Below are 57,671 nucleotides of genomic sequence, written 5' to 3'. Positions count from 1 at the left end.
CATGATGAAAAAACAATGCTCGCGCCAGTTCAAGCTGGGGAAGATAATACAGTGTTCCGCCAAATTCAAAATTAAAACACCATTGCCGTGCATCCCCCTGCCGACTCACCACGGGAATCGGACAGGCATCGATAGGTTCCGCAAGCCAAAGGCGCGTATTTTCTATCACTACACGTTTCAGGAATCCGGCAGGCAGTGGTTGTTCGGTTGCATTCACCACCCTACGTCTAGCTAAAATCGGAATTTGAGAAACACCAACATGTTGTTTCTTCTGCCCAGGCTCCAGTTTAACATTGATATGCCAACCAGAATCTTCATGGCGACGGAATAAAGAGCCAATCTCCCGAATAACGCTATTATTTTCTACCCCTTTTAACTTCATATTCTGTACTCCGACACACTAAAATTTCCAAATATTGTCTGGCAGATCCTGTCATTCGTTCTTCACTTAATCCCGCGTTTCTCAGCAATCGCCACCTCGGTGGTGACTCAAACAGATTTCGCAACTCCGCATAGGCATTTTGCAAACGTCGGATCTGGTACTGGGAGATGCTTTCCGAATTAACTGCCAGAAACGCCGAAGTACGTGGCATTTGATGAAGGTTCTTTTCAAGAGTCGAAAGATTGCCGAGAAGCCGAAGATAGCAGGTTTTTGAGCGTCTGGGCCCTTGTTCGTTTGCCTTCAAAAAGGTAGCCAGTTGTCGAAGTGCTTGCAGATATTCCCGGTCCCGTTTGTCCCAATCGATGCGTGGTACGTTAGTATTTGTCTTACCTTCTGCATGACGATAATTTATGTCCAATAGCCAGTCACGATGATTTCGATAAAGCCGGGCATACAGGGCTGATGCAGTTTTTCTGGCTTTCTGGGGTGGATGGGAGGACAACAATTCGCGCCAGACCTCCTGATCTGGCGTTTGGCTGCTGGACTTTTGTATAGCCACCTGAACTTGCGAGGACTTTTCGCAGATTGGCGTCCTGCTTACCTCATTGAGCACGTCATCTATCCGCCAGTGACGACCCAACAGCGCCTGATGAACCACAATATGCTGAAGATAATTGAAACTTTTCCGATGCTTGCGGAAGATTGCTTTCAGCCAGTCTGATTCATCGGCAAACGAAGAACGTGGCATCAGACGATTTCTGGTTAACCAAGTAGCGGGCCAAGCCATTAGTACCCTATCTCTTATCGACGCGTGGTCAATTTGCGCTTTTCCTCGGGAGAGGCACAGACGGCAAGCAAGGTTACGGTAGTACGCTGCCCATTGCTCTAAACTTGGGGACACTTGGGTAGGTCTGGCCAACAACTGACGCACCTGAGTTGCTACCCAGTCAGAATTCCTCATTCCCTTTTGCTGTTTAATAAAATGACAATATTCAGGTGCGGCAGCGATAAAACGATGCCTTTCAATCAGTGGGCGAGCTATCTGCGTATCCTTCAACATGCCATGTTCGGGGCACGATTCCACACCGGCGACCTGCCATTCTCTCAGCCAAAAATACTCACCATATTGTTCACGCTGAGCGGTTATGCAACCTGGACAGTATCGGATAAAACGTGGTGACTTAATACGAGAGGCAACAACCCCCAATACCAGATGTACGGCTCCCTGAGTTCCTTGATGCAACCCCCTCATGCACTGACGCCGTCGATCCTCTGAAATAAAAGGGGCATAAAGCGGAAATAAGGTATGGCTATAGATGAGTTTCTCAGGCGTATATTCACCAGGAAGCCAGCGTGAGACCGTTGCGAGATGGCTCGGTAAGTCTATCGTTGCAATAACACTACGAGATTCGAAGACTTCATCCAACAGTTGCTTGGGGCTAGTATGACCTAGCCGAACACCCGCTCTTGCGACGGTGCTATACAGCAGTTCCTCTGCATAAGGTATAGGAAAATTCAACACGACCATCACCCAAAGGAATTGATCCAGTTCTCGGCATCGAAAAGCAAACCTTCGCGACTCAGTGATTCTAGGAAGGCTTCCTCATTGGCGGACTGCGAAAATAAAAAACGCAAATCGTTTGAGTCCAGGGTATGCCAATCAGCTTTTTTCATCGCCTTCATTTTCGGCTTTGATGATGCTGTCTTTTCTATCTCTGCGCTCTGATACCAAGAGAGAATCAGCGGCATAAGATCCTTCATCACAAGTCCCGGGTGATTTTCAAAAGCCCTATTGATCAGAGGTTCAAGCAACTCAGAGACATACCCCATATCGACCAGCATATTGTGTAAACGAATGGCTTGTTCATTTCCCCCATACTTGACGGCAGTATCAATGCGTTCCTGATTGGAACGCAGCAGATGGCCCAGTTCGAGTATTTTTCTATCCACGTCGGGAATGGTCAGGTCGGAGTAACGGGCTATTTTTGTGACATCACCGGACCGCAATGCATCAATCATAGGGTGGATGGGCTTTAGCTCATCCTGATAAACTTTTCTCATCAAGCTCTGGGTAATGCGTTCAACGCCTGTGACAACAGCCCGGATTTGTGACAGAACAAATAGCTTGATGACGACATCCATAATGCCTTGAGAAAGATCATACCAGGTATCACGAATTTCATCGGTCACATCGGGTGATGCTTTGGTCAGCCACTGATACTTCCACAAACGGTTGGTGAAGGCTCCCCATTCGGTCCGTGATATTACCTGCTCGCCTGAAGGCTTGCTCAATGGCTCCCACAGAATTGCACCAAAACCTGCACCGCGACGCGCGGATCGCAGGTCCAGCTCAAAGACAGATCTGGCTTTTGGTGTCCCCACCATGACAACCGGGACTGAAATTTCATTCACCAGAGTGACGAAAAAATTGAGCATACGCTCTGCACCACCGGAATGCTTAACACTCAAATGCTGGATTTCATCAATCACCAGCAGGCCAATCGCGTGCGTATTAGCAATATGCGCCATTACCGCAATCAGGGTTTCCACACTATGCCGTTTTTCCACATAGCGCCGTACGTAATTGGTGGCGAGCACCGCGTCGATTTCACGGAAAAAGTTATGACAAAGGCTTTTCAGGGATCCGTCATGCGGGCAGTCAATTTTGAGGAAAACAATCTGGGTGAAGTTGTACGTTTCGTGATAAATCAATTGCGGGTAGGTGGCCAAAATACGATTCAACGAACTTGTCTTTCCTGACCCGGAACAGCCGATGAAAGCCAGACTCTTGGCCGTAGACTCCACATGCTCGAACCGGAAAACGGCCAAATCACCCTGCATGACACGCTCATAACCATTCTGGATGTGAGCATTCAGCTCGCCAGTCGCCAGATTTCTGCCAACATACCCTTGCCGAAGCATGACCGATAATTTCGACTCCAGCTCAATGTGACGGGATAGCGGCTGGAAAAAATTATCGAGTAATTGCGAGATAACGTGAATGCGGGTCGGACCGTCAAGATAAATATCCGTTGGTCGAAACGCAATTTGGCCTGATAACCCCTCCTTTAACTGACGCCTGTCCAAGATCGGCGGCAGCGCTTCAATGAGTGGATTTCCTTGGTATTGACTGATCCCGGTATCCTTGTAAATCGCCTGAACCATACCTTTGGGTAGTGTCATATATCATCTCCAAACAGATCATCCAGAAAATCTGGGAAAGCAACATTTTCGGGTTGTTCAGTCAAATACCTGACCTCTGCTTTGGGTTTCGGCTTTGTTGATTGGCTATCCACACGTCGTTGCTGGCGTTCCTGCTCACGGGCATCCCGGCGGTTTTGGTTGATGCCAGCCAAAGTTTCTGTCTTCGATTCACCAAAGTAAGAAGGACGTAATTTTTCCGCTCGTTGGATCGTTTCCTGAATCACGTTTTCCAGCACTCTTTTACTTTCTGCCTCCTCTAATTTAGCTGTCGCTGTTGATTTTCGTTTTTGCTGCTGACTATCCCAGAGCTCCCACATCGTTCGGCCCCTGAATTCCCTTGAGCGATCGGTGAGCGAGCATTCCCAATAATCCGATTTGGATACATCAGGGAAGAAATAAATGATATCAGCCACTAAAGGATCGTAAGCAGCCACAAATGGGCCGGGCCGCTGTTGCCCGCTTCTATGTAACCAACCGGATGTCAGCAACTCATTACAGGTGTAATAGGCACCAAAACACCGAATACCTAAATCGGAAACAGTCGCCTTTTGACGCGGCAGCATCGCCAGCCTCAGTGCCGCCTCAGACGTGTTACGCAGTCGTCCACTGCGATTTTGAATACCCCAGTGCCAGATATGGAGCGGCACCGGAGCGAGTTTGTCAGGCATATCCGGATCGCGATCATATTTCACCAATACCGAACTCTGGTTGCGATGCAGAATGGAGCCGATAATGATTTTAGTGAAATCTGCCAAGGTGAGTGTTGCGTCCAATCGATAATCTTTCCCGCCCCGCTTCTTAATGATGGTGCCCGCAACTACTCCTGGTGCAAATGGTTTGAAGTCCGCTTGAATGGTCTGGAAGTGCCGTTCAACAATACCCTTCGCATCCCCACGATACGGCGGCGTATTCTCAATTCGGACTCCAAAGGACTGCTCCAGGTATTCAATCTGATGACCAAGCAGTTCTCCACGATCTGCCAAAATGGCGTCTGGTAGCCCCATGGATGGCCAATCTTCTGGTTCTATGTCATAGCCGAAAGAGTGGCATAGCTGAGTCTTATCAGTCATGGCCGTCACCAGTGCCAACATGGCGGTGACATAAGAGGGATTTTCAAGCCCCACATAAAAACCGGCGATCAATCTGCTGTAAACATCGACAACTACATACAAGGTTGGTCGGCCAATGATCTTTTGTCGGTCAGCGGAGAGCAGATAAATATCCGCAATAGTAGCGTCGATTTCGTATCGCGCACCAGGACCATGAACTTCGGCTGTAGCTGTTCCTTGTAACGGCCTGATGTCCTTCTGATACTCGATCTTATTGACTCTCAACCGGATACGTTCAGGCCGGACATATTCCCGTTCATAGAAATAGCGCAGTTGGGCGACAGTTGGGAAATCCTCTTTCGATATATCGGTGTGAGCTGCTTTGAACATATCCTCGAAGCGCCGATGAGCATAGGGCAGAGAATGGCCCTTTTCAGTCAGAAAATGCCGATCAAGCACAATGCGAAACATGCGTTCAATGCTGTCATCTATTATTGCCCCCGTACCGTGCGCTATACGTCTCGGACGCCCTAACTTTTTCTTCGTGGCTGTTCTCTTTTTTCCGCGCCCACCTGATTTATAATAGTCTGGCAAAAGTGCGTTTGGTGTGCAACCTCGCTGCCAATATTGGCGAAGATAGGCATATATTGTTTTTTTAGCCGTCCCGGAGTCCTTTGCGATCTGCAGAACTAGTGCGCCTCGGCCACTTCTGAAACAGATGTCCGGCTGGTGTATTAAAGGCTCTATAATTGCTAAACGTTTGTCGCGGGTTTGCTGTGCCACCGAGCCATATTCCGGGAGATTGACTGCAAGATGCGAAAAGGGATCGTCAATTTTTTTTAGTGCCTCAGCATGGATAAGCTCATCTACTTCCGCCAGTGAAATCCGTTCCGGTAAAGACTTATCTGAGTCGATATTAATCCAAGTATATCGAATTTTCGATACATCAAGGATGCGATACCGGGTTTCTTCTAATGTCACGACATCATTGATTCTCAACATAATAGTTCCTCAGTGAATCAAGGTCTGAAGATGCTTGTAGTTCTCCAACAGCCAGCTTTGACCAAGGTTTTCTGAGGTCGAACAAGAAAATTCTCAGAGCTAAAAGCGAGCGGATCCTTTGCAAGGACTCTCCTGGAGAGAGCGCATAGGCTTGATCAAGCATCATTGCAGTCTGAGAAATCTGTAACATCGGATGCTTTGCAAAGAAGCCTAGATAAATTGGTGCCATATTCAGAGTGTTTTCGATCTCATCCAGAACCAGTTGGGCGGGATACAGCCAGGCAATGTTCCTGGTCACGGTCTTGGGTATTTGTTTTTCAGTCAGCAAGTACCATGGCACTCCCTTTAATGCCCAATATCGTCGTTCAAGTTCCAGTTTTTCTACGATTCTAGGGTTGGAAAGATCTGAAGAGGTTTTTACCTGAATAGCCATTCTTGGAAGTTCTGGTTTATTGGTATCCACTAGAAAATCCGATGACATGATCTGAACTTGTCCTCGTACTTCCGGATGGCGAATATGTGCTTGCGTGGCAAGCTCACTGGTATCCTCTAAGCGGAGTGGATATTGCTCGCGGATATCAGCGACAGATGGATTCCAGTCAAATAGAAAAAAAGCCGCCAGTTCGAGATCCGACAGCAGGTGGTGGGTTCGTTGAGTCTGGACTCCCCAGATTCTATGAGATCGTCCTGCAGAAGGCAGGTCTCTGACGGTCAACCAGGGTTGGTAATCTTTTCCTGAGCCCCTTCCCCGACCTTGTTTAATCCATTTCAGTGAACGAGGGTCAAGGGGTAAGCAGGTCAAGATCCGTACCTCCAACTCTGGACATAAGTATACGGAGCAAAGTTACCATCTTTATTTGAAAGTTACCAACTTTATTTCGTTGTTACCAACTTTATTTGCATCCTACAACATCCATAACAGCACCTACCCGATCACTCCACGGTAACTGCCTTGGCCAGATTGCGGGGACGGTCCACATCGGTGCCTTTTACCAGTGCGGCATGATAGGCCAGGAGCTGTACCGGAATGACGTGTACCACGGGTGAAAGCAGACCGGTGTGGCGGGGCAGGCGCATGACGTGAATACCCGCGCTGGCGCTGAAGTGACTATCTGCATCAGCGAAAACATACAATTCTCCACCTCGGGCATGAACTTCCTGCATATTTGCGGCTACTTTTTCCAGCAACCGGTCATTGGGGGCAATGACCACGACGGGCATATTGCTGTCCACCAAAGCCAGGGGGCCATGTTTGAGCTCCCCTGCGGGATAGGCTTCGGCGTGAATGTAGGAGATTTCCTTGAGCTTGAGGGCGCCTTCCAGGGCGATGGGATAATGCAGGCCACGGCCCAGAAAAAGCGCATGCTCCTTACCCGCAAAACGCGCTGCCCAGCCCTGGATTTGTGGTTCCAGATTCAGGGCATGCTGGACACTGCCGGGAAGCTGGCGGAGAGCCTCCAGATGGGTGGCCTGGGCATCCGCATCCAGTTTGCCCTGCGCCTTGGCCAGAGAAATCGCCAGCAAATACAAGGCGACCAGTTGGGTCGTAAAAGCCTTGGTGGAAGCCACCCCGATTTCCGGGCCGGCACGGGTCAGAAAACGCAGTGCCGAGGCTCTGGGGATGGCACTTTCAGCCACATTGCAAATGGACAGGGTATAGGCATGACCCAGCTCCTTGGCCCGTTTCAGGGCCTCAAACGTATCCAGCGTTTCGCCCGACTGGGATAGGGTCACAATGAGCTGGCGCGGGTTGGGAATGGAATCGCGGTAGCGGTATTCATGACCGAGCTCTGCCTGAGCGGGAATGCCCGCAATGCTCTCCAGCCATTGTCGTCCCACCAGGGTCGCGTAATGACTGGTGCCAGACGCCAGAAACAGGACACTGTTCACATCCTTGAAAATTGCTTCTGCCTGCGTTCCCCACAAATCGCCCAGATTCAACTGGCTGTTCAACGCCCCTTCCAGGGTATCAGCCAAGGCCCGGGGCTGCTCGTGGATTTCCTTTTGCATAAAATGCCGGTACGGCCCCAAATCGACTGCGGCGGCACTCAGTTCGCTCCAATGTTCTTCACGTTTCTGGGGCTGACCGGCCTGATCGGTAATCAACAGCTTGTCACGCTCCAATAAGGCCACGTCGCCGTCCTCCAGATACAGCACGCGGCGCGTTACGGGCAACAGGGCCGCCACATCCGAGGCGAAATAATGGCCTTCATCCGCAATCCCCAGCAACAAAGGGCAACCCATCCGTGCCACACAAAGCCGGTCCGGGTCAGCAAGCGACAAAACAGCAATGGCATAAGCGCCGCGCAATTCCGCCACGGTTTGCCGTACCGCTGTAAACAAATCAGGCGCCGTCTGTCGATAGAAATGGACCAGATGGGCAATGACTTCCGTATCTGTTTCGGAAGTGAACACATAACCTGCCTGCTCCAGACGGGCACGCAGGGCATGAAAATTTTCGATAATTCCGTTGTGCACCACCGCGATTTGTTCATGGGACAACATGGGATGGGCATTACATTCTGCCACCCCCCCATGCGTCGCCCAACGGGTGTGACCAATGCCCAGCCTGCCTTGCAGAGCCCGCTCGCTGGTTGCCGCCGTCAATTCCGCCACCCGGCCCACGCTCCGCACGCGCTCCAGGCTTGGCTGCTGTCCTGGAACCTGCTGGAGCATCGCCAAACCCGCCGAATCGTAGCCGCGATATTCCAGGCGCCGCAAACCCTCCAGAATCATGGGCACCAAATCCGTCTTACTGACACCACCGACAATACCGCACATAACCTGTGTCTCCCGAAGACGAGGGGCTTCCTGCCCGCACTGAATTTATCCTGACATCCAGTCACCGGCTGAATGATTTTTCTCTTGTAGCCGTTGTGTTGCCTTAAACTACGCGGCAGTCCGCCCCTTTCGCCAGGAACGGGCACCTGCTGCCGTCAGGTTTCCTTGATCTTCCGCTGCGGCCGCTGCCAATCCGCTATGGAACGCTGGGGACTGCGGCTGAGGGTCAGGCCACCGGCGGGCACATCCTTGGTGATAGTGCTCCCGGCACCAATAGTCGCGCCGTCACCCACACTGACCGGCGCAATCAACTGCGTCGCAGAACCAACAAACACATCATTGCCGATCACGGTCTTGTGCTTGTTTACGCCATCATAATTGCAGGTGATGCTCCCTGCGCCCACATTCACTCCGGAACCGATTTCCGAGTCACCAATATAGGTCAGATGATTAGCCTTGGAACCATTGCCAATGGTCGAGGCTTTCACTTCCACATAATTACCGATATGTGCCGCCACGCCAATATCACTGCCCGGACGAACTCTGGCGAAGGGTCCGATACGCGCACTCGCGCCTATACGTGCGCCTTCGAGTACACTGTAGGGCAGAACTTCTGCATCATCCCCAATTTCCACATCCTGAAGAACCACGCCCATTCCGATGCGCACCCGATGCCCCAGACGCACCTTGCCGATACACAGAACATTGGGGTCCATCCAGCAATCCTGACCGCATTCCAGAGTGCCGCGAATATCCACACGCTCCGGATCCGCCAGGCGTAGCCCCTGAACCTGCAAATGACGCACCTGCCGTCGCTGGTAAATTCTCTCCAGCGTCGCAAGCTGAACCGGGTCATTAACGCCCAGGGCTTCGCTGGCATCGCTAAAAGTAAAAGGCCAGACTTCGTGATGACTACTCCGGGCTGCCGCAACCACATCCGTCAAATACAGCTCGCCTTGGGCATTATTGGCAGACAAATCGGATAACCAATGCGGCAGCGAAGCCACCGGTAATATCATCACGCCCAGATTCACCTCCTGGATAGCATGCTCTGTAGTGCTGCAGTCTTTCTGTTCGCGAATGGCCTGCACCTGGCCTTGGGCGTCGCGGACAATGCGACCGTAACCCTGCGCTTGTTCAATAATAGCGGTACTCAGTCCCAGCGCGTTTTGCGGAGTTTTTGCCAAAAATGCGCGCAAGGTATCGGCAGTCAGCAAGGGAACATCCCCGTACAACACCAGCACCCGGTCAGCACCCTGCAGACCGGGTACAGCCGCTTTCAGGGCATCGCCGGTGCCACGCTGCTCGTGCTGATGCCACCACTGCAGCGGCCAGTTGCTGAAATGCTTTTGCACCAACTCAGATCCATTGCCAATCACCACATGCAATTGTCGCGGCTGCAAGCTCTGCGCCGTATCCAGAACATGCTCCAGTAAAGGCTTGCCCCCCAAAGCCTGCAACACCTTGGGCTGAGCAGAACGCATGCGGGTACCCTGACCGGCCGCCAACACGACAATATCGGTAATCACCTGATCCATGATCTCTTCCTCAAAACGCACAAACCCCAGTCACCATGAGCGACCGGGGTTTATGAAACCTGCCCAAAGACAGGAGCATCGCTGCTTTCGAAACTAGCGCAGCAGGCCTTGCTCGCGCAAGCGCTGAACCGCTTTCAAACGGGCAATTTGAGCCAATAGTTCACCCTGGGCTGCAGCATAATCCATCTGATCCAGATTACTGGCCAGACGCGCCTCCGCAGCCTGTTTGGCGGCAAGCGCCTTGGCTTCGTCAATATCCGTAGCCCGTTCTGCCGAATCCGCCAGAACCGTTACCACGTCTGGCTGGATTTCGAGCATGCCGCCGTTTACGAACAAATATTCGGTGTTTTCACCGTTAATAATCCGTAACTCGCCGGGACGTAATCCAGTCAGCAAGGGGGCGTGGCGAGGCAAAATACCCAACTCGCCCATTTCACCGGGGGCCACCACCATCGTGGCAACGCCTTCGTAAATACTCCCTTCAGCACTGACGACCCGCACATCAATGGTCATGGCCATACTTTATCCCTGTTGCAGCTTTTGCGCCTTGGCAATCGCTTCATCAATAGTACCTACCATGTAAAAAGCCTGTTCCGGCAGATGATCATATTCACCGGCAACAATGGCCTTGAACCCGCGAATGGTATCTTTCAGTGAAGCATAAGTACCGGGGCTACCGGTAAATACTTCGGCCACGAAGAAGGGCTGGGACAGGAAGCGCTGAATTTTACGGGCGCGCGAGACCAGCAACTTGTCATCTTCGGAAAGTTCATCCATACCCAGAATGGCAATGATGTCCTGCAATTCCTTGTAGCGCTGCAGGGTCTTCTGACAGGCACGTGCCACATCATAGTGTTCCTGACCGACAATAGCCGGATCCAGCTGACGACTGAAGGAATCCAGAGGATCCAGGGCGGGGTAAATACCCAGTTCGGCAATCTGACGGGACAACACCACCGTTGCGTCCAAGTGGGCAAAGGTCGTGGCCGGTGACGGATCGGTGAGATCGTCGGCAGGCACATAAACCGCCTGTACCGAGGTAATGGAACCCACCTTGGTAGAGGTGATGCGTTCTTGCAACTTGCCCATTTCTTCAGCCAGCGTCGGCTGATAACCCACTGCCGAAGGCATACGTCCGAGCAGGGCGGATACTTCAGTACCCGCCAGGGTGTAACGGAAGATGTTATCAATGAACATCAGAATATCGCGGCCTTCATCACGGAAATGTTCCGCCATGGTCAAACCAGTCAGACCGACGCGCAAACGGTTGCCGGGTGGCTCATTCATCTGGCCGTAGCACAGCGCCACCTTGTCGAGCACACCGGAATCCGTCATTTCGTGATAGAAGTCATTACCTTCACGGGTTCTTTCACCCACACCGGCAAACACGGAATAACCGGTATGCTCAATGGCGATATTGCGGATCAATTCCATCATGAGCACGGTTTTACCGACACCTGCACCACCGAAGAGACCGACCTTACCGCCCTTGGCGAAAGGACAGACCAGATCAATAACCTTGATGCCGGTTTCCAGCACTTCCGTGCTGGCCGCCAGTTCATCAAAGTTGGGGGCGGGGCGGTGAATGGCTTTGCGCTCTTCCGTCTGTACCGGACCCTTACCATCGACGGGATCGCCCAAGACGTCCATGATCCGTCCCAAAGTACCGTGACCAACGGGTACCATGATGGGGGCACCCGTACGGGCAACCGCCAGACCACGCTTCAGACCTTCGCTGGGGCCCATGGCAATACCGCGCGCCACGCCGTCACCCAACTGTGCCTGAATTTCAATGGTGAGATTTTTTTCCGTGATGACCACGGCTTCCATGATCTCCGGGACCTGCCCGCGAGGAAAGGCGACATCGATCACCGGTCCGATCACCTGGACAATGTGGCCGACGGCATTATCTTTAGCTACCGCTTCGCTCATGATTTAACCCTCAAAAAATCCAAAAATGCTGTGCTTAATCGTCAAACCGCCGCCGCACCGGCGCTGATTTCGGCGATTTCCTGTGTAATGGCTGCCTGACGGGCCTTGTTGTAAGCCAACTGCAGATCGCCCACCATCCGTTTGGCGTTGTCCGAGGCATTTTTCATGGCCACCATCCGCGCGCTTTGCTCGCAGGCCAGATGCTCAATGACCGCCTGATAAACGACAGACTCCACATAGCGATGCATCAGCTTGTCGAGAACCGGGCGAGCCTCAGGCTCATAAATGTAATCCCACATCTCCGCCGGTTTTTCGACAGGCACTTCCGGCTTGGCCACGGGCAACAACTGCTCCAGAGTGGCGCGTTGCAGCATGGTGTTGACGAAGCGGGAAGAGACCATATAAACCACATCGACCTCACCCTTGGCGTAAGCATCGGCCATGGCCTTGATCGGTCCGATCATGTCCGCAAGATTGGGCTTGTCGCCCAGTCCATTCAGTTCAGCAACCAGATGCGCGCCATGCCGGCGCAAAAAACCCAGCCCCTTGTTCCCCATGACTGCGAGATCAGAACTGACGCCCTGTTCGTGCAGGTCGTGCATTTTATGCACAACCTGCCGAAGCACATTGACATTCAACGCGCCGCAGAGCCCACGATCCGTGGTAATAACCAGAAATCCCACCCTCTTGATGGGCCGAACCTGCATCAAAGGATGTTCATACTCCGGGTGTGCCAGCGCCAGATGGCCCAGTACCTCACGAATTTTCTCCGCATAGGGCCGGGCAGCGCGCATCCGTTCCTGCGCGCGTCGCATCTTGCTTGCAGCCACCATTTCCATGGCGCGGGTGATCTTGCGCGTATTTTTTACGCTCTTGATCTGACCGCGAATTTCCTTGGCATTGGCCATGCTGCTCTCCTAGTACGTCGAACTGGACTTGAACTGCTTGACTGCTGCGTCGAGCTGTTTTTTAAAGTCATCGGTGAGCTCTTTTTTCTCTTCGAGCCCAACCATCAGGTCCTTGTTATTGCTGTGCAGATAAGCCAGCAAGGCCTTCTCAAAAGGCCGCACCTTGGCCACTTCCACGTCATCCAGTGCACCGCTGCTGGCGGCGAACAGGGCAACGGCCTGTTCTGCGACCGACATGGGTGAGAACTGATCCTGTTTCAGCAGTTCAGTAACCCGCTTGCCCCGTTCAATTTGTTTGCGGGTAATTTCATCCAGATCAGAAGCAAACTGGGCGAAAGCCGCCAGTTCACGATACTGCGCCAGATCCAGACGAATACCACCACCCAACTTCTTGATGATCTTGGTCTGGGCAGCACCACCGACGCGCGATACGGACAAGCCGGCGTTAATGGCGGGGCGAATACCGGAGTTGAACAAATCGGTTTCGAGATAAATCTGGCCGTCGGTGATGGAAATCACGTTGGTCGGCACGAAGGCAGAAACGTCACCGGCCTGAGTTTCAATGATGGGCAACGCGGTCAATGAACCGGTCTTGCCCTTCACTTCGCCATGGGTGAATTTTTCCACAAAATCCGCGTTGACGCGTGCGGCGCGTTCCAGCAAACGGGAATGCAGGTAGAACACATCGCCCGGATACGCTTCGCGACCCGGAGGACGCCGCAGCAACAGGGAAATCTGCCGGTAGGCCCAGGCCTGCTTGGTCAGATCGTCATACACAATCAATGCGTCCATGCCGCGATCGCGGAAGAACTCACCCATCGTGCAGCCGGAATAAGGCGCCAGATACTGCATGGCCGCAGATTCGGAAGCGTTGGCGGCGATGACCGTGGTGTATTCCATAGCGCCATATTCTTCCAGCTTACGCACCACTCCGGCTACGGTTGAAGCCTTCTGGCCCACCGCAACGTAAATGCAGTAAACACCCTTGCCTTTCTGATTGATGATGGCATCCACTGCCACCGCCGTCTTACCGGTCTGGCGGTCACCAATGATCAGTTCGCGCTGTCCGCGTCCCACCGGTACCATGGCATCAATGGATTTGACGCCGGTCTGCATGGGCTCATCCACACTTTGACGATCCACCACGCCGGGCGCGATTTTTTCGAGAACGTCAAATTCCTTGGCATCTACCGGGCCTTTGCCATCAATGGGCTGTCCCAGGGCATTGACCACACGACCCAGCAATTCCTTGCCGATAGGAACCTGCATGACCTTGCCGGTGCATTTAACAATGCCACCTTCTTCAAGACCAGAGAATTCTCCCAGCACCACGGCGCCGACATTGTCCTGCTCCAGATTCATGGCCAGCGCGAAGCGCCCGCTGGGGAGTTCGAGCATTTCGCCGTACATGACGTCTTCCAGACCGTGAATGCGCAGGATACCGTCGCTCAGGCTGATGATAGTGCCCTGGGAGCGCGTCTCGACACGGCCTTCAAAGCCAGCGATGCGTGCGCGGATCAGGTCACTGATTTCCGATGGATTCAGTTGTTGCATACTTTGTTCCTCAAGACTTTAGCTGCGAAGGGTTCGGGCAAGTTGCTGCACTTGTCCACGCACGGAAGCATCTATGGTGAGATCACCCGTATGAATTACGAGACCGCCAATCAGCGAGGCATCTACCGACTCACGAAAAGCGACTTTGCGACCGCTGAAACGCTGTTCCAGCGCCGCCTGAACCGAGCTTTTCTGCTGCGCGTCCATAGCCACCGCACTGGTCACCAGAACGTCGACAATGCCTTCGTCATGGCGCAGAGCCTCAGCAAAGAGGACGGCAATTTCTGCTGCCGCTGCCCAGCGATCGTTATGCACCAGAAGAGTCAGAAAGGCCTGCCAGCCCGACTGTTCCAGCGTGACGGGAGCGGCGGCAAGCAAGGCCACCTTGTCCGTTTCCGGGCGTTCAGGGTCACTCAAAAATGCTTGTGCCTGGTCGTCTGCAACCATGGCGGTGAGCACCTGTAAAGCGTCTGCCCAAGCCTGTTGCTGACCAGACTCTTTGGCCAGCCCGTAAAGCGCCTCGGCGTAGGGTCGCGCCACCGTGATCAGATCTGCCATTTCAGATCCTCACAGTTGGCCGACCATACGGTCGATGATGTCGCGATGGGCGTTCTGATCAATTTCACGATGCAGAATACGCTGGGTGCCGTCGACCACCAGCTCCACCACCTGACCACGCAGAACTTCACGAGCCCGGTTGGTTTCCACATCAATTTCCGCACGGGCTCCGGCAATAATCCGGTCTGCTTCCTCGCGGGCCTTGACCTGAGCTTCTTCACGCAGCTCCACACCACGACGCTCGGCGTTGGCAATAATCTCTGCCGCTTTGTCCTTGGCCTCCCGCAGCATTTCTGCAGCGCGTTTCTGGGCCAGGGCCATTTCTTCCTTACCACGTTCAGCAGCGGCGAGACCGTCAGCGATTTTCGCGCGGCGGGCGTCCATTACTTTACGCAGGGGACCATACATATACTTGTACAACAACGCCACCAAAATGACGAAGGTGATCAGCTGTATGATCAGTGTTCCATTGATACCTACTGGATTCATGACTACCTCACTTGCAAGAGGGCCGGATCAACCGGGCCCGCATCAGCCCAGGAACGGGTTGGCGAAGAGGAACCAGAAACCGAAGGCCAGAATGATGAAGGGGAAAGATTCCATCAAACCGGCAAAAATGAAGGTATTCACCAACAACTGGGGACGCATTTCGGGTTGACGGGTAATGCCTTCAATGGTCTTGGAGGTAATCAGACCCCAACCAATGGCGGAACCCAGACCAGCGGCGCCAAAAATAATACCCACAGCAATGGCTGTAGCAGCTACGATAATGGTGTGTGCGTCCATGATAACTCCTTACAAGTGTCGCAAAAGTGAAATATAAAAAACTTTATTAATGATCCTGCATATTCGCCATGCCGAGGTAAACCACGGTCAACACGGTGAAAATAAACGCCTGCAGGATAATGATCAAACTTTCAAACAGGGACCAGACCGTACCCATCACCAGCTCGCCCCACCAGGGCAGCATGGCCAGCAGCAGGAATACCAGTTCGCCCGCAAACATGTTGCCGAACAGTCGCAGGCCCAGGCTTAACGGCTTGGTGATTTCTTCGATCAGGGACATGATGATGTTCATCGGTGCCAGCCAAATACCGAAGGGATGGGTCAGGTAGGTCTTGAAGTATCCGAAACCCTTCACCCGCAAATTGGTGGCAATCATCACCAGAAACACCGTGATGGAAACGCCCAGGGTAGTGTTCAGGTTCACGGTAGGGGTTACCCGAAATTCCGAAATTCCGAACCAGTGCGCAATAATGCTGGGCAAATAGGCGGGGATAACATCCAGGCTGTTCATCAGCAGGATCCACAAAAATACTGTGATAGCCATGGGTGCAATCAAGGGGTCCTTGACCGGGAAACTGCCCTGGACCAGATCATCAATAAAATCGACGACGCCTTCCAGCCAGTTCTGCATGCCGCTGGGGGTGCTGGTCTGCAATTTTGCTCCGACTACCATGCCGGTAATGACCAGAATGGCAGCCATGATCCAGCCCATGACAATGGTGTCCAGATCAAACGTCCAGAAACCGGAACCGATGGTCCAGTTGACGAGATGATGGGCGATATCGCCTGAAGCCACACTTAACTCCTTTGCCTGATACGTTCCCGCATCAGAAATGCCAAAAATACGAAATGGGCCAGCAAAAATCCGGCAACCAACCCGATAACAGGCAGATGCAACCAGAAAATTGCCAAGATGAGACCCAGAATGGTTATGATCCAGCGCTGCAACACCGCCCCACCCAGCCGCCGTGCGGCAAGATGCGTAGAAGCGGGGAGCGCGATCAGGCGACCACCCAGGATGAGCATGTTGATTACGCTCAAAAATGCCGCAAAAAGCAGTGCGTAGGCTTCTTGTCGTCCCCAGAGCCATGCCAGCAAGGCAGCCAGAAACAGGGCCAACGTCAATACCGTCGCAGTGACTCGCCCCACGTAGGACGAGAAGTTCACCATGCCCATTTGTTTTTCTTGCTCTTTCAATGGGCAAAACTCAAATACAGGCGGAGTCTAAACACGCAGATGCCCAGCGTCAAGAGTGATCCATCAGCTTTCGTCGTCATTGAGCGATACGCCCAGACGTTTCAGGAGCATGGCCTCTTGCTCCGGGTTTTCCCAGCGAATGCGCAGTTCCCCCCCCTGGCCACGGGAGCGCAAATCCACACCAAGTCCCAGACTGGATTGAATCAGTGCTATGAGAGCGGCGGTGTTGGGATCCGGTTCCGGCAGGGGTCCTGGCGGATTCAGGTCTTTTTGAGCCAGCTTTTCAGTGGCGCGGACACTCAGGTTTTCCTGGACCACCTTTTCTGCCAGAACCTGTTGCCGCTCGTCACTGAGGGTCAACAACGCGCGGGCATGCCCTGCACTTAAGGCACCACTTTCCACGTGCGGATGCAACGCGGGACAAAGGCGCAAGAGCCGGAGCTGGTTACTGATTGCCGCCCGCGAACGGCCCAGCGTTCCGGCCAGCGCTTCGTGGCTGAGGCCAAACTCATCCAGCAAGCGCTGCAGCGCCTGGGCTTCTTCCAGCGGATTCAGATCCTGACGCTGTATATTTTCGATGATGCCAATGGCCAGGGCCTGCTCATCGCCACAATCGCGGACTACTGCAGGTATTTGGATTAAACCCGCCAGTTGTGCGGCACGCCAGCGGCGCTCGCCAGCAATAATTTCATAGCGACCCCCCCCCACGGCGCGCACCACGATGGGTTGCACCACCCCCTGATGGCGTATGGACTCCGCCAATTCCTGCAGGGATGATTCCGCAATGATTCCGCGCGGTTGATAACGACCGCGCTGGAGCAGATCGACCGGGATCTCCCGCATGGAACCGGTACCCGAATCTTCATTGGCAAACAGTGCATCGAGACCTCGACCCAAACCCACTCGCTTCATTTTATCCCCTCCCGTTGCAGGAATTCTTTGGCCAAACCCTGATAGGCCAGGGAACCCGCGCAGGAAGGATCGTATTCCAGGGCAGCGCGGCCAAAGCTGGGGGCTTCGGCAAGGCGAATATTCCGGGGGATAATCGTTTGATAAAGCTTATCCGGAAAATGCCGCTCCAACTCCTGACCCACCTCCGAGGAAAGACGGTTGCGGTTGTCGAACATGGTCCGCAATAGCCCATCTACTTCCAGATGGGGGTTCAGCTGGGCACGCACCCGCCGGACAGTATTCAGCAACTGCGTGAGGCCTTCCAGGGCATAATATTCACATTGCATGGGAATCAGCACACGGTTTGCCGCTACCAGGGCATTGATGGTCAGCATATTCAGGGCCGGCGGGCAATCAATGAGGGCATAATCAAAGTCCGACGCCTCAGCCAAAGCTCTTTTCAGATGCTGCTCACGATCCGCGCGCGGGTAGATTTCCACTTCGGCTCCGGCCAGATCGGGGCTGGAGGGTGCGAGAAAAAGTCCAGTCGGAGATACTTCATGCAGCACTGCACGGAGGGGTAATTCCCCCAGCAACACGTGATAAATACTGCCCGCCGCATTACCTACCTGGCCCAACCCGGTGCTGGCATTGGCTTGCGGATCCAGATCAACCAGCAGCACCCGCTTGCCCGTCTGGACAAGTCCGGCAGCCAGATTGACGGCAGTCGTGGTTTTTCCCACACCACCTTTCTGATTAGCAACAGCAACGATGCGCATGTTTCGGGGTGATTTCCCAGAGTAGTCTACAATCGGGCAAGAATACCCTGTCAGCTCGCGGGGGGCTAGGGCATCTGCACAGGATTCGTCCAAATCAAGAGCTTGCGCAGCGGCGAACCCGGCACCTGCAGGTCATGACAGCGAAGCTCCAGCGAAGCCGCGCGTGGCCAATCGGCCAGTTCTTCTTCGACACCAGGCCCCTTTAGGGCCAGTACCCTACTCTGCGGAACCTGCAGATGGATGGTCATTGCATCCAGGCGCGCGAGGGGAGCGGTGGCGCGACTGATGAGGATGTCCGGCAACTTTTCGGGCTGGTATTTTTCGCTGGTCGTGGGGACCACCTGCACATGGCTCAGACCGAGCTCGGCCAGCACACTGCGCAAAAAAGCCACGCGCTTGCTGGCGGGCTCCACCAGCGTAAAGGCCTGAGCGGGTCGGCAAATGGCCAAGGGGATTCCCGGCAAACCCGCACCACTGCCAATATCTGCCACCCGCCCGGCATCCAGAAAAGGCAGCACGGCAAGACTATCCAGCAGATGACGGGAGATCATTTCGAGCGGGTCGCGCACGGCGGTCAGATTGTGGGTGGCGTTCCAACGCTGGAGGAGTAACACATACTGAATCAGCAACTGGCGCTGATCGGGATGCACGGAATCCAGTTGCATGACCGCAAGCCCGGCGTCCAGGGCCTCGGCCAGCTGTTCTGGCAGGGCAGACGCGGACGACATCAGCCTGCCTGCAGCAAGCTGCGGCGTTTCACGTGAATCAACAACAGCGATACGGCTGCCGGGGTGACGCCCGGAATGCGACTGGCCAGACCAATGGTTTGCGGACGCTGGCGACTCAGACGTTGCATGACTTCCGTGGACAACCCGCGCAGCGAAGCATAATCCATGTCCTCAGGAATGGTCATGCCCTCCCAGCGGACGGCACGCTCAATTTCGTCCTGCTGCCTGGCAATGTAACCCGAATATTTGCACTCGATTTCCAACTGTTCGCTGACGCGTGGGTCCGTACAAACTGATATGTCCAGAGCCGTCGTCAGACTGGCGTAATCCCAATCCGGGCGACGCAACAACTCCAGCGCTGTCACGTCCCGGTTCAGGGCCTGGCCCACATGCGCGGCAACCCGCTCCGCTGCTGCGTCTTCGGGACGAATGCGCAAACTCTGGAAACGCTCGCGCTCGGCTTCGAGATCATCCTGTTTGTGGCTGAAGGCTGCCCAGCGCGCCTCATCCACCAACCCCAGTTCGCGACCCTGCGGGGTCAGGCGCATATCGGCATTATCTTCACGCAATTGCAGGCGATACTCGGCGCGACTGGTAAACATCCGATAGGGTTCATCCAGCCCCCGGGTAACCAGATCGTCCACCATTACTCCCAAATACGCCTCATGACGCCCCGGCACCCAGGCAGCCTGTGACCGCGCCCGGCGTGCGGCATTGAGGCCCGCCAGCAGGCCCTGCGCGGCGGCTTCTTCATAGCCGGTGGTACCATTAATCTGACCGGCACAAAAAAGTCCGGGCAGACGCTGACTTTCCAGACTGGCGTGTAAATCACGCGGATCGAGAAAATCGTATTCAATGGCGTAACCGGGACGCAGCAAGACAGCATTTTCCAGACCGCGCATGCTCCGCACCAAATCCACCTGCACGGGAAAAGGCAGACTGGTGGAAATGCCGTTGGGATAGACTTCGTGCGTATCCAGTCCTTCAGGTTCAAGAAATATCTGGTGCGAGGTTTTTTCGGCAAAGCGCACAACCTTGTCCTCAATGGAAGGACAATAGCGCGGCCCGACGGACTGAATATGCCCGCCATACATGGCCGACTGGTGCAAATTGGCGGCAATAATTTCATGGGTGCGCGCATTGGTATGGGTGATATGGCAAGCGCGCTGGGGCACATCTACCTGCCGAGTCATGAAGGAAAAGGCGGGGAGTGGATTATCACCGGGCTGGGCTTCGAGCACGCTATAGTCGATGCTGCGTCCATCAATGCGGGGCGGCGTGCCGGTTTTCAGACGGGCAACCGGAAAAGCCATTTCCCGCAGGCGCAGGGACAGGGCGTTGGATGGCGGATCGCCTGCCCGTCCGGCCGCATAATTCTGATCACCCATGTGCACGCGCCCACCGAGGAAGGTCCCGGTAGTCAAAATCACCTGACCTGCACGCAACTCCAGCCCGGTTTCTGTCCGCACACCCGCCAGACGATCATTTTCCATTAACAAGTCGCCGGCCATCCCCTGAAACAATTGCAAATTGGGAATATTTTCCAGAAGACGACGTACCGCGCGTTTATACAAACTGCGGTCGGCCTGGGCGCGGGTCGCCCGCACCGCCGGCCCCTTGCTGGCGTTCAGGGTCCGAAACTGGATACCCGCCTGATCAATGGCCAGGGCCATGATACCCCCCAGAGCGTCAATTTCCTTGACCAGATGCCCTTTGCCAATACCGCCAATGGCCGGATTACAGGACATCTGCCCAATGGTATCGAGATTCTGGGTCAGGAGCAGGGTGCGCACCCCCAAACGGGCTGCGGCAGCGGCAGCCTCGGTGCCAGCATGGCCACCACCGACGACAATGACATCAAATTCGTTTTGCATCCGCTGATTATCCGCGCCTGGGGGTGGTTTTTGCAATATCCAGGCACATAGGCTTCTTACGCAACAGTGAGCGGGTAGGCTCCCATTCATTTCAACATGTTTGCTTTAGGTCTACTGTTAGGCACCCTCAGTACAATGATGTGTAGCCCCACGAAATCAATCAGGTGCTGATGATAAGCCATATTCTGATCAATGGTCACAAACACATCAAAATGTGCTTTGGCAAGAGCAAGTAACACCTTATCCTTCGTTCCACTCCAGCCCAGCTCATAGACAGTGGCTGAATCCAGCGGCAGCAGTTCTCTATTATTAACGACTTTGGAATGCACTCATCAAGCAGCAACTTCATTGTTGCTCGTAATTTCCGCGCGCAATGCCTCCAGAAGACCTACAGCCGCTCTCGATGTAGTCCAGCAAGGTGCCGGCAGACACTAAGCGAACCCCATCGAAACTATCACATCGCATTCAGAGGTTCACGTATTTTGCGCTTAAACCTGCCCGCCCACGCCTTTGAACTTCTCGACAAAGGCCGCGATTTTCTGGAACACGCTCTGCTTTTTACACAGGTACTGAGGATTCAACGGGCTCATTTTGGGCAGCAGGGCATTGAGTTCGGTGCCATTATCGCTGGCAAACTCCCGTTTCAGGGAAACGCTGATAAAGCGTCGCGCGGCTTCGACATTGAGGTTTTCGTCAGCGATAAGCGCATCGGCTTCGCGCCGCTGTTCGCCCTGGGCAAAGGTAAAAAACGCCTCAATCAGGCTGGTTTTGTCACCAAGCTGATCCAGATCGGTTTGATTGATGAAATCCACCAAGAGCGTTTCTTTGGCACGATTTCCGAGGCTGGCACGGATGACCCGGCGCACATCTTCCACCAGGGCCACCTTGTCTTTGATTTTTTTGTTGTTCTCAAAAATCAGCTCGAGAATATAATCCAGATTGATTTCCTGAGATTTGAGCAAATCCACCTCAAACACCACGTCATCCCAATCGATGCTGGACTCTGCTTTTTCCGAAGCGGATTTTTCCCGCCGCAACCAATCGCGCACATCATTGTAGGTAGAACGGTAGTCCTGGGTTTTTCGTTCGGAAGGAATTTGAATTGCCTGTAACGCAGGCAGTTCCTCATCCGTCACATAATACTTGGCCTTGAAGGCCTCAAGGGCTGCGGGGTCATCCATATCGACACTTTGCAAAGCTTTCAGGCTGGCGAATTCGTCAAAGTTTTGCAGCACATTTTCCACGCGTAAAAATTCGCCAAACAACTTCACAAAGGCTTTTTTGTCCGATTCTTTTTCAATGGCAACAGGATCAGGAAAACGCTGCTCCAGTTCTTTCACCACATCCACAAAGCCGCGCCGCGCTTCGCCAGTGACCACATCGGTAAAACCTTCCATGTATTCCCTGAAGCTTTTTTCGAGCACGACATTTTTGGTGTTTTTGTCCCCAAACAGGGTGATGGCGTCGATAGTCGCCTGCTCGAGATTGCGGAAGGTGATGATATTACCAAAAGTTTTGGTCGCATCATAAATGCGGTTGGTGCGTGAGTAAGCCTGAATCAAGCCGTGATAACGCAGGTTTTTATCGACAAACAAGGTGTTAAGTGTCGGCGCATCAAAACCAGTCAGAAACATGCCCACCACAATCAGCAGATCAATTTCCTTAGCCTTCACCTGCTTGGCCAAATCGCGGTAGTAGTTCTGAAAACCGTCGCTGTCCAACCTGAAACTGGTTTTGAACAGCGCATTATAGTCGGCAATTGCTGCCGCCAAAAACTCCTTGGCGCTGCTGTTCATGGCCGAAACATCAAAGCTTTCATCGATAATATCGCCCACGGCGTCTTGTTCTTCGTTGGCGGCAAAGGAGAAAATGGTGGCGACCTTCAAGGGTTTTTCGCGGTCTTTTTGCAAGGTTTTAAAGGACTCATAATACCACTTGGCGGCATCTACGCTGCTGACGGCCAGCATGGCGTTAAAGCCTTTGCCACCGGCCTGCAAACGATGGGTTTTTTGCCGGAAGTTATTCAGAATATATTGGGTAATTTCGCGGATACGGTCGGGGTGCAACAAGGCCTGGCGGTTTTCGGCGGCACTGAGTTTTTTTGTATCCTGCTCGGCTTCCAGCGAATTGAACTGCGGACGGACATCGTTGTAATCCACCTTGAACTTCAGCACTTTTTCGTCGCGGATAGCATCGGTAATCACATAAGCATGCAGCTCGCGGCCAAACACGCTGGCCGTGGTATCGGCTCCCAGGGCGTTTTGCGGAAAAATGGGGGTGCCGGTAAAACCGAACTGATAGAACCTTCTGAACCGTTTTTTCAGGTTTTTCTGGGCTTCGCCAAACTGGCTGCGATGGCATTCATCAAAAATAAACACCACCTGCTGGTTATACACCGGCAGGTCATTTTCGCTTTTGATCAGCCTGTTGAGCTTCTGGATGGTGGTAACGATGATTTTGTTATCATTTATGTCCAGATTGCGTTTGAGCCCGGCGGTGCTATCCGAGCCATTGACACTATCGGGCGAAAATCGCTGATATTCCTTCATGGTCTGGTAATCCAGATCCTTGCGGTCCACCACAAAAAATACCTTGTCGATAAAATCCAGCTCGGTGGCCAGACGCGCCGCCTTAAAACTGGTCAGGGTTTTGCCGGAACCGGTGGTATGCCAGACATAACCGCCACTTTCCGTGCTGCGCCAGTTCTTGGCCTGATACGCACTGTTGATTTTCCACATAATGCGTTCGGTGGCGGCAATCTGGTAAGGACGCATCACCAGCAGGGTATTGTTTACGTCAAATACCGAATAATGCAGGAGCACATGAAGCAGTGTGTTTTTCTGAAAGAAGGTAGCCGTAAAGTCCTTCAGGTCTTTGATCAGGCTGTTATCCGCCTTTGCCCAGTTCATGGTGAAATCGAAGCTGTTTTTATTGCGCTGGGTGGTGTTGGCAAAGTAGCGGGTGTCCGTACCATTGGAAATCACAAAGAGTTGCAGATACTTGAACAGGGAATGCGCGCTGTTGAAGCTCTCCTTACTGTAGCGATGCACCTGATTAAAGGCCTCGCGGATGGCCACCCCGCGCTTTTTCAGCTCTACCTGTACCAGCGGCAGGCCGTTGACCAGAATGGTCACATCGTAGCGGTTGGCATGGCTGCCGGATTGCTCAAACTGATTGATGACCTGCACCTTGTTGCGGGCGATATTTTTTTTATCCAGCAGGTAAATGTTCTGGATATGGCCATCGTCAAACACAAAATCGTGAATATAGTCATCGTGAATTTTGCGGGTTTTGTCCACGATGCTGTCGCTGGGTTTGTCCAGCCAGGTTTCCACAAAACGCAACCATTCACCCTCCAGAAACTCCAGGTTATTCAGTGCCTGCATCTGCATGCGCAGATTGGCGAGCATTGCCTCGGGATGATTCAGGCCGGGCAGGTATTCATAGCCCTGATTAGTCAAATCCTGAATCAGTTCGCGTTCCAGGTCCCCTTCGCTCTGGTAGCTATCGGCCACCTTCCAGTCCTGGTTGTATTGATCCAGAACAATGAAGTTTTTGGATTCGGCAATGGTTTTGTAGTCTGTCACAGCTGTACCTCCCAATGGCCGGTTTTATCCGAACCGACGCGTTTAATTTTTCCCGCTTGCTGCAATTTGGCTAACGCCCGGCCAATGGTACGTAGGTCCTTACCCATCAGTTCAGCGCGCTGCTGACGTGTCCGCAGCGGGTTATTCGCCAGTAACACCAGAATCGCCTCGGGGGTTTTGGGCTCACGACTGGTAATGGTAATGGTGAAAGGCGGTTTATAGGGCATTGCCGTCCTCTTTCAGCAAAATAAAATGCTCGATCAAGTGAATCATCAGCGACTTTTGCGCCGGCTCGCTTTCGGCCACCAACAGCGCCAGCGCCACCAGCGTGTTGTCGTTAATCAATCGCTCCACGGGCTTGGCCAATAAATGCTGATTACGGCGCAAATACCATAAAAACAAAAATGAACCGCTGCGCTTATTACCATCGGCCAACGGGTGATTTTTAATCACAAAATATAGCAAGTGCGCGGCGCGGCTCGCCACATTCGGATAAAACAGTTCGTCCCCATAACCCTGCTCGATGGTCGCAATCGCCGATTCAAGGCCGTTGCCGCGCAACTGACCAAATAATTCCGTGGCTTCGCCCTTGGTGATCAGTGCTTTTTTTAATTCATGGATGGCGCTTAACGCCTCATCCAGATTCAGCGCCTGCATGGCCGATTGTTTACTGTTCAGCTCCCCCAGACTTTGTTCATCGTAGCCCTGCAATAAGCTCCAGCTACGCGCATAGTCGCCAATCACCGAAAGTACCGCCGCGCCCTCAGCATTCACCAACTGCTGGTTGCCGAGGGTTTGCGTTAAAAGCGCCATCGCCTGCTCAAATTCGATACCACGCTCATGCAAACGGCGTTGATTGAGGGTGTAACCCTGCACCAAATGCTGTTTGAGGGTGCGGGTCGCCCAGATACGAAATTGGGTGGCGCGGCTGGAGTTAACGCGATATCCCACCGAAATAATGGCATCGAGATTGTACTGTTTGGTTTTGTAGTTTTGGCCATGGTAAGCCATATGTTCCAAAATGGAACAGGTGGTATCTTCGGACAACTCCCCCATTTTATAAACATTACTTAAATGTTTGGTAATGGCGGGTCGCTTGGTGCCGAATAAATCCGCCATTTGTGCTTGCGACAGCCAAACAGTGTCTTGGTCAAAGGCCACCTTCAGCTCAAGCTGACCATCGTCGGATTGGTAGATTTGAATTTGTGTGTTTTCATGATTCATGGGCATTCTCCAAAGGGTTTTTCGCTATTGCTTGAACGGGCCTGGTGAAATGGAGGAGTAGATCACGGTAATACGCGTACTGTTTTTGACGCAGCTCGATTTCGCGGGGCAAGCCTTCGGTGAGGGAGGTGGTTAGGGTGTCGAATTTGTCGAGAATGGCGACAATGCGGGCTTGTTCGGCAAGTGATTTTTCCGGGTCATCGGGATATGGAACAGGGATGGCGATTTTTGAATAACCGTTGATCAGTAATGTATTGACCTTGGTACTCGCTACATACTTTGCTTTCTCGGCAATGAATGAGGCTGCTTGCATGCAGTAGGAAACGAATTTCGGATTCATTGAATGGCGAAAAGCATAGCAATGGTCGTGAATGGCGACTTTTTCATCGCCGAGCCAAGCCACGGCTTTGCCAACATCCTCGACGGTTTCTCCTACGTCCGTTATTACGACATCGCCAGGTTCCGCATAGCGGAGCGAGTCAGCCATATCGCTTCTCACCTGAGAAAGCGCACGGGTCGTAAAAACGCCGTATCGAGTGTATATCTCGCCGTAATGGATAACGCTGACGCCGTCTTTCACATAATCGGCTTTGGTAAAGCGTTTGCCGCGAATGAATTCACCAATCTTCCCCAAGGCCTTCCACTCCACTTCCCCATCTTCAAAACTCAACAACTGGTCGCGATAGTAGTTGTATTGTTTTTTGCGGGCGGTCAGCTCGGTGGTCAGCTCGGTGGTCAGCTCGGTGAAGGTGTCCAGAATGCGAACGATTTCGGCCTGGATTTCCAGCGATTTTTTTGGGTTTTCCGGGCAGGGGATGGGGATTTCAAACTTGTCCGTATCGGGCGTTGCAATCTGCGGCATTTGCATTTTACTGCCAATACCTTGAAAGTACCGTTCATTCAGTTTCAAAAAGTGACAAACATACCTGACATGGATATAGTCATTATTTGAATGGTAGGACCACATTTCATTTTTGTGGGAAAAAGGCTTATCGTAATACTCGAATTCAATAACGCCACGAGATTTGACGATAATAGAAGGCTCTCTATTAATATCTTTCGTAGGTATGTCATCAAAATCTACAAATGCAACAGTCCTGCCACCAGCAAAGATTTTTAGTGGCGCATCTTCTTTGTGTAACTCTTTCATCCGACCAGCGGTAATCGTTGTTCCCTTGGCACGAACAAGAACTTTCCCCAGCGGTTTCCATTCCACCTCCGCTCCATCCAGCAGTTTTTCCAAAAAGTCCAGGTTCCTCACTGGCCTTCTCCCTGCAATTCACGCTCTATCTGTTCAATACTGGGCAGGTTGGTTTTGAGGTTTTCGGGGAGGGATTCTACGAGTTTGTATTCCGCTATGCCCATCGGTTGGGTTTTGTCGCCCAGGGCGTATTCGGCCACCACCTTGTTTTTGCTTTTGCACAGCAGCAGGCCGATGGTGGGGTTATCGAGTTCATGCTTGATCTGTTTGTCCACCGCTGTCATGTAAAAACCCAATTGCCCCAGATGCTCGGGCTTAAATTTACCGGCTTTGAGTTCAATCACGACATAGCAGCGCAATTTGAGGTGATAAAAAAGCAGGTCAATAAAGAATTCATCGCCGCCTACATCCAGCAACACCTGCCGCCCCACAAAGGCAAAGCCTGCGCCTAATTCCAGCAGAAATTGGGTAATGTGCTTGACCAGCGCCGATTCAATTTCGCGTTCGTCGGCCTCTTTGCCCACATCGAGAAAATCGAACAGGTAGGGGTCTTTGAGCGATTCCCGCGCTAAATCACTACCCGGCGAGGGCAGGCGTTCGGCAAAGTTGGTAACCGCTTTGCCGGTACGTTCAAGAAGCCGGGTTTCAATGTGGATATTCAGCACATTGCGCGACCAACCATGTTCGATGGTGGCCTGGGCATAGGCCAGACGCTGTTCCGGTTGCTTCAGTCGGGTCAGCAATACCAGATTATGTCCCCAAGGCAATTGTCCAACAGCCTGTTGGACAATTTGCTCGTCTGGCCAGGCCTCGGCAAAGGCACGCATATACATGAGGTTGGCGCGGGAGAAGCCCTTCATCTCGGGAAAAGCGTTGCGCAGATCGTGCGCCAGTTGCTCAATCACTTTTGCGCCCCAGCCTTGTTCAGCTTGCCGGTGCAAAATATCGCGGCCAATCTGCCAATACAGTAAAACCAGCTCGCGGTTGACGGCGAGCGTGGCGCGCTGTTGGGCTTGGTGAATGCGTGTTTTCAGCTCGCTCAGCCAAGTGCCGTAGCCTTCGGGGCGCTCGGTCAGCGTGATGAGCTTATCCGTCATGCCTATAGTTCCTCCGTCTTGAATTCGCTATAGCCTTCGTAGTAATAGCTCACATCAATGCCTTTCATAAACAAGGCGCGGTCGTCAATTTTGTCGGTTAATGTGTGTTTGATCAGGTGCTTAATTTCAAGGTCGTTGATTACGCTGCGCTGCATGGCCGAAAGGTAGCTTTCTTTATCCACTTGATTCCAATCCACCACTTGCCCTATAGCTTGCTTGAAAAGCAGATCCAGCCAGATGCGGGTAGCGCGGCCATTGCCTTCTCGGAAAGGGTGGGCGACATTCATCTCGACATATTTTTCGACGATTTCTTCAAAGCTGCGCTGGGGCATGGCGTCGATATGTTTTAACGATGCCTCAAGGTGCATGACCCGTGCAAAGGCGGTTGTGCCCTTGGCGATATTCACATCGCGGATTTTTCCGGCGAAGCCGTAAATCTCCCCAAACAAATAGGCGTGAATAAAGGCAAGGCCTGCGAATTTGCCTACTTCGATCTTGTTCATGTCGCCGGTATCAAAAAGCTTCCTGGCTTTTTGTTTGCTGATTTTTTCTTCCGTCTTGGCCAAGTCGATTTGATTTGTGATGTTGAGTTTGTTTTCGAGCATTATGTTTGATCACTTTGTTGTTCGATAGCGTTGATGACCTTGTCAAAATCAGACATATAGAGCCGATCCTGCACAATGCGGTATTTTTCAAATTCGGTTAGGGCGTGGGCTTTGGCGATTTCGGCAGTGATTTTGCCCGCGTCTTGCAATACTTCGCGGTCGGTTGCCGCAATAAAACGGTTTAAGCGTTCTTCCCAATCGGCCATGGTCATGGGCATTTGCCTTTGCGCCCTATCTTCAGCGATATCGAGATAGGCGTTCACCAGGCGCGAGAGTTGGGCAAGCTCCTTTTCGGTCAGGTAGTTCTTGGCCACCACAACATCGAATTTCTGAATTTTTCCGTTTGGGGCATCTTTCCATGACGTCAGCCCCATGTCGGGCTGCTCCGCATCGGCGCGGGTGTAAACCACTTCGGCGGCGGTTTGTCCGTGAATGGCCCAGTGCAGCTTGTTTTGCACGGTGGCAAAGAAGCGCTTAGTGGCCTGCGCTGTCACGTCGTAGTCAATGGCCGTGGCGTAGATGTCGGTGATCTTCTGGTAGAACTTGCGCTCCGATAGGCGAATTTCGCGGATGCGCTGGAGTTGTTCCTCAAAGTATTTTTTGCCAAGGATGGTGCCGTCATTTTTAAGGCGCTCGTCATCCATGACATAGGCTTTGATGGTGTATTCCCTGATGATGCCCGTTGCCCATTTGCGAAACTGTACGGCCCGCTCGGAATTCACCTTGTAGCCCACGGCGATGATGGCCGACAGGTTGTAATGCTGGGTGTTGTAGTTTTTGCCATCGGTGGCAGTTATCCGGAATTTCCGGATAACTGAATCTTCCTGCAATTCATTGTCAGTAAAGATTTTCTTCAAATGCTCGTTGATGGTTCGTACATTCACGTCATACAGAATGCCCATCATTTTTTGGCTCAGCCAAACATCTTCGTCGGCATAGACTGCTTCAACGCCACCTTCGCCGCTCGCGGCGATGAAGGTTAGATATTCTGCTGCGGATGAGCGAATGGTGGGCACTGATATTTTCTTTTTGCTCATGCCTTAATCCCCCTCAATTTCGGCGACGATGGCGTCAATTTCGGCGCGGAGCCGGTCGATTTTGGCGACGGTGATTTTCAGTTCGGCGTTGAGCCGGGTAATATCCACCGTCTCGCGAGTGTCTTTGGCTTGCACATAACTGCTCACTGACAGGTTGTAGTCGTTGGCGGCAATTTCTTCATAGGGTACGGAGCGGACGAAGTATTCGGCATTTTCCTTACTGTCGAACACGGCCATGATTTGTTGAATGTGCGCGTCGGTGAGGGTGTTGTTGTTGGTTTCTTTTTTGAACAGGGCGCTGGCGTCAATAAACTGGGTGCTGGTTTCGGTTTTGTGTTTGGAGAGCACCAGGATGGTGACGGCAATGGTGGTGCCAAAAAACAGATTGGGCGCGAGCGCAATGATGGTTTCCACATAGTTGTTATCGACCAGATACTGGCGGATTTTGGCCTCCGCACCGCCACGATAAAAAATGCCGGGAAAGCAGACAATGGCCGCGCGGCCTTTGCCGGAAAGGTAACTGAGCGCGTGCAGCACAAAGGCAAAGTCGGCTTTGGATTTGGGGGCGAGTACGCCCGCCGGGGCAAAGCGGTCGTCGTTGATGAGGGTGGGATCGTCGCTGCCGATCCATTTTACGGAATAGGGCGGATTGGAGACGATGGCGTCAAAGGGCTTGTCGCCGTCAAAATGGGGGGCGATGAGGGTGTCCCCCAACTGGATGTTGAATTTGTCGTAATTGATGTTGTGCAAGAACATATTCATCCGCGCCAGGTTGTAGGTGGTGTGGTTGAGCTCCTGCCCGTAAAACCCGTCTTCGATAATGTGCGCATCAAAATGCTTTTTGGCTTGCAGTAGCAGGGAGCCGGAGCCGCAGGCAGGGTCGTAAATCTTGTTGACGCGGGTTTGCTTGTGCATGGCCAACTGGGCGATGAGTTTGGAGACGTGCTGCGGCGTGAAGAACTCCCCGCCCGATTTGCCGGCATTGGCGGCGTAGTTGGAAATGAGAAATTCGTAGGCATCGCCAAACAGGTCGATGTGGTTACTTTCAAAGTCGCCGCTATGCGCATCACCAAAATACAGCCCGGCAACGCCTTTGAGCACGGCGGCCAGGCGGGTATTTTTATCTTTGACGGTGTTGCCCAGACGATTGCTGGTGGTGTCGAAGTCGGCAAACAGACCTTTGATGTCGCGCTCGGAGGGGTAACCGCTGGCAGAATTTTCGATGGCGGCAAAAATATCGGCCAAATCCGTATTCAGGCTTTCGTTGCTGTTGGCGCGGGCGGCCACATTGGCAAACAACTGGCTGGGGTAAATAAAATAGCCCTTGGTTTTGATGGCATCGTCTTTGATGTCCGGGGTGATGATGTTGTCCGGCAACTCGGCGTAGTAGATGCTGTCGTCATCGGCTTCGATATAAATAGCGAAGTTTTCGCTGATGAAGCGGTAAAACAGGGTGCCAAGCACATATTGCTTGAAATCCCAGCCATCGACTGCGCCGCGTACATCATTGGCAATCGCCCATATTTGCCGTTGCAGGGCGGCGCGTTGTTGGATGCTTGTCATTGGGTTTTTCCTGTTTGCGTTTTCTTCAACACCATTTTTGCCGCCAGGGGGCCGGTAATGGGCTGACCATCTATCCCCAACTGAATAAGCTGGTTTTCTCCTACCCGAAAGTACATGGGTTGTTGCATGCCTTCCAGCCGGATGGTGTGACCATTGACCCAGGTAAAGCTGTTACTGCGCGAAAAGGCCGAACCCGGACGGTCCATATAGTGGGTGCTCATTGCATAGGTTTGGTCTTTGTGCAGCACCAGGGTTTCGCGCACTCCGGGACAATCGGCGCAGGGCAGGGTACCCACGTAGGTACCGGCCCAGTCGAGGGCCAACTGGCTGTTGTGCATGTCCGGTGCGGCGGCCTTGGCATTCGTCTTGGCGGCTGGCGCAGCGGGTTCGACCACCTTGGCGGGCAGCTTGGCACAGGCACTCAGGGAAATGGTGGCGAAGACAATAATACTCAAACGGCCATTCCGGGTCATTGCTGGTCTTCCTCTTTGTAGATCAGTAAATTACGCCAGTGTAACAGGGCGGGCAGGCGCTCTCCATATAGCACTGCTGCGATCCTGGTCTTCTGCCAGTACCAGCAACTGCAACGCGGGAAAGGCATGGTTCAGTTCATCCGGACGCAGACGAAAATCCGGGTTTTGCGGTCCACGCCCGGCATAAGGCCCGGCCCAGGTTTCGTAGAACAGTAACCCGTTGGCCTTCAAGGCCTGCGCCAATATCGGGAAAAGCGGGCGGTGCAAAAAATGGGCAACCACTATCACATCGAAGCTGTCCGGCTCCGGTGGCTGCGCCAGCACATCCCGGCATTGGGCATGCAGGGGCAACCCCGCTGCTGCTTGCTGAACGGCGGCAATGGCCGAGTCAGCGTAATCCCAGGCCCAGGTTTCCAGGCCCTGTCTAGCGAGGAACAACGCATTAGCCCCCCGACCACAGGCGAGATCCAGCGCCGTACCCTGTGTGGGTAGCAAAGCTGCCTGCGCCTTGAGCAAGGGCAGGGGTGCTGCTGCCGGGGTGTTGCTCCGGGCGTAGCAGTTATTCCAGCGGGCCTGCCGCTCCAGTGCGTCTTCAGACATGAAGGAGATCAGTGTTCATGACGAATACGCGGTAATAACTCACTGAGATTGCAGGGACGGTGACGGTTATCCAGTTGCGGAATGATGATGGCTTCCATACCCAACCGGACACCTCCGGTAGAACCGGGCAGCAAAAAGACGATGGTGCCCGTACAAATGGCGGCTTCGGCCCGGGACTGAATCGTGCTGGTGCCAATTTCTTCGTAGGACAACATGCGGAATAATTCGCCAAATCCTGGAATGGACTTGCTGATCAGGGGTGCGAGGGCCTCCGGGGTTACGTCCCGCCCGGTGACCCCGGTGCCGCCGGTCGCGACAATGACGTCAATGGTCAGGTCGCTTATCCAGCTTTGCATCTGCTGGCGAAGTGTTTCGGCCGTATCGGGCAGGATGCAACGCGCCGCTATCTGGTGTCCGGCGGCCAGGGCCAGCTCCGCAATTTTGTCGCCGGACTTGTCGGTTTCCGGGGTGCGGGTATCCGAAACCGTGAGTATGGCGAGGGCGAGGGGGATAAAGGCTTTACTATCAGTTGCAGAATGCACATTACTCACAGCGGAATTTCCTTTACAGGCGACACGGAAGTCCAGTATAAAAGGCTCCGTCCCGCGCTCCAAGTTGTGCTGGCTAAGTATCCCTGGTCGGGAACATACCAGACACTGTTGCCCTAACGCCCGCCTCTGATCTGGAGAACATCTATGGATGTATTTCCCCCAGCAGATCATCCTGTGACCGCCCCTTCGGAAGAGCCAAAAATTCCGGATCAGGTGAAGGGCTGGCAACATCTGACGGCGCCCAAACCCGCCGACTGGGTACAGGCCGGGCAGCTTGCTGATGACTGGGATTTTGCCCAGGACATTCTGGACCCTGATGAACGCTCCTGGCTGCGGCGCGAAGAAAATCGGGTGTTTCTCACCTTGCAGTTTCCGGTGCGGGGCATCGTCGACGATGCCTGGACTTTGCGTCCATTGGGAATGGTTCTGCACCAGCAAAGCCTGACTACGCTGCTGGCTGAAGACCTGCCCTCGCTCTCGCCCTTTTTTGTGCAGATGGAGCATCTTTCCAGCCCTCCGGAAAGCATCGAGATACTTGCGGCCATTCTTAAAATACTGGCCCAGAGTTATGAAGACGCCCTGCATCAACTGAACATGGCCATCCATGAAAATGAACGGCAACTGGATTGGACGCAAAGTAATGGTGACTTTTTCACCTTGCTGGAAATCAGTAAAAGTCTGACCCGTTTTGAAGTGGCTCTGGTCGGCAACATTGCCACGGCCTTCAAGATTTCGCGCCTGGCAGAAATTCGCGATGACCTGCCAGCGACCCGACAGGTCGATACGGCCTTACTGGAGTTGCAGGTGGCCCATGAGCGCGCCCGGGTTTATGCCGGAACCAGTACGTCGATGATGGATGCCTACGCGGGCATGGTACAAAACAACATCAACCACGGGCTCAAGGTGGTGACCGTTCTGGCTATGGTATTTTATGTACCGAGTATGCTGGCCACCCTGTTTGGGGTGAACACGACCTTGCCCTTTCAGAAAACCCATTGGATTTTCTGGGTAGTGCTGTGTTTGGGGCTGGGTATTTCCGGGGGATTGGCCGCCTTTTTCAAGCGCAAGGGCTGGATATGATCGGGCAGGAGTCTATAAAGGAGAGGCAGGATGCTGCACTGGTTTGACGATAAAACTGATGCCCAGCTGGAAATCACCCGTGATTTTCAGTGGCCCCCCCGTGCCACCTGGATTCAGGTGGTGGCACCCAGCCAAGCCGAACTGGAATTTGTCGCCAAGCATCTGCAGGTACCCGACTATCTGTTTCAGGACGTTTCCGATGAAGACGAACGCCCACGCCTGGAACGCGACGGGGATGTGGCCCTGATCATTTTGAAAGTGCCTGCCCCCATGCAGGACGATGCGGAACTCCGCTTTCGGACTCTGCCGGTAGGACTCTGGCTGCTGCCCCAGCAGATGGTCACCGCCAGCGCTCATCCCCTGGCATTATGGGACGAATTACGCAGTCAGCGTCAGCGCGGCAAAATCCTGAATGTGCGGGGCCTGCTCGCCGAAATTTTCCAGGCTATTGCCCGGGATTTTCTGCGGGCATTGCGCACTATCAACGCAGAAATAGCCGCCACCGAAAAAATCCTCCGCCACTCGCAGAACAATAATGAATTTTTCCGGCTGCTGGCGCTCAACAAAAGTTTGATTCTGTTTTCTGCCGCGCTCAAGGGAAACATTTCCGTGGCCCAGCAAACCCTGCGCCTGCCCATGCTCCTTCAGGATGAAGGCGATCTGGAAGACATTGCCGATGCCCTGATTGATTTGCAGCAGGCCCGGGACATGACGGAAATTTATGCTTCCACCATTACCAACATGATGGATGCTTATGTGGGCGTGCTCCAGAACAACATCAGCAACACCCTGAAAATCATTACCGCCTGGACCGTGGTGGTGGCTTCCCCCGCTACGGTTGCCAGTATTTATGGCATGAACGTCCCTTTACCCCTACAGGACTGGACTTATGCCTGGCCGGTGCTGATGGGCGGGGGTTTTCTCATTTCCGGGCTGCTCTTTGTATTTTTCCGCAAAAAAGACTGGATCTGAGGCAGCGATGACGGCCCGGTATTTCGACATGGCGCTTGGTGACTGGAATTCCAGTGCTTCATGCACGGGTCCAGGATTATTTCTGCTCAACCCGGAACAGGCCCCCTCCTGCAGCGGACTGGGAAATCTGCTGCGCCATAGTGAAGACCAGCGCCTGTATTGTGAAGGCGAAGAAATCATCTTGCGGCTGCCCGTTGCCCTGTTGGAAGAAGATGCCCAATTTGGCACTGTCGCACGGGTAAGCCACCTGATTGTGCAGCACGACGGCCCCGAGCGCCTGGTCATCATCGCTGAAGACGCTCTGCTGGCAACCCTGCAGCAGGATTGGCTCGGCAGCCTTCAGCAAAATGCCCGTGGCGATCTTCTGCAAAGAATTCTGCTCAACATTATCTACAGTCATGAACGGGTCGCCCGGGTGTTGGTGGATCGTCTCCAGGAACTGCGTATGGCCCTGAAAACCGCCATGGGTAACAGTGAGCTGCGCGAAATTGTGGTCCTGAACCGGGATCTGGGAGAGCTGGTCATCGCCTTGCGCGAAACCGGACTGATTTTGCGCAACGCCTTGCGGGCCACGCCCGGCGAAGCTTCGACCTATCCCTTGCTGGATGCTGCCCTGCGCGAACAACGGCGCATGGAAGATGTGGTCAATCTGGTCTATGAGCGTTATTTGACCGTCACCAATGCCTACAACGGCATCATTCAGAATAATGCGCATACCGTCATGAAGGTCATGACCGTATGGCTGGCGCTGCTGATGATGCCCATTGCCTTTATCATGCCTTTTCACATGATGACCATTCTCCCGCTGGAACACTGGCACTACCTGTGGTTCGGCCTGCTTGCCTATGTTTTTGGAGCCACCCTGATGTTTGCCATCTGGGCCAGAAAACACGGCTTTTTTGCGATGTAGGGAGAAGCAAGACATGCTGCGAATTACGCGAGACTGCCTGCTTTCGGGCAACGCCAACCGGCGCAGCTGGATGGCCCTGGTCAATCCTTCGGCCCTGGAACTGAACCAGGCGGCCATGACTCTGGATATTCCCGAAAGCTTCTTGCGCAAACGCCTGGAAGGCGAGGCATCGCGGCCTCTGATCAAGGAAGAACAACTGATTTCCCTGCAATTTCAGGTGCCGATACCGGAAGATGGGCGCATCGGCCAGTTTTCCCTGGTGCCCCTCAGCGTTTATTTTGTGCCGGGTTATTTCGTAACCCTGGCGGATCAGGAAATCCCCTTTCTCAACCAGCTGATTGATCCTGAGAAACCGCGTAAACGCTGGGAACTTGTCTTGCGTATTATCGCCGAGGTGACCCGCCTGTACCTGCCCACTGCGCGCGCTGTGGCCCGGGAAATGGCCATGGTCGAACGGGATTTACGGCAGGCCCAGCGCCATGATGTGGTGTACCGGGGCCTGGATATTCACGACCGCCTCCTGGCTCTGGATCTGGGCTTGTTGCAGCTGGAGTATGTGGTCAGTGAAATCGGTCTGTTCCTGCCCAAGGAAGACCATGATCTCATAGAAATTCATGAAGATACGCGCATTGAACTGTCACAGGTTCGCGATCAGGTGGACAGCGACCAGGAAACCATCAATGAATTACTGGAATCTTACGCTTATGTGGTACACAACAATGTGAATCATTTGTTTAAATTCATGGCGGCGCTGATTATTCTGGTCACCATTCCATTGTTCATACCGGGCGCGGCGGCCATGAACGTCCCCCTAGGACCCCTACCCCACTGGCGTTATGGATTTGTCGCCGTCACCGGCGGCCTGGTACTGGTGGAAGCACTCACTGCCTGGATATTTTACCGCAAGGGCTGGTTACGGCTGGATTAGGATTTTTCAGGCAGCAAGGCCTCCGCCAGCAACTCCAGCCAATGGCGGACCGGCAGCTCCGTACCTCCCTGTAAATGCAGCTGGCAACCGATATTGGCGGTGGCAATAGAGCAGGGTTGACCCTGTTGCAGGGCGTCCAGCTTTTGCTGACGGAGTTGCCGGGATAATTCCGGCTGCAAAATGGCGTAGGTGCCGGCAGAACCGCAGCAAAGATGCGCATCGGCAACTGCCGTCAATTGGTAGCCTGCGCGTTCCAGCAAGGCTTCGACTTTACCCTGCACCCGTTGCGCATGTTGGAGTGAACACGGCGCGTGAAAGGCCAACGGGCCACGGTTTTTGTGCTCCAGCGGCAGGGCTTCCAGGTGTTCGAGCAGCCATTCACTGGGGTCCCGTGCCAGCGCCGCTACTTGCCGGGCTTTTTCTGCATAATCGGGGTCGTCCTGCAGAGCCTCGGCATACTCTTTGACCATACTGCCACAGCCACTGGCGCTCACCAAAATAGCCTTCGCACCGGCTACAATATGCGGCCACCAGGCATCAATATTCCGACGCATGTAATCATGCGCTTCAGCGCGGGCTTTGAGATGCAAACTCAGGGCACCACAACACCCCGCCTCGGGGGGAACTTCCACTTGATAACCGAGCCGGTCAGCAATCTGCTCCAGGGCCGCTTCGGTTTGCGGCGTCATGACGCTTTGCACACAACCCGCAAGGGCAAGCACCGTGGGCCTCTGGACGGGCGTCGCGGCTTGCAGCGGATGCGGCACTGGAAGCGCTGTGCCAGGCCATTCCGGTATGTTCCGGGCGAGGGCTTCCGGCAAAAAGGGTTTGAACAGAGTCCCCAGTTGCAGCGCCAAACGAAAACGCGCGGGATGAGGAACCACCGCACGCAGCATATTGCGCTTCAGGCGCTCGAGGGCCGGACGCGGAATTTCGTTTTCCAGATGTTCACGGCCAATTTCCGCCAGGCGGGCATAGCGTACCCCGGAGGGACAAGTCGTTTCACAAGCGCGGCAAGTCAGGCAACGATCCAGATGTTTGAGGGTTTCAGCGCTGGCGGGAGTGCCGGCCAAAAATTCCTTGATGAGATAAATACGGCCACGGGGACCGTCCAGTTCGTCACCCAGTAGCTGATAGGTGGGACAGGTTGCCGTGCAAAAACCGCAATGAACGCAACTACGCAATATACTGTCCGCTTCGACAATATCGGCGTCATTCTCAAAACGGGGCGCAATCCGGGTTTGCATAGGCTTCTCTAAAGGGCCGCGTACAGGCGACCAGGATTCAAAATACCGTGCGGATCAAAAGCATTTTTCAGGCGTTGATGCAGGGCGAACAGGGCTGGAGGCAAGGGCTGGAACACTTCCTCGGAGCGATCTCCGCCGCGAAACAGGGTGGCGTGTCCGCCATGCTCAGCCGCCAGCGCCTGCAGGGCGGTAGCATCCCGTTGACCGCGAAGCCAGCGTTGTCCGCCGCCCCATTCAATAAGCGTCTGTCCGGGCAGGGCCAAGGGGGGCGTGGCAGGCGCTACGGCCAGCCGCCAAAGTGCTGCGGTTCCCTGAAAAAACACATGGCGATGTTCACGCAGATTTTTCCAGAAAAGGATGCCGTCGTTTTCATCCAGCACGGCTCCACCGATTTTGCTCTGCGCCGCTGCTACGGCTTTCTCCGTCCCCGACAGACGCAGGTACAAATGGCTCCCATCCCAGGCACTGGCTGACAAAGGCAGGGGCTGGCCCGCCCATTGATTCATCCGGACAATGGCAGTAGCCATGTCGGTGTCGTGTACCAGGGTCAGCTCCCGCTCTGGGCGCGGCAATACTTTGAGTGTCACCTCCAGCAAAACGCCGAGGGTCCCCAAAGATCCTACCAGCAAACGGGAGACATCGTAGCCCGCCACATTTTTCATGACCTGCCCACCAAAGCGCAAAGATTCTCCCAGACCATTGAGCATGTGCACACCCAGCACATAATCCCGGGCAGAACCCGCATAAGGCCGCCGTGGTCCGGAAAAACCACAGGCCAAGGTACCACCGATGGTGGCCTCTGCCCCGAAAAAAGGTGGCTCGAAGGGCAGCATCTGTCCGGCTTCGGCCAACTGTTCCTGCAACGTCTGCAAGCTCGTCCCGGCACGCAGAGTCACAAACAGTTCACTGGGTTCGTAATCCACAATACCTTGATGTTCCCGCAACAGCAGGGGTTCAGCATCAGCGGTTTTTCTGCCGTAAAAGCTCTTGGTCCCGGCCCCCTGAACCTGCAGGGGACGCGACTGCTGATAGGCTTCCCGGACCTGTTCCTGCAAACACTCACGCTGATCCATCTTAAAAGCGCTCCAGTCCTGGGAAAGGTAATTGACCATGATGCACATGCATGGCGCCCAGTTCTGCGCAGCGGTGCAGACTGGGGACAGCCTTGCCCGGATTCAGTCGCCCTTCGGGATCAAAGGCCGCCTTGATGCGGTGCATCTGGGCCAGCTCGGCAGGCGTAAACTGAACGCACATGCTGTCCAGTTTTTCTACGCCGACACCGTGCTCTCCGGTGATGCTTCCGCCGACCGCCACACACAGTTCCAGAATGCGCTGACCGAGGGCTTCTGCGGCGTGCAACTGCTCTTCAACATTGGCGTCATAGAGGATGAGGGGATGCAGGTTGCCATCGCCAGCATGAAACACATTGGCTACCCGCAAACCATATTCGGCGGACCAGATCGCGATTTGTTCGAGAACTTCCGCCAAACGCTTGCGCGGGATGGTCCCATCCATACAATAATAATCCGGGGCCAGACGACCCACCGCCGGAAACGCGGCCTTGCGGCCTTTCCAGAGTAACAGCCGGGTTTCGGCATCAGCGGCAATACGGATGCTGGTGGCCCCTTGCCGCTGTAACAACTTTTCCACGGCGCGCAGTCTTTCCTGAAGTTCTGCCTCGGTCCCATCCAGTTCGCAGAGCAAAATGGCAGCAGCATCGCGGGGGTAACCGGCATGCACAAAATCTTCGGCGGCTTCTATGGCCAATTGGTCCATCATTTCCAGCCCGGCCGGAATAATCCCTGCCGCAATAATGGCACTCACCGCGTCTGCCGCCGCTACAACCGAGGCAAAAGCCGCCAGCAATACCAGGGTATTTTCAGGAACCGGCAGCAACCGCAACGTACATTCCGTCACGATACCCAGCAATCCTTCCGAACCCATCATCAGCGCCAGCAGATCATAGCCGGGACTGTCCGGCGCCTGACTACCGATCTCAAGACGTTCTCCCGATGCATCCAGCACTTCCAGAGCCAGCACATTGTGCACCGTCAAGCCGTATTTCAGGCAATGTACTCCACCGGAATTTTCTGCCACATTGCCGCCAATGGTACAGGCGATCTGGGAGGAGGGATCCGGCGCATAGTACAAACCCATGGGCCGCGCTGCTTCACTGATAGCCAGATTGCGCACCCCCGGCTGCACCTGGGCCGTACGGTTGCTGGTGTCCAGCGCCCGAATCTGCTTGAGCCGCGCCAGGGAAAGCACAATGGCTCCGGCGCTGGGACGAGCGCCACCGGATAAGCCGGTGCCCGCCCCTCTGGGAACCACGGCCACGCCATACTGCTGACAGATTTTCAGAACGGCTTGAACCTCATTTCGATGACGGGGCAGGACCACCGCCAGAGGCAGCTCCCTGAGCACCGACAAACCATCACATTCGTAAGGATGCAGGTCCTCGCTCTGAGTCAGCAGGCCATCGTCCGGCAATATGGCGCGGAGGGCGCTAAGAAATGCGGCATGCTCGGAATCAGTGCTGCCCGCCATAACTTGCGCCCGTCACCGGCCGCGCAGGCGACGCCGTGCCAAGACAAGACTTTCGGCATCGCCGACATTACCAGGAAAAATCACCACCGGCAGGTCAGGATAGCGTGGATGATCATGCGGGCACTGGACCACAGAGCAGCCGGGCAAAATCTGCCCCATCACCCGCGCCTTACGCAGCGCCAGCCCGCTGCTCAGAACATCATTGGAAGTGATGCCACCCTTGCTGATGAGGAAACCCAGATCTTCGGGCAAACCACGCAGCAGATCCATGAGAAAGGCCGATACGGTTTCACCGAAAGCCAGGCGTGTCGCCTGATCCGTAAACTGGCGTTCACTGCGGCTGGTAAAAATCACCAGATCCAGGCCCTGGGCGTGAAGGCTGGCGGCCTGATCGAGAAGATGGGTTAACTGCTTCTTGCCCGCCTCCCCGCTGCAGGCATCCACCTCTATCTCCAGTCCTTGCAGACCCGAGTCCTCCAGCAAGCGGCTGAGCTGCTCGGTGGTTTTACGCACATGAGAACCGGCCAGAATAGCTCCGGCTTTACCCCCGCGTACCAGTTGTGCCATGTTTTCAGCAGGCACCGGCTGGGGCAGCAGATCGGCCAGTGCGGTCAGCAAGCTGGCCGCACTCCGGAACAGAAAACGCTTGCCCTGCCCGGCAGCAGCCCGCAAATCCTGGGCAAAGGCGTGCAGATCTGCTGCTTCCACGGCGTCCACGACCACACAGGCATTATTTTTGAGTGCCAAAAGCTGCGGCAGGCAACCGGCGCGCAAATCCGCCAGACGCAAGCGTTGCACCTGCTCCGCCGGAATGCGTCCGTGGGTTTTTTCGGCCACATAATCGGGCAGATAACTATGCTGAAAGGCGAACACCGAATCCCGGGCAAATTCAGTTTCATGGGCAGGGACTTCTACCCCGTTCTGGATGACATAATGCGTGCTGTCACGGGTAATGCGCCCCCCTTCAAAAAATGCCGGGACCAGAAAATGCGCATCAAAAGGTCCCAACTCCTCGGCCATCACATCGGTTTCGACCGGATAATGGCCACGCAAGGTCGAATCCGAACGACTCACCAGCAACGGTTGAATCGGCTGTCCGTTATTGGCCAGCTGCTCCAGAGCAACATGCAGGTTCCGGCAGATTTCCCGGGTGACCTGTTCGGCACGGGCGGCGGTCATGCCCCGGGTATTACTCAAAACAAAAAAGAGCGGGGAAGCATCCTGTAAGGCTTCCCGCAAGGTTTCAGGGTCCCAACGGGTCAGCAACAGGCAGGAATGTACTGTCTGTGAGCCGGTGGGATCATCGTCAATGACGATGATTTTGGTACGGGTTTCCTGGGGATTACTGCCCACCAAAACTCCGCACCTTGCTGAGAATGGCATCTGCTGTAATCCCATTGAAAGCCATCAGTTCACCAGCGCTGGCGGTAGTTTCACCGCGCTGCCAGGCCAGGGTATCGCGATGTGCCGCGCGACTGCGCAAGAGCACCGGCTCCAGCGCTCCGGCACCGCCACCGCCGATGGTCAGCAACATGTCGCCGGCAAACAACTGGTGGAATTCCGCATCGGCCATGAAATCCGTATCCGGCTCAGATACGGTATGCGCGGCCACATCCGAGGGGCGATACAACTGGCGGGGATTGATGACGGAAACAATGCGCACCCCGTACCCTTCTTTCTCCAGGATCTCGCGGGCTGCGAACACCGGCATCAGCACCATGTCTCCGGTGACGGCAAAAGTTACCGTGCCGCGCGTGCCGCTAGCCCCTTCATAAAGAACTGCTGCTCCCTTGCGGACTGCCGCACGCGCTTCGGCCATGCTCAGATGCACGGACAGCGGGCTTTTCGAGGCGATGATAATCATCGACTTGTTGACGCTATTCACGGCATATTCATAGGCGGCCTGGATGACGTTGGCGTCCGTGGGATAAAGTAAAAACACATTGCCATTACGCATTTGCGCGGCGAAATAGTTTTCGATTTCCGGACGTTGATGGGTCCAGCCGTTGCGGCCCTGCTCCAGGGCTCCCGCCGTGAACATGCATACCGTCGAGGGAGCCTTGCGGCGCAGCTCGGCCATCGCCTGACCCACCGTCTGCATAATCGGCCAGCCGTTGATGGCAAAGGACTCATAGGACAACCACAGGGAACGACTGCCAAACAAGGCCAGGCCCGCTGCCAGACCCGCGCAGGCGTCTTCGTTGAGGGGCTCGTAAACCTGCCCTCCGGGCTGCTGGTTATAGAGCGGATCTTCCGTAGGATGGCGGATTTTCAGGGCATCGTTAATGTTCTTCATGGCTGAAGCTTCATTACCATCGGCATTGCTCACCACGAAGCGCGGGTCCTGCTGTCCCAGCCAGGCGACCAGTGCGCCCATGGCGGTGGCAGGCACCGCCTGTTCTCCGACGGGAAAATCCTGCAGGGGAAACTCACCCAATTGGGCGATTTCCAGCACATGCTCGGTCACCGCTGTTTTGGCAGCAGGGCCGCCTCCGGCACGGGAGAAGTTGTCGCGGACCAGCGCCCAGGCCTCCGGACTCAGCGCGCGCTTTTGCAAAGCAGCTTTGATTTCCGGTGACTCAAAAGTGTCCTTGGGATACAAATTGTGGGATTTTGCACCGGAGACATGCACACCGGCACCCTTCAACTGCTTGAGGATGAAGGCGGTGTGACGACCACTCAAGGCATTTTGCGCGGCCTTGGCGGCAGCACTCAAGACCGCTTCCATAAAAGCCATCCGTTGCCCGAAAGAGAAGCGCGTGGAATCCACATAGGCGCCTTCCTGTCCGGCATCATCATAATCCTTGGCATCAATCAGAATGACCTCATCAAAGTCATGCGCCCGCCAGTAGGCAATCATTTCCTCGTTGCTCATCAGCGAAACCATGGAATGATGTTCCTGGCTGAAACCATTCCAGACCAGGATCGGCAGATAGTTGGTCACCTGGGGATAGGCAAAGTGAAAATGTTTCATGGAGCTCAGTACATACGGTTCGCCAAAGCCGCCATCGCCGATGGTGACCGGGAACAGCGTGCCGGGATGCAGCAGTGCCCCGGCCATGGCGAAATGTTGCCCCTGTCCGAGCGGACCGGCAGGCGCCAACAGACCCGGAATAGCGCCGGAGAGATGACCCAGCAGACCATGCTGTTCGCGGAAGCGCGCCATCATGTCATTCATGTTCTGAATGCCCATAGCTTCCAGAGAGCGGTCGAGAAACATGGCACTGTAAAAGCCGGGCGCGTGGTGCCCCACTTCCGTGACAATATTGGTATGACCGAGCATGACCATGGCCGCATAGGCCTCCGCGCTGGAGGCAAAACCCCCGGGATGACCGGACGACTTGGCGGTACATACCTGCAGCGTGCAATAACGCAGGGCATCGGCCAACAACAGCGACTGATACACAGCCTCTCGTGCCTGGGGATTCGCAATCGCCTTATGATCCGCAGCAATGGCCGAGGATTTGCCATATTCGTCGAAATCCGGCCAGTTCTCACCAAAGTAGAGCATTCCCGCACAAAACTCGGGGGCATTGGTGGGCAAGGTATTTTGCTGGGTCATAACGGCCTTCCTGTAGCGATAAATATTGCGCCCACTCTAAGCAGGATCACAGGAATCCGCAATAGAGCGGGTTTTTAGTATTGAATTCAATCCTCTTCTTCGCCGTCTTCGCCAACTCTTCTTTCGCCCTTCAGGGCAATGCTGAGATTTTTCAGCTTACGATACAGATGGGTACGTTCAAGCCCGACGATTTCAGCGGTGCGGGCAATATTCCAGTCATTGCGCGCCAGATGATACTCAAGAAAAGCCCGTTCAAAGCGTTCGCGGGCCCGTTTGAGAGTACCGCCGAAGTCGTCCTGGTCGAAGTTGCTGTTGGCGAGAGCCATGCGGTTATCCAGACCCAGCGCCCCTTCAATTTCTGCCGCGCTGATTTCCGGGCCTTCAGCGAGAATCAGCAGGCGTTCAACCAGATTCTGCAGTTCCCGGATATTCCCCGGCCAGGGATAGTGGTTGAGAACATCCATGCTGTCCGGCGCAAAACGGCGGCCGGGCAGACCATCACGGGCACCATAAAAACGCACAAATTCTTCAATGAGTATCGGGATATCCGCCGTCCGCGCTGCCAAGGGCGGAACCCGCAAGGGCAAGGCACTCAGCCGATAATACAGGTCACTGCGAAACTGGCCGTTTTGTACAGCCTGGGATAAATCATGGGCACTGCCGGCAATGACGCGCACATCAACCGGTACGGGGGTACTGCCTCCGACCCGGATGATGCGTTTTTCCTGCAAGGCAGAAAACAGACGGGCCTGAGTTTCCAGATCCATATCGGCTATTTCGTCGATGAACAGGGTCCCGCCATGGGCGACCTCCAGACGTCCACGAATGAGTTTGCCCTGGGTTTCATTACCAAAAAGTTCCGTAGCCACATTGGGCCGGGCAATGGCGGCAGCACGCAGGTCCACAAAAGGCCCCTGTGCCCGACGGCTCTGCCGGTGCAGATAACGGGCCGCAACTTCCTTGCCGCTTCCCGCTTCGCCGAGCAACAGGGCCCAGGAGTCTACAGCGGCTACCCGGGTGAGCTGCTCCCGAAACTGACGAATGGCCGGACTATCCCCACTGGGCCGTTCTACCCAGCCGGTCTGGGCACGCAGGTCGCGATTTTCGCGCTGCAGGCGACTGGCCTCCAGGGCGTGGGCAACTGTCAGCAGGGTTTTGTCCAAAGACAGCGGCTTTTCGACAAAATCATAAGCACCCAGCTTGGTCGCCTGTACGGCTGTTTCAATGGTGGCGTGGCCGGACATCATCACCACGGGCTGCTCCAGACCCGCATCCGCCCAGCGCCGCAACAAGGTGATGCCATCTTCACCGGGCATCCAGATATCCAGCAGGACCAGATCCACCATCTGGTCACGCAGAAATTCCTCTGCCGCCGCTGCGCTGCCCGCCGTCTGTACCTGATAGCCTTCATCTTCCAGAATATCCGCCAGGGTCTGGCAGATATCGGGTTCATCATCGACGATCAGAATCTTCAATCTTGCCGCTTCCATGCCACCTCCAGAAAGTCTGGGTCAACCCAGGGGAAAATCCATTACAATACGCGCGCCACCATTAATGCCCTGATTATCGGCAATAATCACCCCGCCATGCTCTTCCACAATGCGGCGGACAATGGCAAGGCCCAAGCCCGAGCCTTTGACCTTGCTGGTCACATAGGGCTCAAATACCCGGGCCAGTAGTTCTGCCGGAAAACCAGGACCGTCGTCCATTACGCTCAACTCTAGCATCTTTGCCGAGCCGCTGTCCGTCAAGCCGGTGCGAATCAGAATATGTTTTCCGGCAGGACTTTGTTCCGTACCTTGCAGGGCATCCATGGCGTTACGCAGCAAATTGTTGAGAATCTGGCGCAGGCGATGCACATCGGCGCGAATACTGGGCAGATCCGCAGCCAGTTCCACGCGGATTTCAATGCCGCTTTCCTGCCCTCGATAGAGGTCCAGAACATCCAGAATCAAGGGATTGATCTCCAGCGACCGAAGCTCAATTTGCGGTTGCCGGGCATATTCGGAGAAAGCATCTACCAGCACTTTCAACGCGTCCACCTGATGAATAATGGTTCGCGTCGCCCGATCCAGGGTTTCACCTTCATCACCCAGACGCTCCAGATATTTGCGGCGCAGCCGTTCGGCCGAAAGCTGGATGGGCGTCAGCGGATTTTTGATTTCATGGGCCAGACGGCGGGCCACCTCGCTCCAGGCGGCGCTGCGCTGGGCGGAAACCAGGGTGCTGATGTCATCAAACACCAGAACAAAGCCCTTGCTGCCGGCTTCGTCGGCAAATTGTGCGCCGTGTACAATCAGGGTTTGCGGTCCATCACTGCGTTCCAGCTGCAGCTCTTTTTGCATCCCGATGCGGGGATGCTCCACCCAGTCGGTCACCAGCTTCCAGAGCGGCTCGAGAATGGCCCCGTCCTGCAGTTCTTGCAAAGCCCGACCCTTGGGTAAATCTTCCTGAAGAATCTGGACCGCTGCCGCATTGATTTCTGCCAGACAATGCTCGCCATCAAAGGTGAGAATGCCGCTGGATAACTGTCCCAACATGGTTTCCAAATAGAGCCGGCGCTGCTCTGCCTGCTCTTGAGCGGCTGCCGCCTGCTGTTTGGCGCGGGCAAGCTGACGCGTCATATTGTTGAAGGAGTGCAGCAAAACGCCTAACTCATCCTGACTGGCAATGGTTTGCAGGGGGATAAATTCGCCTCGGGCTACGGCCTGGGTTCCTGCAGCCAGCCGGGCAATAGGTGCCGTCAGACGACGGGCCAGGTGCAGCCCCATCCAGACGGCAGATAAAACGGCCAACAGCAGTGCTACGGCCAGACTGAGCTGAAAAGCCGTTTTCATGGGCTCGCGCATCAGCATGAGCTGATGGTAGCGGGTATAAGCCACCTGTACGGCTTCTGCCGCCTTGGTGAGCTGTTCGGGAATGGGCTGCTCCACATAGAGCATGCGGTTACTTTCACCCAGATGCGGACTCAGAACGGGAATCAGCGCCTTGACCAGCAGGCTGCCATCCGCTTCAGGTTCAATATTTGCGGTTGGATGCCCTTCTTCCATGGACAGAATTTCCTGACGCGGCAAACGCGGTGCCAAGGCCAGATTATTACTGCTGGTGGCAATAATCCGGTTATCACTGGAAAACAGGGTGACGCTGCTCAAATGGTACTGATCACGCAAGGCAATGACGGTGAGGATGGCGTTACTATCAGATTCACCCACCAAAGCCTGGGCGATACTTTCGGCAGCCAGCAGCGTCGAATTGCGATAACGGTCAATGCCGGCCTTGGCTACATTTAAAGCCTGGTCCAGAGCACTTTGCACGGCCGAACTAAACCAGGAATCGACCCCCCGATTCAAATACTGCCAGGAAAACCCGAAAACCACGGCCGCAGGCAGAAAACTCAACAGGGTGATAATGATCACCAAACGCGTGGCGAGCTGACTGCCTACTTCTCCCCGACGCAGCCGGACCAATAGCGCCACCACGGAAACCAGCACCAAAACCAGCAAAAAAAGGACAATACCCGCTGAAATGACCAACATAGGGACAAAATAGCGGCTTAGAGGCCCGCCCGCGCTGGTAAAAAAATTGATCGCCAGAAAGCCTAAAATGGCCAGAAGCAGTAAAATGGCGCCCCAGCGGGGGCCAACCTTCTGGCGTTCCGGTGCAGCGCCGGCACTCAGGGCGCGTAACCAGTTTCTCAGTTTGAAAGGAGCGCGCTGACGGTCCATGGGGACTCCAGTTTCCAGTGATCCAGCAATGCACGCAGGCGCAGAGGGACAGGCAGAGCCTGTATATCCACATAAACCCGCACTGCTACCCGTCCCCGTGCCGCCCCCTGTTGCAAAGGTAATTCGAAATCATGAATCTGCTTCAAGACGCTGACAACATCCTGCCAATGATTGAATAAGCGCAGGGTGCCTGCTGCATTTTTCAGTGCGTATTGGTTGGTCAGCGGATAATAGTGAATTTGCCAGCGTATTTCTTTTTGCGCATGGGTGCCCAGACCGGTAATAAAGGAAAATGGTTCGGGCTCCCGCCATTCCGCTTTCACGACCCAGATCAGGGTCTGTCCCTGATCGAGAATTTCCTGCAGCAGGGCTTCTTTACTGATTTGCACCTGAGCATTGATTTTCACCCGGTTCATTTCTGGCGCGACCTGTAATTGTTCCACGTGAAACGCGGTGCCAGCCAAAGCCCAGCCAGAACCCATAAAACACCACAACCCCAGGATCAAACCCAGCCAAACCGAGCCGCGCTTCCGCGTCATGCCACCCGCTCGCGCAAAAACCAGCACTGGGGTCATTCAGCTTTCACCAGCAGGGCATAGTAAAAACCATCCATGTCGTTCTGACCCGGCAAATGTTGTCCGGTGAGGGGATGAGCCTGCTGGCGGGCATCCTCATGGCGCGCCAGAAACGCCCGAATCTGCAACAGATTTTCTTCGGGCAGAATCGAACAGGTCGTATAAAGAAGACGACCGCCGGGGCGCAAACAACCCCATAATGCCTCCAGAAGGCGTTGCTGTTGAGCCACGGCCTGCTGGACATCCTCGGCCTGACGGCGCAGGCGGATATCGGGATGCCGGCGAATGACCCCAACGCCCGTACAGGGCGCATCCAGGAGAATGGCGTCATACGGTTCACCATTCCACCAGCTTTCCGGATCACCGGCATCGGCAGCCTGCAGATGGGCGATGGCCCCCTGCCGAAACAGCGCTTCCCGTAATTTCTGGAGACGTTCTGCAGAGCGGTCCAAGGCATCCAGACGGCGTGCGCCCAATGCCCAAAGATGCGCGGTTTTTCCTCCCGGTGCAGCACAAGCATCCAGTATTCGTTCTTCAGATTGGGGGGCCAGAATGTGCGCGGCCATCTGGGCCGCCGCATCCTGCACGGCTACCCAACCCGCGTCCCAACCCGGAAGCGTGGCGACCGGAATGCTTTCGGGAAGACAAAGGGCGGCGTCACTCCAATCCACCCCATGACAGGACAAACCTTGCGCCAGCAGCAACTCCCGATAGTTTTCCGGGCTGACGCGCTGCGTATTGACGCGCAGCCAGAGGGGTGCGGGACGATTGTTGGCGGCGGCAATAGCTGGCCATTCTTCGGGATAGGCTTCCCTTAGGCGCGCGGCCAGCCAGGCCGGATGACCCAGATCAGGATCCGCTATTTGCGCTTCCAGAGCTTCACGTTCACGCAGAAAACGGCGCAAAACCGCATTCATCAGACCTTTAGCCCAGGTTTTCTGGAGAGTTTCGACCATCTCCACCCAATCGTTCACCACCGCAAAAGCGGGGCGCTGGCCATGCCGCAATTCAAAAAGCGCCAGATGCAGAAGAAAACCCAGATTCTGGTCTTCTTCCCGCCAGCTTTTGCGCAGCAGTAATCCGGATAATTTCTGCAGTAACAAATATTCCCGTAAGGTTCCCAGCACCAGCCACTGCAATGTGGCGCGCTCCGGGCCGCTGACTGTAGTAGCCGCCAGGGCCTGATCCACTTTTTCTCCTTCATCCACGGCTTGCAATACCTTGATGGCCGCTTGCCGCAGCACGGTTCCGCCGGGCATGCCGGAGCTTTCCTGGTGATTTGGTTTTTTACTCATCCCAACTTTTCTCCCTGCACAGGATGATACCCACGGATGAAATCTCCCGCGCTGAGTTTTCCCTTGCCCGCTGGTTGCAAAAGCAATAATTCGAGTTGCCCGTTACCACAGGCTACCGTGAAACTCTCCTTGTGGATGGCGGTGATGTTTCCTGGCGCAATATCCACCGTTGCCGCTATCGGTCTGGCTTGCCAGACGCGCAATCCTTTCTCCCGAAACAGCGTATGCGCAATGGGGCTGGGATTAAAGGCGCGCACCTGACGGTCCAGCGTTGCAGCGGGAAGCTGCCAGTTCAGCAAGGCTTCTTCTTTCTTCAGCTTACGCGCGTAGGTTACCTGACTTTCATCCTGAACCAGTGCCGTTGCGGTCCCTGCCCAGAGCGCGTCCAGGGCCTGCCGCAAGGCGGCTTTGCCCAGAAGTGCCAGACGCTCATGGAGGCTGGCCGCCGTGTCTTCGGGATGTATGGGACATGTCAGTACGTTCAGCACCGGTCCGGAATCCAGCCCTGCTTCCATTTGCATAATGGCCACCCCGCTTTCCGCGTCTCCGGCAACAATGGCACGGGCAATGGGGGCAGCACCACGCCAGGCGGGTAGCAAGCTCGCGTGTACATTAATGGCGCCAAGGCGGGGTGTATCAAGAATTGCCTGAGGAAGTATCTGTCCATAGGCCACGACGATCAGGAGATCCGCTTGCAGACTACGCAGCAAATCCAGAGCCTCGGGAGTTTTGCAGGACTCCGGCTGAAAAACCGGAATACCCGCCTCCAGCGCCAATTGCTTGACCGGACTTTCCTGCAGATGGCGGCCGCGCCCGGCAGGCCGGTCGGGCTGCGTAAACACCCCTACCAGAGTTTCCGTGCCGGCCAGTAATTCTTCGAGAACAATGCGGGCGAATTCGGGAGTTCCCGCAAACACAATGCGTTTACTCACCCTGACGCACCCGCTTTTCCGCCTTGCGACGGATCAGATTCTGTTTCAGGCGCGACAAATGATCCACAAACAAGGTGCCATTGAGATGATCAATTTCATGCTGTATGCACACGGCCAGCAGACCGTCGGCTTCGAGTTCGATGGGTTTCCCCTGCACCGTCGTTGCCCGCAGGGTAATTTTTTCGGCCCGCCGAACCGTTTCCAAAACACCGGGAACCGACAGACAACCTTCTTTCATTTCTTCCTCGCCACTATGGGCGATGATTTCGGGGTTCACCAGGACCATCAAATCATTGCGATTTTCAGAAACATCCACGACAATCAGGCGTTGTCCGGCGGCCACCTGAGGAGCCGCCAAACCGATCCCTGGAGCATCGTACATGGTTTCCGCCATGTCATCGGCAAGCTGCTGGACCTGCTTGTCCACCCGGACAATAGGCTGCGCCATATTCTTGAGGCGCTGATCGGGAAATTCGAGTATTTTCAGGAGCGACATTTTTACCACCAATTAAACGAAGGGCTATCCGGCAAAAAACGTATCTTGGACTAATACTATCCCCTGCGGAAGTCCAGCGGAGATCATTACATGCACAAACACATATGGCGCAACCTTGTTTTTACCCTCGGCCTGAGCGCCCTGGCTCCGGTAATAGCCCAAGCGGCGCCTGCCGGGATTCAACTGCGCACACAACAAAGTTATACCGTAAAACCTGGAGATACCCTCTGGGGCATTGCCGGCCATTTTCTGGTTCATCCCTGGCAGTGGCCACAGATATGGCACAAAAATCCCTACATTCAAAACCCCAACCTGATTTATCCTGGTGATCGCATTGTCATCCGCTACGGTGCCAATGGTGAACCCGAACTGGGTCTCGCATCGTCTTTCAGTGAAAACGGAACCAATTTTGTGGAGCTGCGTCCACAAATGTCGAAAGAGGCCGTACCCTCGGTTTCTACCGGTGAAGTGATGCCCTTTCTCGGCAGCCCCGGCGTAATCGACAGTAAAAAAACCTTCGCGCAACTGCCTTATCTGGCTGCAGCCGCCCAGCAAAGGCCCACCTATGTGACCGGGAATACGCTCTACACGGTCGGACTGGAAAAAGCCCCTGTTGGCAGCCGCTACCAAGTCGTCACCCTGGGACCGGAGTTATTCCAGGCCAAGACCCATCGTTCTTTGGGCTATGCTCTGGAAGACCTGGGGCAAGTGACGGTCACCCAGAGTGGCCATCACGCTGCGGTGCAAATCACCAAAATGCGCAAAGAAATTGATCTTGGTGCACGCCTGGTACCCGTAGTCACGACGGCAATCCCTCATTATTTTCCCAGTGCCCCCCTCCATGCTGTCGTGGGCCATATCATTGGCCAACTGGATGGGAACCCGGCGCTGACCGTCGGCCAGGTAGTCATTATTGATCAGGGTGCCCAGGACGATCTCAAGCTTGGTAATATCCTGCAGATTCAGCGTAGCGGGGTAACAACCAATGCGGTTACCGGCAAGGCCTTTGCACTGCCGGACCAAACCATTGGCGATATCATGGTGTTCCGGGTTTTCCCCTCGGTTTCCTATGCGGTCATCACCATGGCCAGTCGGAGCATCCGTCTGGGGGATGAAATCCACAGTCCTGCCTCAGCCGATGACACTGTGCAAAAATAATGTCTGATGCCGCCTGGCTGGCACTTTGCCGAATTAACGGTTTGGGGCCGCAGCGGCAACAGGCTTTACTGGAGCGCTTTAGCCATGCTGCCGCCTGCTTTCAAACGGGTGCCGGCCTGTTACAAGACCTCGGTTTGTCCGCAAAACAAATCCAGGCTCTACAAAAAGATCCCGATGACCTTATCCGTCCTGCTGACCGACGCTGGCTGAATAGTCCCGATACGGATTTATGTCGCTGGACAGATGCGGATTATCCGCCTTTGCTGCGGCAAATTCCCGACCCACCGCCCCTGTTGTTTATCCGGGGACAGCGTTCCTGCCTGAACCAGCCCATGCTGGCCATTGTCGGCAGCCGCTCGGCAACGGCTTTAGGGGCAGCTACTGCAGAAGCTTTTGCCCGCAGTCTTGGTGAAACGGGACTGATCATCACTAGCGGCCTGGCCTTGGGCATTGACGCTGCAGCCCATCGTGGTGCTCTGGCCAGCGGAACTGTTGCCGTACTGGGCACCGGTGCCGATCTGATTTATCCGCGCACCCATTTACAGTTGGCGCACCAGATTATCGAGCATGGCCTGCTCGTCAGTGAACAGGCTCCGGAAACCGCGCCACATAGTGGCCTGTTTCCGCGTCGCAACCGCATCATCAGCGGGCTCAGTCTGGGTGTACTGATTGTTGAGGCAGCGGAAAACAGCGGCTCCCTGATTACTGCCCGCCTCGCTATGGAACAGGGGCGAGAAGTATTTGCGGTACCCGGTTCGATCCATTCACCATTGTCCCGAGGTCCGCATCGCCTGATTCGTGACGGTGCCAAACTGGTAGAAAGTGCCGAGGATGTGTTGAGCGAGCTGGGTCCGCTATTTGGCGCATTATGCCAGGCCCGACCGGTAACAGCAGCGGATAATTGGCAACCAGACGATCCCCATCAGGCGAAAGTCTGGGCAGCCATGGGCTTTGATCCTCTGACAGCGGAAGAAATTGCTGCGCGTTGTGGATTGACGCTGGGCGAGCTTTCGGCCATCCTCTTGGAAATGGAAATATCAGGTTACCTCACGGCCAGTCCCGGCGGCCGGTTCTGTCGCCTCCCTCCTGCACCCTGAAGGCTCTGGCATGGAAGACGTCATAGACATAATTACATACCTACTGGATCACCTCGACGACGAAGACGACGCGGTTATTGAAGATCATCTTCGTGCCGTAGGTTTTCCCGACGCCGACATTCAGCGCGCCCTCGACTGGATGGAAGGTTTTGCTGTTGAAGAACAGGAAGATACCAGCCCCAGAGCGCTGCGCGCCTATCATCCCTACGAGCTACAGAACCTTTCTGTGGCAGCACGCGGTCAACTGCATGACTGGGAACGTCTGGGCGTCATTAACGGCGCCATGCGCGAACGGATCATTGATCGTTTACTGGCCCTCGACCTTGAGGATATGGATATGGAAACCCTTGATTGGGTTGCCTTCATGGTAATGGCCAACGATCCAGGCCCGGAAGCGCTCTGGGTAGATGCCTTACTGGACACAGACGGAACGCGGATACTGCACTGACCTATGGCCCATCAGCTCGTAATTGTCGAATCTCCTGCCAAAGCCAAAACCATCCAGAAATATCTCGGGGATGATTTTGAAGTTCTAGCCTCTTATGGTCACGTTCGTGATCTTCGCCCCAAAGAAGGGGCCGTTGATCCTGAGCAGGATTTTGCCATGCGCTATGAAACCATTGAGCGCAATGAACGGCATGTCGAGGCCATTATCAAGGCATTGCGCAAGGCTGACAAACTCTGGCTCGCCACCGATCCGGACCGCGAAGGCGAGGCTATATCCTGGCATTTGGTAGAACTGCTGCGCGAGCGCAAGCAGTTGGGAAACAAGCCCGCCCAGCGCGTGGTTTTTCACGAAATCACCAAAAAGGCCGTACAGGAAGCCATTGCCAATCCCCGCGAAATCGCCATGGATCTGGTCAATGCCCAACAGGCCCGGCGGGCCTTGGACTATTTGGTAGGCTTCAATTTGTCGCCGCTGCTGTGGCGCAAAGTGCGTCCCGGCCTTTCTGCTGGTCGGGTGCAAAGTGCCGCCCTGCGTCTGATCTGCGAGCGGGAAGATGAAATTGAAGCTTTTGTCAGCCAGGAATATTGGACTATTGCCGCACGCCTGCTGCACAACGAAAGTGAGTTCTCCGGGCGTTTGACGCACTGGCAAAACAAAAAACTGGAACAATTTGATATCAACAATGAAACCCAGGCAGAAACCATACGCAGCAGTATGGAAGCGGATATGCAGCAGCAACCGCTTCAGGTCCGCGAAGTGGAGCGTAAAAGCCGGCAACGTCAGCCTGCCGCGCCCTTTACAACGTCCACTCTGCAGCAGGAAGCCTCCCGCAAACTGGGGTTCAACGCCAGCCGCACCATGCGCGTCGCCCAGCAGCTTTATGAAGGCATAAACATTGGAAGTGAAACCGTCGGCCTGATCAGTTACATGCGTACAGATGCCGTCAATCTTTCCGAAGAAGCCATTGCCGATATTCGCGGTTTTATCGACCATCATTATGGTCATGAATTTGTACCTGAAAGCCCGCGCCGTTACAAAACCAAAACCAAAAATGCCCAGGAAGCGCACGAAGCTGTGCGCCCGACGGACATCAGTCGAACTCCGGAAATGCTGCAGGGTATTCTCGAAAAGGATTTGTGGCGGCTATATGATCTGATCTGGAAACGCAGCGTCGCCTGTCAGATGGCCCCAGCCCGCCTGGATATGGTCGCTGTAGACATGGATGCTGGGACCCACTGGACGCTGCGTGCCAACGGTTCGACCGTTACTTTCCCTGGGTTCATGGCGGTTTATCTGGAAGGGAAAGATGATACGGACGAAGATGAAAATAATCGTATTCTCCCGCCTCTGGAACAAGGCGATCAGCCGCAAGTCCAGGGCGTAGATTCGGACCAGCATTTTACCGAACCGCCACCCCGCTATAGTGATGCGACGCTGGTAAAAACACTGGAAGCACATGGCATCGGGAGGCCCTCTACTTATGCCAGTATTATTCAGACCCTGCAAAATCGCGAATATGTAGAAACGGAACAGCGTCGCTTTAGACCCACCGATCTGGGCAGAGTCGTTGGACGTTTCCTGTCCAATCATTTTGAGCGTTATGTGGACTACAACTTTACCGCAGGAATGGAAGATGAGCTGGATGCCATCTCCCGTGGCGAGAAGCAATGGCGGCCGGTACTGAACGAATTTTGGGGACCATTTCGCTCCCTGCTGGATGAAAAAGCTAACGTCAGTCGCGCAGAAGCCACCAGCGAAGCCATGGACGAAAATTGTCCTGAATGTGGAAAGCCACTATTTCTGCGCCTTGGACGTCATGGCCGTTTTGTCGCCTGTTCAGGATACCCCGATTGCAAGTACACCCGTCCCGTGGACGGACCCCGGGAAGCCCCTGAACCCGTTGGTCGCGACTGTCCCGACTGCGGAAAGCCTCTGGTCTATAAAACCGGTCGCTACGGTCGCTTTATTTCCTGCAGTGGGTATCCGGAATGCAAGCACATTGAACCGCTGACCCAGCCCAAGTCTTCCGGTGTCACTTGTCCGCAATGTGGAGAAGGCGAACTGGTAGAAAAGCGCAGTCGTTATGGCAAAGTATTTTATTCCTGCAATACCTATCCAAAATGCACTTACGCCGTCTGGGGGCCACCGGTTGCCAAAGCCTGTCCACGTTGTGCCTGGCCAATCATGATTGAAAAAAGTGGAAAACGACTGGGAGAACAACTCGCCTGTCCTCAGCAAGAATGCGGATTCCATTTTCAGGTGAACGCCAGTGAAGCAGAAATTGCTGCACTGCTGGTTGACTATACGCCGCCGCCTCCTCGGGAAAAACGCGCCGCGCCCGCCAAAGCTCCAGCGCGCAAAGCCACCAGCAAGAAAGCGAAAAGTCCCGCGAAAAAGACCACGACTAAAAAAACCACCAAGGCCTCAGCAACTCCCGTCGACAAACCCGCGCCACGCAAGCGCGCCAGTAAAAAAGTAGACAACCCATGACTTACGTCGTTACCGAAAACTGTATCCAGTGCAAGTACACCGATTGTGCAGAGGTGTGTCCTGTAGAATGCTTTCATGAAGGCCCAAATTTTCTGGTTATTGATCCTGACGAATGTATTGACTGCGCCGCCTGTATTCCCGAATGCCCGGCAGATGCCATTTTTGCCGAAGACGAGGTGCCGGAAGACCAGCGCGATTTCACCGCCATCAATGCTGAACTCACCAAAAAATGGCCTGTCATTTTGCGCAAGAAAAGTGCTCTAGCCGATGCAGAAACCTGGAACGGCAAAACCGATAAGCGTCCACTCCTGAAAGAAGCATAAACGGAGATCATGAAATGTTTCACGTGAAACATGTCTGCTAAAAAAACAGAAGCGGGCTCTCCCGAATTTTCCCCTTTACGCTTGAGTGGGGGCGTGTTTACGCTTTCTGTTTTACAGTTGGAAAGTAATGACCCGGCCTTGCTCAAGGTGCGCATTGACGAAGAACACTGCCGTCATCCTGCTGCGGCGGCATTCCATCAGGAATCACCGCTGGTCTTGGACCTGAGCGGCATTCCCGAAGAAGCCCCGCTGGCCCTCGAAAAAATCATGCAGGTATTAAGGACTGCAGGTTGGATGCCCGTAGGCATACGCAATGCCGCAACACCCCATCAGTTGCTGGCCACATCCCTTCACCTTCCGGTATTGCGTGGACAAGCCCAGCGCTCTCCAGTGAACTCCGAAGTAACCATAAGCCAGCCATCTCCCGCACCCAGCGCAGCTCCATCTGCTGGCCTGCTCATTGAGCTCCCGGTGCGCAGCGGACAACGCAATTACGCGCGTAATGGCGATCTGGTCTGTATGGCAACCGTCAACGCCGGAGCTGAAATCATCGCTGACCGCAACATTCATGTTTACGGACCGCTGCGCGGTCGCGCTTTGGCCGGAGTCAACGGAGATGAAAATGCCCGTATATTTTGTATGGCGCTGGAGGCAGAACTAGTTTCCATCGCAGGGTTATATCGGACCCTCGAACCGGACCACCCTCTTTGGGGAAAACCTGCGCAGGTTTACAGCCGGGACGAGCAATTGCATATTACCCCCTTAAATTCATAATGATCCGGAGA

The 57,671-nt window shown here is 54.6% G+C and carries 53 protein-coding genes (1 of these 53 only partly in view); 10 read left to right on the top strand and 43 right to left on the bottom strand.

The window, feature by feature from the left end:
- From HAP95_RS04210 to moaB, 32 genes are all read right to left on the bottom strand, one after another.
- A protein-coding gene (locus HAP95_RS04210; protein ID WP_215883095.1) for a Tn7-like element transposition protein TnsE crosses the window boundary here: on the bottom strand, window positions 1-382 show its start. It extends 1,211 nt beyond the left edge of the window; the window shows 382 of its 1,593 coding nt (coding positions 1-382); it begins with the start codon at window positions 380-382; its stop codon lies off the left edge, out of view.
- The gene (locus HAP95_RS04205; RefSeq protein WP_226832555.1) at window positions 357-1,910 is read right to left on the bottom strand and encodes a TnsD family Tn7-like transposition protein; all 1,554 of its coding nucleotides are present in this window, start codon (window positions 1,908-1,910) and stop codon (window positions 357-359) included. The genes HAP95_RS04210 and HAP95_RS04205 overlap by 26 nt, the downstream gene beginning before the upstream one ends.
- Window positions 1,910-3,565 (bottom strand): AAA family ATPase, encoded by a 1,656-nt coding sequence (locus HAP95_RS04200; protein WP_075321999.1) that lies wholly within the window; start codon window positions 3,563-3,565, stop codon window positions 1,910-1,912. Before HAP95_RS04200 ends, HAP95_RS04205 begins: the two co-directional genes overlap by 1 nt.
- Window positions 3,562-5,637 (bottom strand): TnsB C-terminal domain-containing protein, encoded by a 2,076-nt coding sequence (locus HAP95_RS04195; RefSeq protein WP_215883094.1) that lies wholly within the window; start codon window positions 5,635-5,637, stop codon window positions 3,562-3,564. Before HAP95_RS04195 ends, HAP95_RS04200 begins: the two co-directional genes overlap by 4 nt.
- Window positions 5,621-6,439 (bottom strand): TnsA endonuclease N-terminal domain-containing protein, encoded by an 819-nt coding sequence (locus HAP95_RS04190; RefSeq protein ID WP_226832537.1) that lies wholly within the window; start codon window positions 6,437-6,439, stop codon window positions 5,621-5,623. The genes HAP95_RS04195 and HAP95_RS04190 overlap by 17 nt, the downstream gene beginning before the upstream one ends.
- A gap of 131 nt (window positions 6,440-6,570) precedes the next feature.
- Window positions 6,571-8,418, bottom strand: coding sequence for a glutamine--fructose-6-phosphate transaminase (isomerizing) (gene glmS / locus HAP95_RS04185; RefSeq protein WP_215883092.1), 1,848 nt, complete (start codon window positions 8,416-8,418; stop codon window positions 6,571-6,573).
- 155 nt (window positions 8,419-8,573) lie between these two features.
- Window positions 8,574-9,947, bottom strand: coding sequence for a bifunctional UDP-N-acetylglucosamine diphosphorylase/glucosamine-1-phosphate N-acetyltransferase GlmU (gene glmU, locus HAP95_RS04180; RefSeq protein ID WP_215883122.1), 1,374 nt, complete (start codon window positions 9,945-9,947; stop codon window positions 8,574-8,576).
- Between the two features lie 102 nt (window positions 9,948-10,049).
- Window positions 10,050-10,475 (bottom strand): F0F1 ATP synthase subunit epsilon, encoded by a 426-nt coding sequence (locus HAP95_RS04175; RefSeq protein ID WP_215883091.1) that lies wholly within the window; start codon window positions 10,473-10,475, stop codon window positions 10,050-10,052.
- Between the two features lie 3 nt (window positions 10,476-10,478).
- Window positions 10,479-11,888, bottom strand: a complete 1,410-nt coding sequence (gene atpD, locus HAP95_RS04170) for a F0F1 ATP synthase subunit beta (RefSeq protein WP_215883090.1) — start codon at window positions 11,886-11,888, stop codon at window positions 10,479-10,481.
- A gap of 41 nt (window positions 11,889-11,929) precedes the next feature.
- Window positions 11,930-12,796 (bottom strand): F0F1 ATP synthase subunit gamma, encoded by an 867-nt coding sequence (gene atpG / locus HAP95_RS04165; RefSeq protein WP_215883089.1) that lies wholly within the window; start codon window positions 12,794-12,796, stop codon window positions 11,930-11,932.
- Window positions 12,797-12,805: 9 nt separating this feature from the next.
- Window positions 12,806-14,350 (bottom strand): F0F1 ATP synthase subunit alpha, encoded by a 1,545-nt coding sequence (atpA, locus tag HAP95_RS04160; RefSeq protein WP_215883088.1) that lies wholly within the window; start codon window positions 14,348-14,350, stop codon window positions 12,806-12,808.
- 18 nt (window positions 14,351-14,368) lie between these two features.
- Window positions 14,369-14,908 carry a F0F1 ATP synthase subunit delta gene (locus HAP95_RS04155; protein WP_215883087.1) on the bottom strand — a complete coding sequence of 180 codons (540 nt, stop codon included), beginning with the start codon at window positions 14,906-14,908 and terminating at the stop codon, window positions 14,369-14,371.
- Between the two features lie 9 nt (window positions 14,909-14,917).
- Window positions 14,918-15,397 (bottom strand): F0F1 ATP synthase subunit B, encoded by a 480-nt coding sequence (gene atpF, locus HAP95_RS04150; protein ID WP_193650292.1) that lies wholly within the window; start codon window positions 15,395-15,397, stop codon window positions 14,918-14,920.
- Window positions 15,398-15,439: 42 nt separating this feature from the next.
- Entirely contained in the window at window positions 15,440-15,694 is a 255-nt protein-coding gene (atpE, locus tag HAP95_RS04145; RefSeq protein ID WP_009561114.1) for a F0F1 ATP synthase subunit C, read from the bottom strand.
- 46 nt (window positions 15,695-15,740) lie between these two features.
- The gene (atpB, locus tag HAP95_RS04140) at window positions 15,741-16,490 is read right to left on the bottom strand and encodes a F0F1 ATP synthase subunit A (RefSeq protein ID WP_215883086.1); all 750 of its coding nucleotides are present in this window, start codon (window positions 16,488-16,490) and stop codon (window positions 15,741-15,743) included.
- Window positions 16,491-16,492: 2 nt separating this feature from the next.
- Window positions 16,493-16,891 (bottom strand): hypothetical protein, encoded by a 399-nt coding sequence (locus HAP95_RS04135; protein ID WP_226831060.1) that lies wholly within the window; start codon window positions 16,889-16,891, stop codon window positions 16,493-16,495.
- A 63-nt stretch (window positions 16,892-16,954) separates the two neighbouring features.
- A complete protein-coding gene (locus HAP95_RS04130; protein WP_215883085.1) occupies window positions 16,955-17,803 on the bottom strand; it encodes a ParB/RepB/Spo0J family partition protein in 849 nt (282 codons plus the stop codon).
- The gene (locus HAP95_RS04125; RefSeq protein ID WP_215883084.1) at window positions 17,800-18,561 is read right to left on the bottom strand and encodes a ParA family protein; all 762 of its coding nucleotides are present in this window, start codon (window positions 18,559-18,561) and stop codon (window positions 17,800-17,802) included. Before HAP95_RS04125 ends, HAP95_RS04130 begins: the two co-directional genes overlap by 4 nt.
- 65 nt (window positions 18,562-18,626) lie before the next feature.
- Window positions 18,627-19,289 (bottom strand): 16S rRNA (guanine(527)-N(7))-methyltransferase RsmG, encoded by a 663-nt coding sequence (gene rsmG, locus HAP95_RS04120; RefSeq protein WP_215883083.1) that lies wholly within the window; start codon window positions 19,287-19,289, stop codon window positions 18,627-18,629.
- Window positions 19,289-21,163 (bottom strand): tRNA uridine-5-carboxymethylaminomethyl(34) synthesis enzyme MnmG, encoded by a 1,875-nt coding sequence (mnmG, locus tag HAP95_RS04115; protein ID WP_215883082.1) that lies wholly within the window; start codon window positions 21,161-21,163, stop codon window positions 19,289-19,291. Before mnmG ends, rsmG begins: the two co-directional genes overlap by 1 nt.
- An 86-nt stretch (window positions 21,164-21,249) precedes the next feature.
- Window positions 21,250-21,492: a DUF5615 family PIN-like protein gene (locus tag HAP95_RS04110; RefSeq protein ID WP_215883081.1), complete on the bottom strand. Its 243-nt coding sequence runs from the start codon at window positions 21,490-21,492 to the stop codon at window positions 21,250-21,252.
- Window positions 21,493-21,651: 159 nt separating this feature from the next.
- Window positions 21,652-24,750 (bottom strand): HsdR family type I site-specific deoxyribonuclease, encoded by a 3,099-nt coding sequence (locus HAP95_RS04105; protein WP_215883080.1) that lies wholly within the window; start codon window positions 24,748-24,750, stop codon window positions 21,652-21,654.
- Window positions 24,747-24,977: a putative DNA binding domain-containing protein gene (locus HAP95_RS04100; RefSeq protein ID WP_215883079.1), complete on the bottom strand. Its 231-nt coding sequence runs from the start codon at window positions 24,975-24,977 to the stop codon at window positions 24,747-24,749. The genes HAP95_RS04105 and HAP95_RS04100 overlap by 4 nt, the downstream gene beginning before the upstream one ends.
- Window positions 24,967-25,974 carry a virulence RhuM family protein/type II toxin-antitoxin system death-on-curing family toxin gene (locus HAP95_RS04095; protein WP_215883078.1) on the bottom strand — a complete coding sequence of 336 codons (1,008 nt, stop codon included), beginning with the start codon at window positions 25,972-25,974 and terminating at the stop codon, window positions 24,967-24,969. The genes HAP95_RS04100 and HAP95_RS04095 overlap by 11 nt, the downstream gene beginning before the upstream one ends.
- A complete protein-coding gene (locus HAP95_RS04090; protein ID WP_215883077.1) occupies window positions 25,964-27,217 on the bottom strand; it encodes a restriction endonuclease subunit S in 1,254 nt (417 codons plus the stop codon). Before HAP95_RS04090 ends, HAP95_RS04095 begins: the two co-directional genes overlap by 11 nt.
- Window positions 27,218-27,231: 14 nt before the next feature.
- Complete coding sequence (locus HAP95_RS04085) at window positions 27,232-28,272, bottom strand: PDDEXK nuclease domain-containing protein (RefSeq protein WP_215883076.1); 1,041 nt, start codon at window positions 28,270-28,272, stop codon at window positions 27,232-27,234.
- Window positions 28,273-28,274: 2 nt separating this feature from the next.
- A complete protein-coding gene (gene fic, locus HAP95_RS04080) occupies window positions 28,275-28,877 on the bottom strand; it encodes a protein adenylyltransferase Fic (RefSeq protein WP_226832531.1) in 603 nt (200 codons plus the stop codon).
- Complete coding sequence (locus tag HAP95_RS04075; RefSeq protein ID WP_215883075.1) at window positions 28,877-29,914, bottom strand: virulence RhuM family protein; 1,038 nt, start codon at window positions 29,912-29,914, stop codon at window positions 28,877-28,879. Before HAP95_RS04075 ends, fic begins: the two co-directional genes overlap by 1 nt.
- Before the next feature lie 3 nt (window positions 29,915-29,917).
- Window positions 29,918-31,477, bottom strand: coding sequence for a type I restriction-modification system subunit M (locus HAP95_RS04070; protein ID WP_215883074.1), 1,560 nt, complete (start codon window positions 31,475-31,477; stop codon window positions 29,918-29,920).
- Entirely contained in the window at window positions 31,474-31,950 is a 477-nt protein-coding gene (locus HAP95_RS04065) for a copper resistance protein NlpE (protein ID WP_215883073.1), read from the bottom strand. The genes HAP95_RS04070 and HAP95_RS04065 overlap by 4 nt, the downstream gene beginning before the upstream one ends.
- A 30-nt stretch (window positions 31,951-31,980) precedes the next feature.
- Window positions 31,981-32,550, bottom strand: a complete 570-nt coding sequence (locus tag HAP95_RS04060; RefSeq protein WP_215883072.1) for a class I SAM-dependent methyltransferase — start codon at window positions 32,548-32,550, stop codon at window positions 31,981-31,983.
- 8 nt (window positions 32,551-32,558) lie between these two features.
- A complete protein-coding gene (gene moaB / locus HAP95_RS04055; RefSeq protein WP_215883071.1) occupies window positions 32,559-33,101 on the bottom strand; it encodes a molybdenum cofactor biosynthesis protein B in 543 nt (180 codons plus the stop codon).
- Window positions 33,102-33,245: 144 nt separating this feature from the next.
- Between moaB and HAP95_RS04050 the strand changes: the two genes are divergently transcribed.
- From HAP95_RS04050 to HAP95_RS04035, 4 genes are read left to right on the top strand one after another with little or no spacing between them, the layout of a single operon-like run.
- Entirely contained in the window at window positions 33,246-34,181 is a 936-nt protein-coding gene (locus HAP95_RS04050; protein WP_215883070.1) for a magnesium transporter CorA family protein, read from the top strand.
- Window positions 34,182-34,211: 30 nt separating this feature from the next.
- A complete protein-coding gene (locus HAP95_RS04045) occupies window positions 34,212-35,153 on the top strand; it encodes a magnesium transporter CorA family protein (protein WP_215883069.1) in 942 nt (313 codons plus the stop codon).
- A 7-nt stretch (window positions 35,154-35,160) separates the two neighbouring features.
- Window positions 35,161-36,063 (top strand): CorA family divalent cation transporter, encoded by a 903-nt coding sequence (locus tag HAP95_RS04040; RefSeq protein ID WP_215883068.1) that lies wholly within the window; start codon window positions 35,161-35,163, stop codon window positions 36,061-36,063.
- A 13-nt stretch (window positions 36,064-36,076) separates the two neighbouring features.
- On the top strand, window positions 36,077-36,991 hold the full coding sequence (locus tag HAP95_RS04035; RefSeq protein WP_215883067.1) for a CorA family divalent cation transporter: 915 nt from the start codon (window positions 36,077-36,079) through the stop codon (window positions 36,989-36,991).
- Here the strand turns inward: HAP95_RS04035 and glcF are convergent.
- From glcF to def, 11 genes are all read right to left on the bottom strand, one after another.
- Window positions 36,988-38,238, bottom strand: coding sequence for a glycolate oxidase subunit GlcF (gene glcF, locus HAP95_RS04030; RefSeq protein WP_215883066.1), 1,251 nt, complete (start codon window positions 38,236-38,238; stop codon window positions 36,988-36,990). The genes HAP95_RS04035 and glcF overlap by 4 nt on opposite strands.
- 8 nt (window positions 38,239-38,246) lie before the next feature.
- On the bottom strand, window positions 38,247-39,311 hold the full coding sequence (gene glcE / locus HAP95_RS04025) for a glycolate oxidase subunit GlcE (protein WP_215883065.1): 1,065 nt from the start codon (window positions 39,309-39,311) through the stop codon (window positions 38,247-38,249).
- Between the two features lies 1 nt (window position 39,312).
- On the bottom strand, window positions 39,313-40,785 hold the full coding sequence (locus HAP95_RS04020) for an FAD-linked oxidase C-terminal domain-containing protein (RefSeq protein ID WP_215883064.1): 1,473 nt from the start codon (window positions 40,783-40,785) through the stop codon (window positions 39,313-39,315).
- A 12-nt stretch (window positions 40,786-40,797) separates the two neighbouring features.
- On the bottom strand, window positions 40,798-42,138 hold the full coding sequence (locus HAP95_RS04015) for a four-carbon acid sugar kinase family protein (RefSeq protein WP_368356548.1): 1,341 nt from the start codon (window positions 42,136-42,138) through the stop codon (window positions 40,798-40,800).
- The gene (locus HAP95_RS04010) at window positions 42,128-44,347 is read right to left on the bottom strand and encodes a phosphoketolase family protein (protein WP_215883062.1); all 2,220 of its coding nucleotides are present in this window, start codon (window positions 44,345-44,347) and stop codon (window positions 42,128-42,130) included. Before HAP95_RS04010 ends, HAP95_RS04015 begins: the two co-directional genes overlap by 11 nt.
- A gap of 86 nt (window positions 44,348-44,433) precedes the next feature.
- Entirely contained in the window at window positions 44,434-45,837 is a 1,404-nt protein-coding gene (locus HAP95_RS04005; RefSeq protein ID WP_215883061.1) for a sigma-54-dependent transcriptional regulator, read from the bottom strand.
- Between the two features lie 21 nt (window positions 45,838-45,858).
- Window positions 45,859-48,072 carry a sensor histidine kinase gene (locus tag HAP95_RS04000; RefSeq protein ID WP_215883060.1) on the bottom strand — a complete coding sequence of 738 codons (2,214 nt, stop codon included), beginning with the start codon at window positions 48,070-48,072 and terminating at the stop codon, window positions 45,859-45,861.
- The gene (locus HAP95_RS03995; protein ID WP_215883059.1) at window positions 48,042-48,647 is read right to left on the bottom strand and encodes a DUF4390 domain-containing protein; all 606 of its coding nucleotides are present in this window, start codon (window positions 48,645-48,647) and stop codon (window positions 48,042-48,044) included. The genes HAP95_RS04000 and HAP95_RS03995 overlap by 31 nt, the downstream gene beginning before the upstream one ends.
- A complete protein-coding gene (gene rsmB, locus HAP95_RS03990) occupies window positions 48,644-49,942 on the bottom strand; it encodes a 16S rRNA (cytosine(967)-C(5))-methyltransferase RsmB (protein ID WP_215883058.1) in 1,299 nt (432 codons plus the stop codon). Before rsmB ends, HAP95_RS03995 begins: the two co-directional genes overlap by 4 nt.
- The gene (gene fmt / locus HAP95_RS03985) at window positions 49,939-50,874 is read right to left on the bottom strand and encodes a methionyl-tRNA formyltransferase (protein ID WP_215883057.1); all 936 of its coding nucleotides are present in this window, start codon (window positions 50,872-50,874) and stop codon (window positions 49,939-49,941) included. Before fmt ends, rsmB begins: the two co-directional genes overlap by 4 nt.
- Window positions 50,867-51,370, bottom strand: a complete 504-nt coding sequence (def, locus tag HAP95_RS03980) for a peptide deformylase (protein ID WP_215883056.1) — start codon at window positions 51,368-51,370, stop codon at window positions 50,867-50,869. Before def ends, fmt begins: the two co-directional genes overlap by 8 nt.
- A 90-nt stretch (window positions 51,371-51,460) precedes the next feature.
- Here def and HAP95_RS03975 point away from each other — a divergent pair, with 90 nt between their 5' ends.
- From HAP95_RS03975 to minC, 6 genes are read left to right on the top strand one after another with little or no spacing between them, the layout of a single operon-like run.
- Window positions 51,461-52,528, top strand: a complete 1,068-nt coding sequence (locus tag HAP95_RS03975; RefSeq protein ID WP_215883055.1) for a LysM peptidoglycan-binding domain-containing protein — start codon at window positions 51,461-51,463, stop codon at window positions 52,526-52,528.
- Complete coding sequence (gene dprA, locus HAP95_RS03970) at window positions 52,528-53,625, top strand: DNA-processing protein DprA (protein WP_215883054.1); 1,098 nt, start codon at window positions 52,528-52,530, stop codon at window positions 53,623-53,625. Before HAP95_RS03975 ends, dprA begins: the two co-directional genes overlap by 1 nt.
- Before the next feature lie 10 nt (window positions 53,626-53,635).
- Window positions 53,636-54,073: a Smg family protein gene (locus HAP95_RS03965; protein WP_024894351.1), complete on the top strand. Its 438-nt coding sequence runs from the start codon at window positions 53,636-53,638 to the stop codon at window positions 54,071-54,073.
- A gap of 3 nt (window positions 54,074-54,076) precedes the next feature.
- Window positions 54,077-56,563, top strand: a complete 2,487-nt coding sequence (gene topA, locus HAP95_RS03960) for a type I DNA topoisomerase (protein ID WP_215883053.1) — start codon at window positions 54,077-54,079, stop codon at window positions 56,561-56,563.
- Window positions 56,560-56,886, top strand: a complete 327-nt coding sequence (gene fdxA, locus HAP95_RS03955) for a ferredoxin FdxA (protein ID WP_215883052.1) — start codon at window positions 56,560-56,562, stop codon at window positions 56,884-56,886. Before topA ends, fdxA begins: the two co-directional genes overlap by 4 nt.
- A 30-nt stretch (window positions 56,887-56,916) precedes the next feature.
- A complete protein-coding gene (minC, locus tag HAP95_RS03950; RefSeq protein WP_215883051.1) occupies window positions 56,917-57,660 on the top strand; it encodes a septum site-determining protein MinC in 744 nt (247 codons plus the stop codon).
- Window positions 57,661-57,671 lie beyond the last annotated feature (11 nt).

The sequence above is a fragment of the Acidithiobacillus sulfurivorans genome, assembly GCF_018853815.1.
In the GTDB taxonomy this organism is placed as follows: Bacteria; Pseudomonadota; Gammaproteobacteria; order Acidithiobacillales; family Acidithiobacillaceae; genus Acidithiobacillus; species Acidithiobacillus sulfurivorans.
This window is presented reverse-complemented; position numbering and strand designations above follow the sequence as displayed.

Coding starts and splice junctions, on each gene's coding strand:
- HAP95_RS04205 (WP_226832555.1), bottom strand. CDS start 1,910: ATGGTCGTGTTGAATTTTCCTATACCTTATGCAGAGGAACTGCTGTAT.
- HAP95_RS04200 (WP_075321999.1), bottom strand. CDS start 3,565: ATGACACTACCCAAAGGTATGGTTCAGGCGATTTACAAGGATACCGGG.
- HAP95_RS04195 (WP_215883094.1), bottom strand. CDS start 5,637: ATGTTGAGAATCAATGATGTCGTGACATTAGAAGAAACCCGGTATCGC.
- glmS (WP_215883092.1), bottom strand. CDS start 8,418: ATGTGCGGTATTGTCGGTGGTGTCAGTAAGACGGATTTGGTGCCCATG.
- HAP95_RS04175 (WP_215883091.1), bottom strand. CDS start 10,475: ATGGCCATGACCATTGATGTGCGGGTCGTCAGTGCTGAAGGGAGTATT.
- atpD (WP_215883090.1), bottom strand. CDS start 11,888: ATGAGCGAAGCGGTAGCTAAAGATAATGCCGTCGGCCACATTGTCCAG.
- atpG (WP_215883089.1), bottom strand. CDS start 12,796: ATGGCCAATGCCAAGGAAATTCGCGGTCAGATCAAGAGCGTAAAAAAT.
- atpA (WP_215883088.1), bottom strand. CDS start 14,350: ATGCAACAACTGAATCCATCGGAAATCAGTGACCTGATCCGCGCACGC.
- HAP95_RS04155 (WP_215883087.1), bottom strand. CDS start 14,908: ATGGCAGATCTGATCACGGTGGCGCGACCCTACGCCGAGGCGCTTTAC.
- atpF (WP_193650292.1), bottom strand. CDS start 15,397: ATGAATCCAGTAGGTATCAATGGAACACTGATCATACAGCTGATCACC.
- atpE (WP_009561114.1), bottom strand. CDS start 15,694: ATGGACGCACACACCATTATCGTAGCTGCTACAGCCATTGCTGTGGGT.
- HAP95_RS04130 (WP_215883085.1), bottom strand. CDS start 17,803: ATGAAGCGAGTGGGTTTGGGTCGAGGTCTCGATGCACTGTTTGCCAAT.
- HAP95_RS04125 (WP_215883084.1), bottom strand. CDS start 18,561: ATGCGCATCGTTGCTGTTGCTAATCAGAAAGGTGGTGTGGGAAAAACC.
- rsmG (WP_215883083.1), bottom strand. CDS start 19,289: ATGTCGTCCGCGTCTGCCCTGCCAGAACAGCTGGCCGAGGCCCTGGAC.
- mnmG (WP_215883082.1), bottom strand. CDS start 21,163: ATGCAAAACGAATTTGATGTCATTGTCGTCGGTGGTGGCCATGCTGGC.
- HAP95_RS04100 (WP_215883079.1), bottom strand. CDS start 24,977: ATGCCCTATAAACCGCCTTTCACCATTACCATTACCAGTCGTGAGCCC.
- HAP95_RS04095 (WP_215883078.1), bottom strand. CDS start 25,974: ATGAATCATGAAAACACACAAATTCAAATCTACCAATCCGACGATGGT.
- HAP95_RS04085 (WP_215883076.1), bottom strand. CDS start 28,272: ATGACGGATAAGCTCATCACGCTGACCGAGCGCCCCGAAGGCTACGGC.
- fic (WP_226832531.1), bottom strand. CDS start 28,877: ATGCTCGAAAACAAACTCAACATCACAAATCAAATCGACTTGGCCAAG.
- HAP95_RS04075 (WP_215883075.1), bottom strand. CDS start 29,914: ATGAGCAAAAAGAAAATATCAGTGCCCACCATTCGCTCATCCGCAGCA.
- HAP95_RS04070 (WP_215883074.1), bottom strand. CDS start 31,477: ATGACAAGCATCCAACAACGCGCCGCCCTGCAACGGCAAATATGGGCG.
- HAP95_RS04065 (WP_215883073.1), bottom strand. CDS start 31,950: ATGACCCGGAATGGCCGTTTGAGTATTATTGTCTTCGCCACCATTTCC.
- HAP95_RS04060 (WP_215883072.1), bottom strand. CDS start 32,550: ATGTCTGAAGACGCACTGGAGCGGCAGGCCCGCTGGAATAACTGCTAC.
- HAP95_RS04050 (WP_215883070.1), top strand. CDS start 33,246: ATGGATGTATTTCCCCCAGCAGATCATCCTGTGACCGCCCCTTCGGAA.
- HAP95_RS04045 (WP_215883069.1), top strand. CDS start 34,212: ATGCTGCACTGGTTTGACGATAAAACTGATGCCCAGCTGGAAATCACC.
- HAP95_RS04040 (WP_215883068.1), top strand. CDS start 35,161: ATGACGGCCCGGTATTTCGACATGGCGCTTGGTGACTGGAATTCCAGT.
- HAP95_RS04035 (WP_215883067.1), top strand. CDS start 36,077: ATGCTGCGAATTACGCGAGACTGCCTGCTTTCGGGCAACGCCAACCGG.
- glcF (WP_215883066.1), bottom strand. CDS start 38,238: ATGCAAACCCGGATTGCGCCCCGTTTTGAGAATGACGCCGATATTGTC.
- glcE (WP_215883065.1), bottom strand. CDS start 39,311: ATGGATCAGCGTGAGTGTTTGCAGGAACAGGTCCGGGAAGCCTATCAG.
- HAP95_RS04020 (WP_215883064.1), bottom strand. CDS start 40,785: ATGGCGGGCAGCACTGATTCCGAGCATGCCGCATTTCTTAGCGCCCTC.
- HAP95_RS04010 (WP_215883062.1), bottom strand. CDS start 44,347: ATGACCCAGCAAAATACCTTGCCCACCAATGCCCCCGAGTTTTGTGCG.
- HAP95_RS04005 (WP_215883061.1), bottom strand. CDS start 45,837: ATGGAAGCGGCAAGATTGAAGATTCTGATCGTCGATGATGAACCCGAT.
- HAP95_RS04000 (WP_215883060.1), bottom strand. CDS start 48,072: ATGGACCGTCAGCGCGCTCCTTTCAAACTGAGAAACTGGTTACGCGCC.
- HAP95_RS03995 (WP_215883059.1), bottom strand. CDS start 48,647: ATGACCCCAGTGCTGGTTTTTGCGCGAGCGGGTGGCATGACGCGGAAG.
- rsmB (WP_215883058.1), bottom strand. CDS start 49,942: ATGAGTAAAAAACCAAATCACCAGGAAAGCTCCGGCATGCCCGGCGGA.
- def (WP_215883056.1), bottom strand. CDS start 51,370: ATGTCGCTCCTGAAAATACTCGAATTTCCCGATCAGCGCCTCAAGAAT.
- HAP95_RS03975 (WP_215883055.1), top strand. CDS start 51,461: ATGCACAAACACATATGGCGCAACCTTGTTTTTACCCTCGGCCTGAGC.
- dprA (WP_215883054.1), top strand. CDS start 52,528: ATGTCTGATGCCGCCTGGCTGGCACTTTGCCGAATTAACGGTTTGGGG.
- HAP95_RS03965 (WP_024894351.1), top strand. CDS start 53,636: ATGGAAGACGTCATAGACATAATTACATACCTACTGGATCACCTCGAC.
- topA (WP_215883053.1), top strand. CDS start 54,077: ATGGCCCATCAGCTCGTAATTGTCGAATCTCCTGCCAAAGCCAAAACC.
- fdxA (WP_215883052.1), top strand. CDS start 56,560: ATGACTTACGTCGTTACCGAAAACTGTATCCAGTGCAAGTACACCGAT.
- minC (WP_215883051.1), top strand. CDS start 56,917: ATGTCTGCTAAAAAAACAGAAGCGGGCTCTCCCGAATTTTCCCCTTTA.